This is a genomic window from Streptomyces sp. JNUCC 63, assembly GCF_054366325.1.
Genome location: NZ_CM135963.1, coordinates 970873 through 1025975 on the forward strand (window position 1 = coordinate 970873; position 55103 = coordinate 1025975).

Annotated in this window: 55 protein-coding genes, 1 tRNA gene and 1 riboswitch (1 of these 57 running past the window's edge); of the genes, 20 read left to right on the forward strand and 36 right to left on the reverse strand. The window is 72.9% G+C overall.

The window, feature by feature from the left end; all coding sequences use genetic code 11:
- Positions 1 to 86: 86 nt before the first annotated feature.
- Positions 87 to 629 (forward strand): DUF309 domain-containing protein, encoded by a 543-nt coding sequence (locus ACX25U_RS04465; RefSeq protein ID WP_454389226.1) that lies wholly within the window; start codon positions 87 to 89, stop codon positions 627 to 629.
- Positions 630 to 684: 55 nt separating this feature from the next.
- Complete coding sequence (gene cobF, locus ACX25U_RS04470; protein ID WP_454389227.1) at positions 685 to 1455, forward strand: precorrin-6A synthase (deacetylating); 771 nt, start codon at positions 685 to 687, stop codon at positions 1453 to 1455.
- Here cobF and ACX25U_RS04475 read toward each other — a convergent pair.
- From ACX25U_RS04475 to ACX25U_RS04490, 4 genes are all read right to left on the reverse strand, one after another.
- Positions 1415 to 2200, reverse strand: a complete 786-nt coding sequence (locus ACX25U_RS04475; RefSeq protein WP_454389228.1) for a cobalt-precorrin-6A reductase — start codon at positions 2198 to 2200, stop codon at positions 1415 to 1417. The two genes, cobF and ACX25U_RS04475, sit on opposite strands and share 41 nt — an antisense overlap.
- 70 nt (positions 2201 to 2270) lie before the next feature.
- The gene (locus ACX25U_RS04480; RefSeq protein ID WP_454389229.1) at positions 2271 to 3035 is read right to left on the reverse strand and encodes a polysaccharide deacetylase family protein; all 765 of its coding nucleotides are present in this window, start codon (positions 3033 to 3035) and stop codon (positions 2271 to 2273) included.
- Positions 3032 to 4195 (reverse strand): DMT family transporter, encoded by a 1164-nt coding sequence (locus ACX25U_RS04485; protein WP_454389230.1) that lies wholly within the window; start codon positions 4193 to 4195, stop codon positions 3032 to 3034. The genes ACX25U_RS04480 and ACX25U_RS04485 overlap by 4 nt, the downstream gene beginning before the upstream one ends.
- Entirely contained in the window at positions 4192 to 5040 is an 849-nt protein-coding gene (locus tag ACX25U_RS04490) for an SDR family NAD(P)-dependent oxidoreductase (protein ID WP_454389231.1), read from the reverse strand. Before ACX25U_RS04490 ends, ACX25U_RS04485 begins: the two co-directional genes overlap by 4 nt.
- 170 nt (positions 5041 to 5210) lie before the next feature.
- Here ACX25U_RS04490 and ACX25U_RS04495 point away from each other — a divergent pair, with 170 nt between their 5' ends.
- Positions 5211 to 6404, forward strand: a complete 1194-nt coding sequence (locus ACX25U_RS04495; protein WP_454389232.1) for an MGDG synthase family glycosyltransferase — start codon at positions 5211 to 5213, stop codon at positions 6402 to 6404.
- A 256-nt stretch (positions 6405 to 6660) separates the two neighbouring features.
- On the opposite strand, the gene ACX25U_RS04500 is transcribed toward ACX25U_RS04495, so the two are convergent.
- The 3 genes from ACX25U_RS04500 to ACX25U_RS04510 form a co-directional block, all read right to left on the reverse strand.
- The gene (locus tag ACX25U_RS04500; RefSeq protein ID WP_454389233.1) at positions 6661 to 7104 is read right to left on the reverse strand and encodes an RpiB/LacA/LacB family sugar-phosphate isomerase; all 444 of its coding nucleotides are present in this window, start codon (positions 7102 to 7104) and stop codon (positions 6661 to 6663) included.
- A 23-nt stretch (positions 7105 to 7127) separates the two neighbouring features.
- A complete protein-coding gene (locus ACX25U_RS04505) occupies positions 7128 to 8312 on the reverse strand; it encodes a serine/threonine-protein kinase (RefSeq protein WP_454389234.1) in 1185 nt (394 codons plus the stop codon).
- Between the two features lie 393 nt (positions 8313 to 8705).
- Positions 8706 to 9479, reverse strand: coding sequence for a sulfite exporter TauE/SafE family protein (locus ACX25U_RS04510; protein WP_454389235.1), 774 nt, complete (start codon positions 9477 to 9479; stop codon positions 8706 to 8708).
- A gap of 66 nt (positions 9480 to 9545) precedes the next feature.
- Here ACX25U_RS04510 and ACX25U_RS04515 point away from each other — a divergent pair, with 66 nt between their 5' ends.
- The 7 genes from ACX25U_RS04515 to ACX25U_RS04545 all read left to right on the forward strand — a co-directional run bounded on the left by ACX25U_RS04515 (position 9546) and on the right by ACX25U_RS04545 (position 13572).
- Positions 9546 to 10352, forward strand: a complete 807-nt coding sequence (locus ACX25U_RS04515) for an alpha/beta hydrolase (protein ID WP_454389236.1) — start codon at positions 9546 to 9548, stop codon at positions 10350 to 10352.
- Positions 10353 to 10404: 52 nt separating this feature from the next.
- The gene (locus tag ACX25U_RS04520; protein ID WP_454389237.1) at positions 10405 to 10662 is read left to right on the forward strand and encodes a WhiB family transcriptional regulator; all 258 of its coding nucleotides are present in this window, start codon (positions 10405 to 10407) and stop codon (positions 10660 to 10662) included.
- Complete coding sequence (locus ACX25U_RS04525) at positions 10659 to 11141, forward strand: Dps family protein (protein WP_454389238.1); 483 nt, start codon at positions 10659 to 10661, stop codon at positions 11139 to 11141. Before ACX25U_RS04520 ends, ACX25U_RS04525 begins: the two co-directional genes overlap by 4 nt.
- 47 nt (positions 11142 to 11188) lie before the next feature.
- Positions 11189 to 11542 carry a DUF3140 domain-containing protein gene (locus ACX25U_RS04530; RefSeq protein ID WP_454389239.1) on the forward strand — a complete coding sequence of 118 codons (354 nt, stop codon included), beginning with the start codon at positions 11189 to 11191 and terminating at the stop codon, positions 11540 to 11542.
- A complete protein-coding gene (locus ACX25U_RS04535) occupies positions 11539 to 12192 on the forward strand; it encodes an endonuclease (protein ID WP_454389240.1) in 654 nt (217 codons plus the stop codon). Before ACX25U_RS04530 ends, ACX25U_RS04535 begins: the two co-directional genes overlap by 4 nt.
- Before the next feature lie 181 nt (positions 12193 to 12373).
- Positions 12374 to 12910, forward strand: coding sequence for a hypothetical protein (locus ACX25U_RS04540; RefSeq protein WP_454389241.1), 537 nt, complete (start codon positions 12374 to 12376; stop codon positions 12908 to 12910).
- 56 nt (positions 12911 to 12966) lie between these two features.
- Complete coding sequence (locus ACX25U_RS04545; RefSeq protein WP_454389242.1) at positions 12967 to 13572, forward strand: DUF3566 domain-containing protein; 606 nt, start codon at positions 12967 to 12969, stop codon at positions 13570 to 13572.
- A gap of 13 nt (positions 13573 to 13585) precedes the next feature.
- Here the strand turns inward: ACX25U_RS04545 and ACX25U_RS04550 are convergent, their stop codons facing one another.
- Positions 13586 to 14458 carry a Cof-type HAD-IIB family hydrolase gene (locus tag ACX25U_RS04550; RefSeq protein WP_454389243.1) on the reverse strand — a complete coding sequence of 291 codons (873 nt, stop codon included), beginning with the start codon at positions 14456 to 14458 and terminating at the stop codon, positions 13586 to 13588.
- A 236-nt stretch (positions 14459 to 14694) separates the two neighbouring features.
- On the opposite strand from ACX25U_RS04550, the gene ACX25U_RS04555 reads away from it, so the two are divergent.
- The 4 genes from ACX25U_RS04555 (at position 14695) to ACX25U_RS04570 (ending at position 18778) form a co-directional block, all read left to right on the forward strand.
- The gene (locus ACX25U_RS04555; protein WP_454389244.1) at positions 14695 to 15549 is read left to right on the forward strand and encodes an SAM-dependent methyltransferase; all 855 of its coding nucleotides are present in this window, start codon (positions 14695 to 14697) and stop codon (positions 15547 to 15549) included.
- A gap of 74 nt (positions 15550 to 15623) precedes the next feature.
- Positions 15624 to 17027, forward strand: a complete 1404-nt coding sequence (locus ACX25U_RS04560; protein ID WP_454389245.1) for a glutamine synthetase — start codon at positions 15624 to 15626, stop codon at positions 17025 to 17027.
- Positions 17027 to 18226 carry an amidohydrolase family protein gene (locus ACX25U_RS04565; RefSeq protein ID WP_454389246.1) on the forward strand — a complete coding sequence of 400 codons (1200 nt, stop codon included), beginning with the start codon at positions 17027 to 17029 and terminating at the stop codon, positions 18224 to 18226. The genes ACX25U_RS04560 and ACX25U_RS04565 overlap by 1 nt, the downstream gene beginning before the upstream one ends.
- A 24-nt stretch (positions 18227 to 18250) precedes the next feature.
- On the forward strand, positions 18251 to 18778 hold the full coding sequence (locus tag ACX25U_RS04570; protein ID WP_454394828.1) for an NUDIX hydrolase family protein: 528 nt from the start codon (positions 18251 to 18253) through the stop codon (positions 18776 to 18778).
- 65 nt (positions 18779 to 18843) lie between these two features.
- On the opposite strand, the gene ACX25U_RS04575 is transcribed toward ACX25U_RS04570, so the two are convergent.
- From ACX25U_RS04575 to ACX25U_RS04625, 11 genes are all read right to left on the reverse strand, one after another.
- Positions 18844 to 18917, reverse strand: a tRNA-Pro gene (locus ACX25U_RS04575).
- A 302-nt stretch (positions 18918 to 19219) separates the two neighbouring features.
- Positions 19220 to 19579, reverse strand: coding sequence for an MmcQ/YjbR family DNA-binding protein (locus ACX25U_RS04580; protein WP_454389247.1), 360 nt, complete (start codon positions 19577 to 19579; stop codon positions 19220 to 19222).
- A 52-nt stretch (positions 19580 to 19631) separates the two neighbouring features.
- Complete coding sequence (locus tag ACX25U_RS04585; protein ID WP_454389248.1) at positions 19632 to 20534, reverse strand: LysR family transcriptional regulator; 903 nt, start codon at positions 20532 to 20534, stop codon at positions 19632 to 19634.
- 43 nt (positions 20535 to 20577) lie between these two features.
- Positions 20578 to 21777 (reverse strand): glycine C-acetyltransferase, encoded by a 1200-nt coding sequence (locus ACX25U_RS04590; RefSeq protein WP_454389249.1) that lies wholly within the window; start codon positions 21775 to 21777, stop codon positions 20578 to 20580.
- A 34-nt stretch (positions 21778 to 21811) separates the two neighbouring features.
- The gene (tdh, locus tag ACX25U_RS04595; RefSeq protein WP_454389250.1) at positions 21812 to 22840 is read right to left on the reverse strand and encodes an L-threonine 3-dehydrogenase; all 1029 of its coding nucleotides are present in this window, start codon (positions 22838 to 22840) and stop codon (positions 21812 to 21814) included.
- Positions 22841 to 23015: 175 nt separating this feature from the next.
- Positions 23016 to 23603, reverse strand: a complete 588-nt coding sequence (locus tag ACX25U_RS04600; RefSeq protein ID WP_454389251.1) for a GAF domain-containing protein — start codon at positions 23601 to 23603, stop codon at positions 23016 to 23018.
- Positions 23600 to 24289 carry a GTP-binding protein gene (locus ACX25U_RS04605; protein ID WP_454389252.1) on the reverse strand — a complete coding sequence of 230 codons (690 nt, stop codon included), beginning with the start codon at positions 24287 to 24289 and terminating at the stop codon, positions 23600 to 23602. Before ACX25U_RS04605 ends, ACX25U_RS04600 begins: the two co-directional genes overlap by 4 nt.
- Positions 24267 to 24644: a DUF742 domain-containing protein gene (locus tag ACX25U_RS04610; RefSeq protein WP_454389253.1), complete on the reverse strand. Its 378-nt coding sequence runs from the start codon at positions 24642 to 24644 to the stop codon at positions 24267 to 24269. The genes ACX25U_RS04605 and ACX25U_RS04610 overlap by 23 nt, the downstream gene beginning before the upstream one ends.
- Entirely contained in the window at positions 24641 to 25075 is a 435-nt protein-coding gene (locus ACX25U_RS04615) for a roadblock/LC7 domain-containing protein (protein ID WP_454389254.1), read from the reverse strand. Before ACX25U_RS04615 ends, ACX25U_RS04610 begins: the two co-directional genes overlap by 4 nt.
- An 80-nt stretch (positions 25076 to 25155) precedes the next feature.
- Positions 25156 to 27030 carry an ATP-binding protein gene (locus ACX25U_RS04620; protein WP_454389255.1) on the reverse strand — a complete coding sequence of 625 codons (1875 nt, stop codon included), beginning with the start codon at positions 27028 to 27030 and terminating at the stop codon, positions 25156 to 25158.
- Positions 27031 to 27521: 491 nt separating this feature from the next.
- Positions 27522 to 28745, reverse strand: coding sequence for a hypothetical protein (locus tag ACX25U_RS04625; protein WP_454389256.1), 1224 nt, complete (start codon positions 28743 to 28745; stop codon positions 27522 to 27524).
- 308 nt (positions 28746 to 29053) lie between these two features.
- Between ACX25U_RS04625 and ACX25U_RS04630 the strand changes: the two genes are divergently transcribed.
- The 3 genes from ACX25U_RS04630 (at position 29054) to ACX25U_RS04640 (ending at position 33872) form a co-directional block, all read left to right on the forward strand.
- A complete protein-coding gene (locus ACX25U_RS04630; protein ID WP_454389257.1) occupies positions 29054 to 30661 on the forward strand; it encodes a GtrA family protein in 1608 nt (535 codons plus the stop codon).
- Positions 30662 to 30768: 107 nt separating this feature from the next.
- Positions 30769 to 32271 carry an NAD(P)/FAD-dependent oxidoreductase gene (locus ACX25U_RS04635; RefSeq protein ID WP_454389258.1) on the forward strand — a complete coding sequence of 501 codons (1503 nt, stop codon included), beginning with the start codon at positions 30769 to 30771 and terminating at the stop codon, positions 32269 to 32271.
- Positions 32268 to 33872, forward strand: a complete 1605-nt coding sequence (locus tag ACX25U_RS04640) for a hypothetical protein (RefSeq protein ID WP_454389259.1) — start codon at positions 32268 to 32270, stop codon at positions 33870 to 33872. Before ACX25U_RS04635 ends, ACX25U_RS04640 begins: the two co-directional genes overlap by 4 nt.
- A 218-nt stretch (positions 33873 to 34090) precedes the next feature.
- Here the strand turns inward: ACX25U_RS04640 and ACX25U_RS04645 are convergent, their stop codons facing one another.
- Entirely contained in the window at positions 34091 to 35272 is a 1182-nt protein-coding gene (locus tag ACX25U_RS04645) for an MBL fold metallo-hydrolase (protein ID WP_454394830.1), read from the reverse strand.
- Positions 35273 to 35417: 145 nt separating this feature from the next.
- Here ACX25U_RS04645 and ACX25U_RS04650 point away from each other — a divergent pair, with 145 nt between their 5' ends.
- On the forward strand, positions 35418 to 36002 hold the full coding sequence (locus ACX25U_RS04650) for a carboxymuconolactone decarboxylase family protein (RefSeq protein ID WP_454389260.1): 585 nt from the start codon (positions 35418 to 35420) through the stop codon (positions 36000 to 36002).
- Positions 36003 to 36060: 58 nt separating this feature from the next.
- Positions 36061 to 36705 carry a TetR/AcrR family transcriptional regulator gene (locus ACX25U_RS04655; RefSeq protein WP_454389261.1) on the forward strand — a complete coding sequence of 215 codons (645 nt, stop codon included), beginning with the start codon at positions 36061 to 36063 and terminating at the stop codon, positions 36703 to 36705.
- Here the strand turns inward: ACX25U_RS04655 and ACX25U_RS04660 are convergent.
- The 3 genes from ACX25U_RS04660 to ACX25U_RS04670 all read right to left on the reverse strand — a co-directional run bounded on the left by ACX25U_RS04660 (position 36677) and on the right by ACX25U_RS04670 (position 41069).
- On the reverse strand, positions 36677 to 37462 hold the full coding sequence (locus ACX25U_RS04660) for an SGNH/GDSL hydrolase family protein (protein ID WP_454389262.1): 786 nt from the start codon (positions 37460 to 37462) through the stop codon (positions 36677 to 36679). The genes ACX25U_RS04655 and ACX25U_RS04660 overlap by 29 nt on opposite strands.
- Before the next feature lie 113 nt (positions 37463 to 37575).
- Positions 37576 to 38532 (reverse strand): M23 family metallopeptidase, encoded by a 957-nt coding sequence (locus tag ACX25U_RS04665; RefSeq protein WP_454389263.1) that lies wholly within the window; start codon positions 38530 to 38532, stop codon positions 37576 to 37578.
- A 4-nt stretch (positions 38533 to 38536) separates the two neighbouring features.
- Positions 38537 to 38728: riboswitch (cyclic di-AMP (ydaO/yuaA leader) on the reverse strand.
- A gap of 268 nt (positions 38729 to 38996) precedes the next feature.
- Positions 38997 to 41069: an alpha-galactosidase gene (locus tag ACX25U_RS04670; RefSeq protein WP_454389264.1), complete on the reverse strand. Its 2073-nt coding sequence runs from the start codon at positions 41067 to 41069 to the stop codon at positions 38997 to 38999.
- A 170-nt stretch (positions 41070 to 41239) separates the two neighbouring features.
- Between ACX25U_RS04670 and ACX25U_RS04675 the strand changes: the two genes are divergently transcribed.
- Complete coding sequence (locus ACX25U_RS04675) at positions 41240 to 42037, forward strand: tyrosine-protein phosphatase (protein WP_454389265.1); 798 nt, start codon at positions 41240 to 41242, stop codon at positions 42035 to 42037.
- 27 nt (positions 42038 to 42064) lie between these two features.
- Here the strand turns inward: ACX25U_RS04675 and ACX25U_RS04680 are convergent, their stop codons facing one another.
- The 13 genes from ACX25U_RS04680 to hpnC form a co-directional block, all read right to left on the reverse strand.
- Positions 42065 to 42184, reverse strand: coding sequence for a DUF6126 family protein (locus ACX25U_RS04680; protein ID WP_454389266.1), 120 nt, complete (start codon positions 42182 to 42184; stop codon positions 42065 to 42067).
- The gene (locus ACX25U_RS04685; protein ID WP_454389267.1) at positions 42181 to 42804 is read right to left on the reverse strand and encodes a helix-turn-helix domain-containing protein; all 624 of its coding nucleotides are present in this window, start codon (positions 42802 to 42804) and stop codon (positions 42181 to 42183) included. The genes ACX25U_RS04680 and ACX25U_RS04685 overlap by 4 nt, the downstream gene beginning before the upstream one ends.
- A 73-nt stretch (positions 42805 to 42877) precedes the next feature.
- A complete protein-coding gene (locus tag ACX25U_RS04690) occupies positions 42878 to 44260 on the reverse strand; it encodes an aspartate aminotransferase family protein (RefSeq protein WP_454389268.1) in 1383 nt (460 codons plus the stop codon).
- Positions 44257 to 46167 carry a 1-deoxy-D-xylulose-5-phosphate synthase gene (gene dxs / locus ACX25U_RS04695; protein ID WP_454389269.1) on the reverse strand — a complete coding sequence of 637 codons (1911 nt, stop codon included), beginning with the start codon at positions 46165 to 46167 and terminating at the stop codon, positions 44257 to 44259. The genes ACX25U_RS04690 and dxs overlap by 4 nt, the downstream gene beginning before the upstream one ends.
- A gap of 30 nt (positions 46168 to 46197) precedes the next feature.
- Positions 46198 to 47379: a flavodoxin-dependent (E)-4-hydroxy-3-methylbut-2-enyl-diphosphate synthase gene (ispG, locus tag ACX25U_RS04700; protein WP_454389270.1), complete on the reverse strand. Its 1182-nt coding sequence runs from the start codon at positions 47377 to 47379 to the stop codon at positions 46198 to 46200.
- Positions 47380 to 47383: 4 nt separating this feature from the next.
- Complete coding sequence (gene hpnH, locus ACX25U_RS04705; protein ID WP_073947916.1) at positions 47384 to 48406, reverse strand: adenosyl-hopene transferase HpnH; 1023 nt, start codon at positions 48404 to 48406, stop codon at positions 47384 to 47386.
- 5 nt (positions 48407 to 48411) lie between these two features.
- Positions 48412 to 49053, reverse strand: a complete 642-nt coding sequence (locus ACX25U_RS04710) for a phosphorylase family protein (RefSeq protein ID WP_454389271.1) — start codon at positions 49051 to 49053, stop codon at positions 48412 to 48414.
- A complete protein-coding gene (gene shc / locus ACX25U_RS04715; RefSeq protein ID WP_454389272.1) occupies positions 49053 to 51077 on the reverse strand; it encodes a squalene--hopene cyclase in 2025 nt (674 codons plus the stop codon). The genes ACX25U_RS04710 and shc overlap by 1 nt, the downstream gene beginning before the upstream one ends.
- A gap of 116 nt (positions 51078 to 51193) precedes the next feature.
- Positions 51194 to 52333, reverse strand: coding sequence for a polyprenyl synthetase family protein (locus ACX25U_RS04720; RefSeq protein ID WP_454389273.1), 1140 nt, complete (start codon positions 52331 to 52333; stop codon positions 51194 to 51196).
- Positions 52330 to 53760 carry a hydroxysqualene dehydroxylase HpnE gene (gene hpnE / locus ACX25U_RS04725; RefSeq protein WP_454389274.1) on the reverse strand — a complete coding sequence of 477 codons (1431 nt, stop codon included), beginning with the start codon at positions 53758 to 53760 and terminating at the stop codon, positions 52330 to 52332. Before hpnE ends, ACX25U_RS04720 begins: the two co-directional genes overlap by 4 nt.
- Positions 53757 to 53897 carry a DUF6380 family protein gene (locus ACX25U_RS04730; RefSeq protein ID WP_454389275.1) on the reverse strand — a complete coding sequence of 47 codons (141 nt, stop codon included), beginning with the start codon at positions 53895 to 53897 and terminating at the stop codon, positions 53757 to 53759. The genes hpnE and ACX25U_RS04730 overlap by 4 nt, the downstream gene beginning before the upstream one ends.
- Positions 53897 to 54847, reverse strand: a complete 951-nt coding sequence (hpnD, locus tag ACX25U_RS04735) for a presqualene diphosphate synthase HpnD (RefSeq protein ID WP_454389276.1) — start codon at positions 54845 to 54847, stop codon at positions 53897 to 53899. Before hpnD ends, ACX25U_RS04730 begins: the two co-directional genes overlap by 1 nt.
- Positions 54844 to 55103 carry the 3' portion of a squalene synthase HpnC gene (hpnC, locus tag ACX25U_RS04740; RefSeq protein WP_454389277.1) on the reverse strand. It continues 637 nt past the right edge of the window, so only the last 260 of its 897 coding nucleotides appear in the window; its start codon lies off the right edge, out of view; it ends in the stop codon at positions 54844 to 54846. Before hpnC ends, hpnD begins: the two co-directional genes overlap by 4 nt.

A 55103-nucleotide genomic window follows, 5' to 3' on the forward strand; every position in this document is an offset into this window, starting at 1 on the left:
GTGACCCGCGTGATCGCGTGAACGTCACTTTACCGCACCTCGGGGGCCAGGCCGAAAGCGGGCCGGGTGCGGGGGACAATCGGCGTATGAGCAGCACATCCTCCGACAGGCCGGCCGACTCGCGGGACCGGGACAGCGAGGGGCGGGCGCGCAACGCGCGGCCGCGGGACGGGCTGGGGCGGCCCTTGCCGTACGGCGCCGACGGCGTGCCCCGGCAGCCCGAGGGAGTGGTGCGCACGCCGCGGGAGACGGTCGTCGAGGCGCAGGCGCTGCTGGACGCGGGCAGGCCCTTCCACGCGCACGAGGTCTTCGAGGACGCCTGGAAGTCGGGGCCTCAGGCGGAGCGCGCCCTGTGGCGCGGGCTGGCTCAGCTCGCGGTGGGGCTCACGCACGCGGCCCGCGGCAATGTCACCGGTGGCGCCCGGCTGCTGCGGCGTGGGGCGGGGGCCGTGGAGGAGTGGGTGGCGGGCGCCGGGGAGCGGACTCCGTACGGCATGGACGCCTCGGGGCTTGTGGCGTGGGCGCGGGAGCTGGCGGACGCGGTGGAGAGCGGGGCGGCGGGTGCCGTGGACGCGGCGGAGCGGGCTCCTCGGCTGCGGGGTGGGGCGTGGTACCGGCCCCGGGCATAGCACTGGGTAGGGGCGCGGTGCCGGGTTGTCAGTGCCGTACGGCAGACTCGGGGGCGTGCGAAAGATTCATGTCATCGGCATCGGCGCGGGCGACCCCGACCAGCTCACCCTGCAGGCGGTCAGGGCTCTGCGCGACACGGACGTGTTCTTCGTCCTCGACAAGGGTGAGGTGAAGTCCGACCTCGTCGAGCTGCGCCGGGACATGCTGCGCACGCACATACCCGAGGGGACGTACCGCGTGGTTCAGGCGCGTGACCCGGAGCGGGACCGGTCGGCGGGTGGCGTCGCGTACTCCCCCGCCGTCGGGGACTGGCGCAGTGCTCGTGCGGACATCTACGAGCAGCTGATCGCCGAGGAGTTGGACGAGGGCGAGACCGGTGCGTTCCTGGTGTGGGGGGATCCGGCGCTGTACGACAGCACGCTGGGCATCCTCGAGGAGGTGCTGGCGCGGAGCGCGGTGGACTTCACGTACGACGTGGTGCCCGGCATCAGCAGCGTCTCCGCGCTGGTGGCCCGGCACCGTACGGGGCTCAACCGGGTCGCCCGGCCGGTGCAGATCACCACGGGACGGCGGCTCGCCGAGGGGTTTCCGGAGGGGGTGGACGACGTGGTGGTGATGCTGGACGCCCACCAGACGTTCCGGCAGTACGCCGACCAGGACATCGACATCTACTGGGGCGCCTACATAGGCACCCCGGACGAGATCCTCGCCGCCGGCCCGATCGCCGAGGCCGCGCCGCGCATCGAGCGGCTGCGGGCCGAGGCGCGGGAGCGCAAGGGCTGGATCATGGACACGTATCTGCTGCGCCGGCGCCCGAAGGAGTAGGAGGCCCGAGCCGTTCGAGCCACTCCAGCACGGCGGCCATGTCCGGTACGGCGGTCAGCCGCGGCGGCAGCGGCGGGCGCCGTACGACGACGACCGGCAGCCCGAGGTGGCGCGCGGCCGAGAGTTTGGCCGCCGTGGCCGCTCCCCCGCTGTCCTTGGTGACCAGTACGTCGACGCGGTGCGTCCTGAGCAGCTCCGTCTCGTCGGCCTCGGTGAACGGGCCCCGGGCCAGTACGACCCGCGTATCCGGCGGCATGGGCGGCTCGGGCGGTTCCACCGACCGTACGAGGAAGTGGAGTTCGTCCAGGTGGGCGAAGGCGGCGAGGCCGAGCCGTCCCGTGGTGAGGAAGACCCGGCGGCCCAGCCGGGGCAGCAGTTCGGCCGCCGCGGCCGGCGAGTCGACGGCGTGCCAGCGGTCCCCGGGCCCCGGCCGCCAGCCGGGCCGGCGCAGCACCACCAAAGGCACGCCGGTCGCCGCCGCGGCCCGCGCCGCGTTCCGCGTGATCGCCTCGGCGAAGGGGTGCGTGGCGTCGACGACGGCGTCCACGCGGTGCTCCCGCAGCCACGCGGCCAGCCCCTCCGCCCCGCCGAAGCCGCCGACGCGCACCTCCCCGTCCACCGCACCGGGCCGCGCCACCCGCCCCGCCAGCGAACTGGTCACCCGCACGCCTTCGCGCACCGCGAGCACGGCGGCCAGTTCACGCGCCTCGGTGGTGCCACCGAGGACCAGGACGTGCGAGGACATGGCGTCGAGAGTACGAGGGGTGCACGGCGGCCGGCCCGCCGGGTCGTCCTCGGGGTGGCCGGGGCCAGGGTCACCGGGGCCGGTCCAGGCCGTGGTCGGACAGGGGGCCCACGGTCCAGCCGGCCGCGTGGCAGGTGGTGATCAGGGCGGGGAGGGCGGCCAGGGTGGCGTGCCAGCAGCCGGGAGCCGAGGCGTGGTCCGAGTCGTGGAAGAGGACCGTGCCGCCGCCGCGCAGGTCGGCGGTGACGGTGGTGTGGACGGCGGCGGGGGTCGCGTCCGGCGTCCAGTCCCGGCCCCAGGCGGTCCACAGCACCGGTCGCAGGCCGACGCGCCGGGCGGCGGCCCAGCGGCCGGAGGTGAGGATGCCGTAGGGCGGGCGGTACCAGTGCGGCCGCCGGCCGGTCGTGTCGTACAGGACGCCGGCCGCCCGCGCCGTCTCCCGCAGGTCCCGGCCCGGAGCCGGCAGCCAGGGGCGGCTGTGGGTCCAGCCGTGCACGGCCGGTTCATGGCCTCGCTCCGCGATGTGCCGGGTGAGCTCCGGGTACCGGGCCACCCTCTCGCCGAGGACGAAGAAGGTGGCGCGCACGGCGAGTCGGTCCAGCTCGTCCAGGAAGTGCGGCGTACAGGCCGGATCCGGACCGTCGTCGAAGGTCAGTGCGATGTGGTCGGGGCGGCCGGTCCCCGCCAGGCGGGGGAAGCACAGGGCACGGAAGCGGGGCAGCCAGGTGGCCGCCGGGACGATGTGCGCGGCCGCGAGGGCGGCGACGGGCGCGAGGGCCGTCGCCGTGGTCCGCACGGCACGACTTCCTGGTCCTCCCACCTGCCGCCTCCTCATGGGTGCTCCGCCTGTGCCCTTCCCCGGTCGCGGGCCGTGCCGGGCGCCGACTCGGCGTCCCACTTGCCCGACACGGCGGGGGAGCGGGCCAGGCCGACCGTGCCGGCCGCGAGGAGCCCGATACCGATGGCCTCGGGCAGCAGGCGCACGCCCAGGGCGATCTCTTCCCCGAAGAGGGCCACTCCGAGCGCCACGCTCGTCACGGCGTCCCCGAGGGTGAGGGCGGGCTGGGAAGCGACCAGGGTGCCCGCGCGGAAGGCCAGCTGGAGCACCCCGAAGGCGGCCAGGCCGGTGATCGCGGTGGCGTACGGCGTCCAGTCGGACGCCAGCACGGCCAGGCCCTGCGGATACACTCCCGTCACTTCCTTGAGGAGGGCCGCCGTCGCCGCGAACAGCACGGCCGACGCCAGGCCGAGTACGGCGGCCCGGGGCGGCCCCTTGACCAGCCGCGCCAAGACGAGCAGCACGGCCACCAGGCACGCGAGGGCGATGCCGACCGGGATCCAGCGTCCCGCCTCGGCCGTGGCGCGTCCGGCGGAGGGCGCGGCGGCACCGAGGAAGAGGGCCAGCCCGGCGGCCAGGGCCAGGAAGGACAGCCAGGTGATCCGAGCCGGGCGCCGGTGGAAGACGATGCTGCCCAGCATCAGCGTGAACAGAAGTTCGGTGGCCAGCAGCGGCTGGACGAGTGACAGACTGCCGACGGCCAGCGCCGCGGCCTGCAGCACCGCGGACCCGGCCAGCAGGGCCGCCCCGGCCAGCCAGAACCGCCGCCGCCTCGCGCGGACGGCCTGAGGGGAGCGCCGGCTCGCCGGCCCGCGTCCGCCGCCCGGCGCCCGTACGGTCGAGCCGTCCGCTCCACGCCCCTCCGGCGGGGGCGCCGGCACGCCCTCGGCCTGTCGGCTCCCCGTCCGCCGAGCGCCCCGCTCGCCTGCTCCGGGGCCGTCCGGCTTCTCGGCGGTCCTTCCGGCGTTTCCCGGCTCCCCGGCGGCCGTGCCGGCCGGCCGCGGGCCGCCCCCGTCCCCCTCTCGCCCGGCGTTCCCCTCTCCCCCGCCATCCGCCTTCTCCGTCGCCGCGCGCCTCATCAGCACCGATGCCGCTGCGTTGGCGAACGCGGCGAGCAGTGCGAGGACGACGGTGAGCGCGTTCACCCCGTGCGTCACCCGAACCGTGCGGCAAGGCGTCGGTAGAGCGCGGGCGCGGCGCCGCGGACCCGGCCGGGCAGACGGGTCCAGCCGGGGACGTACACCTCGTCCCGGCCCCGGGACACCGCCTCCCACACCGCGTCGGCGACCCGGCTCGCCGGGACGGGCCTGGGACGGGAGCGCCGGTAGGGCACTCCCCGGCGGTCGAAGAACGGCGTGTCGACCACCCCGGGCACCACATGGCTGATGCCGACCCCGGTGCCGCGCAGCTCGTAGCGCACGGCGTCGGCGAAGGCGCCCAGGGCGGCCTTGGCGGCGGAGTAGACCGCCTCGTCGCGGACGCCGACCGTGCCGGCCAGGGAGCCGATCAAGACCACGCGGCCCGTGCCCCGTGCGACCATCTGCGGCAGCAGCAGCCGGACCAGGTGCAGTGTGGCCAGTACGTTGACGTCGAACACCTCGTCGATGGCGCGCTGCGGCATGGTGTTGAACGGCCCGGCCCAGCCGATGCCCGCGCCGGCCACCAGAAGGTCCACGCGGCCGACGCTGTCGAGTGCGAACTCGGCCAGCCGCCGCTCGGCGTCCTGGCCGGACAGGTCCGCCGGGTAGACGACGGCGGAGGTGCCGCGGGCGACCTCCTCCAGCCGCGCACGGTCACGCCCGTTGAGCACCATGCGCCAGCCGCCCTCCTCGGCGAGCCGCCGGGCGACGGCCGCGCCGATCCCGGACGAGGCGCCGGTCACCAGCGCGCCCCCGCCCGGCACCGCCGCGTCGGTGGGTCGGCGGCCTACGACGCTCGGCGCCGCGGGCGCATCGACGGGCGTGCCGGAGCCGGACCGTGCACGGGAGGGGGCGTGGGACATCGGGACGCACCTCGGGGATCGGACGGGACCGAGGGCCGCCGGTGCGGCCCCGGCGGTCCGGGACGGCCTGCAGGGTGGTGAAGTATCCCGGGGGCCGTGCCCGAAACCTGGGACGGGCACGGGGTGTGCCCGTCCGTTTGACTGCGGTGAGTGAGGGTTACTCACTTCCAGTGTCGTCCGAATCGTCCGTGCCGCCACCGCTGCCCGCCGCTCGGGAACCCGTTGCCGGCCACACGCCCGCCCGCCCCGGCCCGGCGGCGCCCCCGGAGGCCGAGCGGCTGCTCGTCGTCTCCGCGAGCATGGGGGCGGGTCATGACACGGTGGCCGCCGAGCTGGCCCGCCGCGCCCGCGCCGCCGGCAAGCAGGCCCGCGTCGTCGACGTGCTGGCCCTCCTGCCGTACGGCCTGGGCGGCGGTCTGCGCGGCTTCTACCAGGCGGCCGTCCGTGAGGCCCCCTGGGTCTACGCCGGTATCTACGACCTCTTCCTGCGGCCCGGTCCCAGGCCCCGCCCGAGCGGCACCCCGCTGGCGCGGCTGGCGGGCGGCCGGTTGATGCGCCTGGTGCGGGAGTGGCGGGCCGACGTCGTGGTGCCCGTCTTCCATCTGGCGGCCCAGCTCACCGGCCACCTCCGCACCCGTGGGGTGCTGCAGGTCCCCAGCGCGGTGGTCGTCGTCGACTTCGCCGTGCACCGGCAGTGGCTGCATCCGGGCAACGACCTGCACCTGTGTGTCAGCGAGGAGACCGCTCGTGAGGTCCGCCGGGGCATCGGCCGGCCGGCGGAGGCGACCGGTCCGGTGGTGGCACCGGAGTTCTTCTCCGACGGGCCGGGAACGGCCGGATGGCGGCGCCGGCTGGAGCGGTACGGCGGCGGCCGGCCCGCGGTGCTGGTCTCCGCGGGCGCCTGGGGAGCCGGCAGCCACCTGCCCGGCACCGCACGGCTGCTCGCCGCGCACGGCTTCCTGCCGGTCGTCCTGTGCGGACGCAACGAACGCCTGCGGCGCGCGCTGTCCGGCACGCCGGGCGTCCTCACCCCCGGCTGGGTGACCGACATGCCGGACCTGCTGCACGCCTGCGCCGCCCTGGTGGACAACGCGGCCGGTCAGACCGCCGTCCAGGCCCTCGCCGCCGGCCTGCCGGTCATCGGTCACCGCCCCCTGCCCGGACACGGCGCGGAAGGCGTACGCCGCATGGCGGACCTGGGCCTCTGCGACCACGCCCCCGACGACCCCGCCCTCCTGCGCTCCCTGGCCCACCTCACGGAACCGGGTCCACGACGCGAACAACGGATCACGGCCGGCCGGGCCCTGTTCCGGGAGGACGCGCTGTCCCGGCTCGTACGGGTCCGGGCGGCGAGCCACCGGTAGCACCGGCCGTACGACCCCGCCGGGCGCCGAGCCCCCGGCTGCGGGTCCGCCCTCGCTACGGAGCCGACGGGACCGTAGGGGGCCCGGCTGAGCAGCCCTGGTGAAGTCCGGTGCGACACCGCGCCCCGTAAGGGACGCGGGGCTGTATCGATGTGGGACTCCTCCCCAAGATCTTGACGAGCAGGGGGACCCCCATCGTGGGCGCGGCCGGCCCCCACCGGCCCGCGGGTTCATCACCGTGCTTCCGGCGGAGCGCTCAGCGGAGGTCCATGCTGTCGACGTGGGCCACGTTGTCCCGGTCCTCGGTGTCCTCGCTCGGTGTGGCGGTGAACCAGGCGTCGAGGATCTCCTTCAGGAGCGGTTCGGAGGTCAGTCTGAGGCCGAGGGCCAGTACGTTGGCGTCGTTCCAGCGGCGCGCTCCGTCCGCCGTGTAGGCGTCGGTGCACAGGGCGGCCCGTACGCCGGGCACCTTGTTCGCGGCGATGGACGCGCCCGTGCCGGTCCAGCAGCACACGACCGCCTGGTCGGCCCGCCCGTCGGCGACATCGCGGGCGGCGGCCTCCGAGCACGCCGCCCACCGCGGGTCGTCCCCGGGGCGCAGCGCGCCGTGGGTCACCACCTCGTGCCCCCGCTCGCGCAGCAGCGCGACCAGGGAACGGGCAACGGGTTCGTCCATGTCGGAGGAGACGGAGATCCGCATGTCCCGGAGCCTACGCAGCCTCCCTAGAAGAACGCCATCCCGACGAGCAGCGCCAGGACGAACAGGGCGGCGCCGCCCACGACGGCGGCCACGCGGGAGTGGCGCCGCAGCGAGGAGCGCAGGCCGGGGCGCCGTGGGGGGACCCGGTGCACGCTGGTGTTCCAGCCGGCGTCCGCTGCGGCCGGGGCGGGTCGCGGGGCGGCCGGGGCGGGTCGCGGGGCGGCCGGGGCGGGTCGCGGGGCGACCGCGGCGCGGGCGGGCGCGCTCCGGCGGTGCGAGGCGCCGGGGCCCCGGGGCTCGGGCGCGCGGCGGCGTCCCCGGCCCCCGTCCCGTTGTTCCGGCGGGAGCGGCTCGGGCGTGCCGCGCCAGGCACCGTCGGCGAACCAGTCCGCCGCCTGCCGGGCCGTGGGCCGGTCCTCCGGCCGCTTGGCGAGCATGCTCAGCAGGTACGCCTCGAAGGCGGGCGGCAGCGCGGCGCCCCGCTGGTGCGGCGGCACGGGCGGGGAGTCGACGTGCTGGTACAACAGGGCGGTCGCGGTGGGGGCCTCGAAGGGAGGGGCGCCGACGGCCAGGTGGTAGAGCACGCAGCCGAGCGAGTACATGTCGGAGGCCGCGCTCGCGGGGGTGCCGATGGCGCGTTCGGGCGCCAGGTACAGGCCGGTGCCGACGATCTGCCCGGTGGTGGTGAGTCCGCCGGACGGGTCGTCGACGAAGCGGGCGATGCCGAAGTCGGCGATGCGGACGGTGCCGTGGCGGTCGCTGAGCAGGTTGCCGGGCTTGACGTCCCGGTGCACGATGCCCTGGGCGTGCGCCGCGGCCAGGCCCTCGGCCGAGTGCTGCGCCACCTGGGCCAGCCGCTGCGGTGCGAGCGGGCCGCCGTCGGTCAGTTCGTCGGCCAGGCTGTCGCCGTCGATCAGCTCCATCACCAGGAAGCAGCGGTCCTCCCAGGTGCCGAAGTCGAGCGTCCCGACCACGTGCGGGTGGTTCAGCCGTGCCGAGGTCTGCGCCTCCATCCGGAACCGGGCCTCGGCCGAGTCGTCCGCCCCGTCGTTGAGCAGCAGTTTGATCGCGACCGGCCGGCCGAGCACCTCGTCGAGGGCCTGCCAGACCTCGCCCATTCCGCCTCGTCCGATGACCGTGTGCAGCCGGTACCGACCTGCCACCAGCACGTGTAGCCCCGCCCTCAATCCCCGAAGTCCCGCCCTCACGCCCGCTTCCCCGCAGCGGGCGCGGCAGCAGCCGGGCAGCGCATACGGGTCGCGGCAACCCGGCTCATCTTAACGATCACTTGAGGCGCTCCCGACCGGCGCATGACTCCCGGCGCTGAATCTGTCCGGGTGAAAAGCAGGGAGTCGCCTCGTCGTACAAAATGTAGAGCTGATCATGTATGCGATCGTCGCCCTACCCGCTGATCCACTCGGGAAAGGGAGGACGACCTTGACCCCTCTGACGTGGCTGCTCATCCCCTTGGCAACCATCTTCATGGCAAGTATCTGGGGCGTTGTCGCGGGACGCTCGCGACGCGCCGACGACATGACGGGGGTGGAGCGCTACGACCGCTTCCGCGCCGCGCTGTCGCGCATGACCTCCTGACCGGCAGGCTACCGAAGCAGCAGCTGCAGGCCGCCCACGACCGTCGCCGCGATCACCAGTTGTTCGAACAGCCGCTGGTCGATGCGGTGCACGGCCCACTTGCCGAGCAGGGCGCCGGGGACGACGAAGAGCACGAGGGCGGCGTCGAGGAGCAGGGAGCGGGCGTCGATGAGGCCGAGGCCCGCGCTGAAGGGCACCTTGGAGACGTTGACGATGAGGAAGAAGAAGGCCGAGGTGCCGAGGAAGCCGAGCTTGCGGAAGCCCGCGGAGAGCAGGTACAGCGACATCACCGGGCCGCCCGCGTTGGCGACCATCGTGGTGAAGCCGCCGAGGACGCCGTAGGAGCGGGCCTTGAGGCGGCCCGCGCGGGTGGTGACCGCGTCCGGTTCCGCCTCCCGCTCGGCGGCGCGGCGCCGCCACACGGTCACGGCCGCCATCAGCAGCAGGATCGCGCCGATCGAGGTCCGTACGATCCCGTCGTCGGCCCACATCAGGAACAGTGTGCCGACGACCACTCCGGCCGCGACCGCCGGGAACAGCCGCCACAGCGTGGGCCAGTGGGCGTGCCGCCGGTAGGTGAGGACGGCCAGCACGTCGCCGGCGATCAGGATCGGCAGCAGCACTCCGGTGGAGGCGCGGGCGGGCAGTACGGCCGCGAAGACGGCGAGGCTGACCGTGTTGGCCCCGCTGACGGCGGTCTTGGAGAAGCCGACGAGCAGGGCCGCGAGGGCGAGCGCCGCGAACCCCCACCCGGATATGTGCCAGAGCGTCATCGTGTTCATGCGGAGACCGATGCTATGTCCGGACAAGCGCGGGGTATAAACCCGTCTCGCCAGCTGGGAGGAATCATGGCCGACGCCCGCGAACACGTTCTCACCGGCACCCGGGGCACACTCGCCGTCCGCGAGTGGCCGCACCCGCGACCGCGGTACATCGCCCTCGTGGTGCACGGGTACGGCGAGCACTCCGGCCGCTACCAGGGACCGGCCGGCGCCCTCGGGGCGCACGGCGCGGTCGTGTACGCCCCCGACCACGTGGGCCACGGGAGGTCGGCGGGCGAGCGCGTGGTCGTGGAGGACTTCGAGGACGTGGTGACCGACGTGCACGCCGTGGCCGATCTCGCCCGTGCCGCGCACCCCGGGCTGCCGCTCGTGCTGGTCGGTCACTCCATGGGAGGACTGATCTCCGCCCGCTACGCCCAGCGGTACGGCGACGAGCTCACCGCGCTCGTACTGTCCGGGCCGGTCATCGGCGCCTGGGAGCTGCCGGGCCGGCTGCTCGCCCTGGACGAGATCCCCGACACGCCGATCAGCCCGGCCGCGCTCTCCCGGGACCCGGCGGTCGGCGCGGTGTACGCGGCGGACCCGCTGGTCTGGCACGGCCCGATGAAGCGGCCGACGGTGGAGGCGTTCGCGCGGACCCTTCAGACCGTCGACAAGGGCGGCGACGTCGGCGCGCTGCCGGTGCTGTGGCTGCACGGCGACGACGACCGGCTGGTCCCGCTCGGCGGAAGCCGCGTCGGGATCGAGCGGCTCGGCGGCACCCTGACCGAGCGGATCTACCCGGGCGCCCGGCACGAGGTGTTCCTGGAGACGAACCGGGCCGAGGTCCTCGCGGACGTGACGGGCTTCCTGGACGGAGTGCTCGCGCGCTGAGCGGCACCGGCGCGGTTGTTTGCTCCGGTACGCCGGGGGCACCCGCGCCCCCATGGAGTGGTTGCGCAGTGCCGCCTGCGTGGGCGAGGACCCCGAGCTCTTCTTCCCCGTGGGCACGACCGGGCCGGCCCTGCGGGACATCGCGGACGCCAAAGCCGTCTGTGCCCGCTGCCCGGTGACCACCGCGTGTCTGTCCTTCGCGCTCAGCAGCGGACAGACCTCCGGTGTGTGGGGCGGGACCGGCGAGGAGGAACGCACCGCACTGCTCCGTACCGCCAGAGACGACTCCACAAGGAGAACCACCGTATGACTGTCGTGAAGAGCACGATTCCCGACTCGGCCCTTCAGGTCACTGGGGACGCGCTGCAGAGCACACTCGTGGATCTTCTCGGGCTCTCCCTGATCGGGAAGCAGGCGCACTGGAACATCGTGGGACCGCGGTTCCGCTCCATCCACCTGCAGCTCGACGAAGTGGTGGCGGCTGCCCGCGCGTTCTCCGACACGGTCGCCGAACGCTCCGCCGCGCTCGGCCTGCCGCCGGACGGGCGCCCGGAGACCATCGCCTCGGCCTTCACGCTGCCCGGCCCCAAGGACGGCTGGGTGCGTGACACGGAGGTCGTCGAGGTCGTCGTCGAGGCCCTGGAGGCGGCCATCGGACGGCTGCGCGAGCGCATCGACGCGACCGAGAAGCCGGACCCGGTCACCCAGGACCTGCTGATCACGATCACGGCCGAGCTGGAGAAGCAGCGCTGGATGTTCGCCGCCGAGAACGTGGCCGGGAAGGACTGACCGGCAGCGCGCCCGCTTCCCGGACGGACGAACGAAAGGGGCACCCGATGACCGACGCCCTCGAACTCGACGCGCTGTGGGAGAACTTCCATCGCGTGGTGAACATGACCTCGCAGGAACTGGCGGACTGGCTGCGGGTCCGGGACGCCGAGGAGAACACCGAGCCGCTGCCCGAGGAGGCGGGCCCGCCCACCGGGCAGCACGTGCTCTCCATCCTGCGGAAGCGGCGTACCGACCTGACCGACGACGACCTGCGCGTGATGCGCAAGGCGGTCGACACGATCACCGCCCGGACGGACCTGGAGAACGAGCCCGCGCCCGAGGCGGGCGACGCCGAGGAGACCCGGCGCCGGCACCGGCTGATGACCCTCGGGCACGACCCGCTCAAGGCGGGTCCGTGACCCGGGACCGGGACACCCGGGTCCTGCGGGAGCTGGTCGAGGCGCGCGGCGAGACGTTCGCCCAGGAGGCCGGCATCACCCTGAGGGACTCCCCGCAGCCGCTGTACCGGCTGCTGGTCCTCGCCGTGCTCCTCAGCGCCCGGATCCGCGGCTCGGTCGCCGTCGCCGCGGCCCGGGCGCTGTCGGACGCGGGCCTGCGCGACCCGCGCCGCATGGCCGGATCCGACTGGCAGGAACGCGTGGACGCGCTGGGCCGGGGCGGCTACCGGCGGTACGACGAGCGCACGGCCACCCAGCTCGGCGACGGCGCCGAACTGGTGGCCGACCGCTGGGGCGGCGACCTGCGCCGACTGCGCGAGGAGGCCCACGGCCAGGTCTCCGCGCTGCGCGACCTGCTGCAGGAGGTGCCGGGGCTCGGCCCGGCCGGCGCGGACATCTTCCTGCGCGAGGTCCAGCGGGTCTGGCCCGAGGTGGCGCCGTACCTGGACGACAAGGCGCTGTCCGGGGCGCGGCGCCTGGGCCTGCCCAAGGATCCCGGCCGGCTCGTCGAGCTCGCCGGCGACGCCGAACCGGCCGTGCTCGCCGCCGCGCTGGTGCGTGCGGCGCTCGACAAGCACGTGGCCGAGGAGTGCCTCGGTCACGCCGCCTGACCGCCGAACGGCCACCGCGACCACCGACGGCCGCCGTTCACCCGAGCGGCCCCGCCGCGCTGCGGCCGGCATGCGCGCCGGGGCCCGCGCGCCTAACGTCGAATACGCACACCAGTGGCGGTGTCCGGGACGGCGCGGCGCCGTCCGCGGGTACCGGTTCGGCGTGGGAGGCCGGTCAGCCATGAGACTCACCGCAGCGCGCCGCCTCGACCGCGACAGTCCGCTGCTCGTCCACAGGTGGCGGGAGGCGGCGGACCGGCATCTGACGCCCGTACAGCGGTCGCTGCTGGTCACCTGGATCTCGTTCGGGGTGACCTTCGGCTCGGTCCGCGTCATCACGCACGGCATCCGGGGCGGCTGGCTGCCCTGGGGCAACATCTCCGCGGGCGGCGAGCACCTGCACCACTACAACATCGGCATCGCCACCCTGGCCGGCCTCGGCCTGGTCGCCGTACGCGGTGACGAACGCGCCGTCGGGCATCCGGCCGTCGCGGCCGCCTACGGCTGCGGAACCGCGCTCATCTGCGACGAGTTCGCGCTGCTGCTGGACCTGCAGGACGTCTACTGGGCCAAGCAGGGCCGGCTCAGCGTCGACGTCTCCTTCGGGGTTCTCTCCGTGCTGGGCGCCTACCTGACGGCGAAGCCGTTCTGGCACGAGGTCGGCCGTATCACCCGCCACCACCTCGTCACCGCCGCCCGCGGCGCCACCACCGCCTGACGGACCACCGACGTGCATGCCGCGCAGGCGGTCGCACCCACCGTGAGGAGCAGGGCATGACCCCAGCCGACCGCCCGCAGCGGGACCGCCGCACGGTACGCCTGCGCATATCGAGGGCCGACCCCTGGTCGGTGATGACGACGAGCTGTCTGCTGCTGGTGGGGCTGGGGGTCTGCGTACTCGTCACCATGATGCTGGTCTGGTGCGTGCTGAGCGCGCTGGACCCGGACGCCTGGCCGTCCTTCGGCTGGGCGCTCGCCATCGCCGCCGGGGTCGTGACACTGGAAGTGGTCCTGGGTACGGCGCTGGCGACCCTGGGGGCGTTCCTCTACAACATGTCGTCGCAGTGCGCCGGGGGCGTCCATCTGACGCTGGCCGACGACATCCCGGCGGCCTCCGCCGGTTCCGAGCTACTGCCGGACGTCGGCCGTCTGTACCGCCGTCTCCAGGCCCGCCTGGGATTCCCGCCCCCGGGCTGGGGCGCCCGGTACGTCGACTTCGCCGACCGCTGCGCCGAAGCGGGCCGGCGGCTGCGCCGTACGTGGCGGCCCAACCCCTCCCGCCCCGACGACCGGGACGGCCGTGCCGACCGTGACCGCCGGGACGACCGTGACCGCCGGGACGACCCGGACGCCCGGGTGGAGGAGACCACACCCGGCTGACCGGCGTCGGCGCTCAGCCGCCGAGGCCGGCCGGGAGGTGCAGCAGCCGGGTGATCGTGCGCAGTACGCCGTTGTCGTTGTTGGAGGGCGCGAGGTGACGGGCCCGGCCGATGACCTCGGGGTGGGCGTTGGCCATGGCGAACGACCACTCGGCGGCGTCCAGCATCTCCAGGTCGTTGAGGTAGTCGCCGAACACCAGGGTCTGGGCGGGTGCGATCCCGAGATCCCGCTGGAGCCGGCGCAGGGCGGCTCCCTTGTTGGCGGTGCGGTTCATGACGTCGACCCAGTGCTCGCCGGAGACGACGACCTGATGGGTGTCGGCGAACGACGCCAGCGCCGGCGCGGTGGTCCGCTCCGCCGACCCGAAGTCGAAGAGGGCCACCTTGATGATGTCGTCGTCGACGGCCGAGGCGTCCGTCACGATCCGGTGCCGTACGTAGTACCTGCGAACCTCGGTCAGGAAGGCCTCGTCGGTCCGCTCCACGTAGGCCGACCGCTTGCCGCAGACCACGGCGCCCACGTCGACGCCCTGGACCCTGAGTTCCCGTACGGCCTTCACGAGGCGGGCCGCGACGGTCGGCTCGAGCGGGTCGGAGCTCAGCTCCACGCCGTCCCGGACGACATAGGTGCCGTTCTCCGCGATGAACGCCATGCCCTCGTCGTTACCGGCGAACTGCTCGGCCAGCGTCGCGTACTGGCGGCCGCTGGCGGGGCTGAAGAGCACGTCGCGGCGGCGCAGCTCGGCCAGGGTGGGCCACAGGCCGGCGGGGATCCGCTTGGCGTCGTCGAGGAGCGTGCCGTCCATGTCGGTGACGACCAGCCGTATGTCGGCGGGGGCGGTGGGCAGTTCGGGGGCGCTGAGCAAAGGCGAGGGTGTGCTGGGCATGTCCGTTTTCTGCTGGCGGCGCGGAGGGCGCCTGGGGCGGTGCGTCGGCTCCGTCGCCGCGCGGCGGCGCTTCCAGCCTACCGGCTCTTGGTAAGGACTCCTTCCTGACCGGAGGAGGCCGGCCCCGGCTTCTCCGGCCCACCGGTTCCGCCGTTTCCCGGGACACCGTGATCACCGAGCGGCACAATGGCGGCGACGGCCGCGGTCAGGGCGTCACACAGGGCAGGAGCGCAGACGTGAGCGAGAGCCACACACCGTCGAGCGGGTCGCCGAGGCTGGACACCGGGGTGGCGCACAACGCGCGCGTGTGGAACTACTGGGTCGGCGGCAAGGACAACTACGAGGTCGACCAGGGGGTCGGCGAGCACGTCGCCGGGATGTTCCCGGTGATCCGGGACGTGGCCCGCGCCGACCGCGAGTTCCTCGGGCGGGCGGTGCGTCACCTGACCGCCGAGCGCGGGGTGCGCCAGTTCCTGGACATCGGCACCGGGCTGCCCACGGTCGACAACACCCACGAGATCGCGAGCGGAGCGAATGGGGGTCCCCCCATGCCCGAAGGGCTATGGGGGAGCATCGCCCCCGACGCGCGGATCGTGTACGTCGACAACGACCCGATCGTCCTCGCCCACGCCCGCACCCTGCTGACCAGCACCCCCGAGGGCGCCACCGCCTACATCGACGCCGACGTGCACGCCCCGGGGGCCATCGTCGAACGCGCCGCCGAGACCCTCGACCTCGGCCGGCCCGTCGCGGTGATGATGCTCGGCGTCCTGAACTTCGTCATGGACACCGACAAGGCGCGCGACATCGTCCGCCGGGTCATGGCCGCGGTGCCCTCCGGCAGCTTCCTGGTCCTGACGCACCCGACGTTCGACGCCGATCTCGGTGGCGAGGGCAACGTGGCCGCCATGGAGTTCTGGAACAAGAACGCCATTCCGCCGATCATCGCACGGCCCCGCGCCGAGGTCGCCGCCTTCTTCGAGGGCCTGGACCTGGTGGAGCCCGGGCTGGTGCCGTGCTCGCAGTGGCGCGCCGACGCCGGCTCCCCCGCCGCGGTGCCGCAGTTCGGCGCGGTGGCCGTGAAACCCTGACGCGGGCGGCACACACACCGGCCGCCGGGCCCGTCCGAACCCGCTCGAGCCCGTCCGAGTTCCGAGGAGGCCGTATGACCACCCTCGCCGACCCCGTCCCCGGTGGGCGTCCCGGTGACGTCGAACGGGCCACCGCGCTCAGCGGCGAACTGGCCGGGCGGGGTGTGCACGGCGTCGTCCTGGCCTATGTCGACACCGCCGGGATCGGCCGGGTCAAGACGGTCCCGACGGGGAAACTCGCCGCGGCGGCGGCCTGGGGCGTGGGCATGTCCCCGGTGTTCGACACCTTCCTGGCCGACGACTCGATCGTCACCACCGACGTCCTCGGTTCCCCGGACGGCGACCTGCGGCTCTACCCCGACCTCGACCACCTGGTGGTCCTGTCCGGGCAGCCGGGCTGGGCGTGGGCCCCGGTCGACCGGATCACGCAGGAGGGCGAGCGGCACCCCGGGTGCGGCCGCACCTTCCTGCGCCGGATCGTCGCGGACGCCGAGCGGCGCCACGGGCTGGCCTTCAAGGCGGCCGTCGAGGTCGAGTGGTCCGTCGGCCGGGGTACGGCGCCGGAGGGCGAGTTCGAGCCGGCGGTGTCCGGTCCGGCCTACGGTGCCGTCCGCCAGGTCGAGTTGAGCGACTGCGCCGCCGACCTGCTGGCGGCCCTCGCGGCGCAGGGCATGGACGTCGAGCAGTTCCATCCCGAGTACGCGGCCGGGCAGTTCGAGGTCTCCGTGGGCGCGGCGGACCCGGTGGCGGCGGCCGACCGGAGCGTGCTGGTGCGGCAGACGGTGCGGGCCGTGGCCCGGCGGCACGGGCTGCGGGTCTCCTTCGCACCGGCCGTCGTGGCGCGGGGCGTCGGCAACGGCGGCCATGTCCACCTGTCCGCCTGGCGCGACGGGACCAATCTGCACTCCGGGGGCGACCGACGGTACGGCATGACCGCTGAGGCCGAGTCCTTCGCCGCCGGTCTGCTCGCCCACCTGCCGGCCCTGACGGCGGTGACCGCGCCGAGTCCGGCCAGCTACCTCAGGCTCAAACCCTCCCAGTGGGCGGGGGTGTTCACCGCTTGGGGCCGGGAGACCCGCGAGGCCGCGCTGCGCGTGGTCACCGGGACGCGGGGCCTGCGCGACCGGGCCGCGAACCTGGAGGTCAAGCCGGTCGACCTCGCGGCCAACCCCTACCTGGCGCTGGGCTGTCTGATCGCGGCCGGTCTGGACGGGACGACGTCGTCGGCGTCGCTGCCCGAGGAGATCACCGGGGACCCGGCACGGTTCGGCGCGGCTCAGGCGGCGGCCCGGGGCGTACGGCGTCTGCCTGCCTCGCTGGCGGAGGCCGTCGCCGAGTTCCGCGAGGACGAGGTGGTGCGCACCGCCCTCGGACCGGTCCTCGCGGACGCGGTGATCGCCGTGCGGCAGGGCGAGATCGCGGCGGTCGACGGGCTGGACGACGAGCAGGTGGCGGCGGCCTACCGCTGGAAGTACTGATGAGCGGCGGGCCGGCCGGTGCCGCGGGGCCGGTGCGCGAGGCGCTGGCCGCGCTGCCGCTCGTGGACCACCACTGCCACGGGGTCGTCACCGCCGACCTGGACCGAACGGGATTCGAGTCCCTGATCACCGAGGGTGCGGTGTGGCCCGGCAGCGGGATCTCGCCGTTCGACAGCCCCGTCGGGGTGGCCGTACGCCGCCACTGCGCCCCCGTCCTGGACCTGCCGCGGCACGCGCCCGCCGCCGCATACCTGGCCCGGCGGGCGGAGTTGGGCGCGGCGGAGGTCAACCGGCGCTTCCTCACCGCCGCCGGCACGGCCGCGTACTGCGTCGACACCGGCTACGCGCCCGGCCACGGCACCACCACCCCGGCGGAGCTGGTGGAGGCGGCGGGCGGTGACGCGGTGGCGTACGAGGTCGTACGGCTGGAGGCCGTCGCGGAGGCCGTGGCGGCGCGGGGCGTCGAGCCCGGCGAGTACGGCGCCGTCCTCCACGCGGCCGTGCGGGAGGCCGTACGGCGGCCGGGCGTGGTCGCGGTGAAGTCCGTGGCCGCCTACCGCACCGGCTTCGACCTGGACCCGGCGCGCCCCTCGGAGGAGGAGGTCACGCGGGCGGCGGCGGACCGGCTCGTCCGCGCACCGCACCGCCTCGACGACCCGGTCCTCGTACGGCACCTGCTGTGGACGGCCGTCGACCTCGGCCTGCCCCTGCAACTGCACACCGGGTTCGGCGACAACGACATCCGGCTGCACCGCGCGGACCCCGCCCGCCTGACCGACTGGCTGCACCTGACCGCGGGCACGATCCCGGTCCTGCTGCTGCACTGCTGGCCCTACCAGCGCCAGGCCGCCTACCTGGCCGCCGTGTTCGAGCGGGTGTACCTCGACGTCGGGCTGGCGCTGCACTACGTCGGCCCGGCCCGGGCCCGGGCCGTCCTGGCGGAGGCACTGGAGATCACACCGTTCCGCAAACTGCTGTACAGCTCCGACGCCTACGGTGTGGCCGAGTTCCACCACCTGGGCGCGGTGGCCTTCCGGCAGGGCCTCGCCGGGCTGCTGCAGGAACGGGTGGACGCCGACGAGCTGAGTCCGGCGGACGCGGTGCGGATCGCCCGGTGGGCGGGGCGGGACAACGCCCGGCGGGTCTACGGCCTCAGGGAGCTTCCCGGCCTTACCGATCTCCCGATCGAGAACCAGTGAAAGTATGATCAAGCAATGTCTGACATGACCGAGACCACGCCCGGTTGGCTGACCACCGACGAACTGGAGTCGGCGCGCGCCCGTATGCCGATCCTGTACGTCGAGGCGGTGCCGGTGCGCGTCGACGACAGCGGCGAAGTGACCAGCATCGGCCTGCTGTTGCGCATCGGACCGGACGGAACGGTCAGCCGGACCCTGGTCTCCGGCCGGGTGCTGCACCACGAGCGCGTGCGGGACGCCCTGCTGCGCCACCTGGAGAAGGACCTCGGCCCGGTGGCGCTGCCCCGCGTGCCGGCCTCCCTGCAGCCCTTCACCGTCGCCGAGTACTTCCCCACGGCCGGCATCACGCCGTACCACGACCCGCGCCAGCACGCCGTGTCGCTGGCCTACATCGTCCCGGTCGCCGGCGACTGCCGCCCCCGACAGGACGCCCTCGACCTGGTCTGGTTCACCCCTCAGGAGGCGGCCTCCCCGGCGGTGCAGAGCGAGATGCCGGGCGGCCACGGGGTGCTGCTCAAGCAGGCACTGGCGCACGTGGGATACGTGTACTGATCACAGAACGTCGAGAGGCCGCACCAGATCACTCCGGCGCGGCCTCCGACCCGCTCTTTCGCGTGTCGGGACGACAGGATTTGAACCTGCGACCCCTTGACCCCCAGTCAAGTGCGCTACCAAGCTGCGCCACGTCCCGTTGCCCGCTTGACCTGGGGTTTCCCCTGGCCGAACGCGCAGCAGAACAATACCGCACTCGGGTCGGTGGTCGCGCACCCTTTCAGCCGCTACGGACACGCACGGGCGCGGAACGGCTGTGCGTCGCCGCCCGGCGGAACGGCTCCGGCAGCGATGTCGTGCCGCTCTGCTGCCGTCCCTTCCGCCGCACAGGGCGAGGACTGCGGCGGCGTCCCCGTCATCCCCCTCGACGCTCCCCTCCCCCGGCCGGGCCCCACTGCCTCCGGATCATGCCACGGCCCACCGACAGCGCCCGGTGGCTCGTCAGTGCGCGGTCGGCAGTCCCAGCTCGGGATGGGCCTCCAGCAGCCGGGACGGGGCCGCCTGGCGCCAGGAGTCGGCGAGGATGTCACGCAGCTCGTCCTCGTCGTCCAGCGCGGCGAGCCGGACCCGGACCCAGGCGAACTGCGCCTCGTGGCCGGCGATCCAGAACTTCTCCGGCTCGGCCAGGACCAGTTCGTCGCGCTCCTCCCTGGGGCAGCGCACGGCGATGGAGGTCTCGTCCTCCGGCAGCGTGGCGAACATCTTTCCCGCGACCCGGAACGTGGGCATGCTCCAGGCGGTCTTCTCCGCGGTGTCCGGCAGGGACAGGGCGATACGGCGTACGTCTTCGGCATCCGGCATGTCGGGCACGCTAGCCGCTCCCGCTGACAGTCACCCCCGGCAAGCGCCGGTGCTACGGCTGCGCCGCCTCCTCCAGGGCCTGGAGCACCGGGCGGATCAGCGGGTGTTCCTCCGCTCCCCGGCGTACCGCCGCGAAGACCCGGCGCGTGGGCGCCACACCGTCGACGGGGCGTACGACCACGCCCGTGAGGTCCATGCCGCGCAGGGCGGAGCGTGGGACGAGGGCCACGCCCGCGTCGGCCGAGGCGAGCGCCACGACGGCGCGGAAGTCGTCGGAGGAGTGTTCCAGGCGAGGCTGGAATCCGGCGTTCTCGCAGGCCAGGACGACCACGTCGTGGCAGGGGTTGCCGGGGTAGGGGCCGATCCAGGGGTCCTTGGCCAGCTCGGCGAGCGGGACCTCGGCGGTGTCGGCGAGGCGGTGGGCCACGGGTACGACCGCGTCGAACGGCTCGGCGTACAGCGGTACGTGGGTCAGCCGGGGGTCGTCGGCGGGCTGCGCGCCCCGGTACTCGACGGCGACCGCCACGTCGACCTGCCGGTCCAGCACCATCGGCAGGCTGGCGTCGCCCTCCGCGTCCTGGACGCGGATGCGGATGCCGGGCGCCGTACCGGCCAGTCGGGCCACCGCGGGCGCGACGACCTGGGCGATACCGGTGGCGAAGGCGGCCACGGTGACGGTGCCGGCCTCACCGGAGCCGTACGCGGCGAGTTCGGCCTCCGCCCGCTCCAGCTGGGCGAGGACCGCGTTGGTGTGGCTGAGCAGGATCTCGCCGGCCGGGGTGAGCCGTACGCCCTTGGCGCCCCGCTCGACCAGCCGGTGGCCGGTCTCCTGCTCCAGCGCCGTGAGCTGCTGCGAGACGGCGGAGGGCGTGAGGTAGAGCGCGGCGGCTGCGGCCGTCACCGTGCGGTGGTCGGCCACCGCACGGAGGATGTGCAGCCGCCGCGCCTCGATCATGCGAACGATTATCGCAACATGCGCGGCAGGTGTCGGCCCCGGCTCAGCCCTCCAGCTCCGCGCGCGCCGCGACGAACGCGTCCACCGCGCGGTTCACGTCGTCGGTGGAGTGCGCGGCGGAAAGCTGCACGCGTATGCGTGCCTGCCCCTGCGGCACGACCGGGTAGGAGAAGCCGATCACGTACACGCCGCGCTCCAGCAGCAGTTCCGCCATCCGGCCCGCCTCGGTCGCGTCGCCGATCATCACGGGTGCGATGGCGTGGTCGCCGGGGAGGATGTCGAAGCCCTCCTCGGTCATCCGGGAGCGGAACAACGCGGTGTTCTCGGCAAGCCGGAGCCGCAGGTCGTCGGCCGTCTCCAGAAGGTCGAGGACCTTCAGGGAGGCCGCCGCGATCACCGGGGCGAGGGTGTTGGAGAACAGATACGGCCGGGAGCGCTGGCGCAGCAGGGCGACGATCTCGGCGCGGGCGGCGACGTAACCGCCGGAGGCGCCGCCGAGCGCCTTGCCGAGGGTACCGGTGACGATGTCCACGCGGTCCATGACGCCGTGGAGTTCGGGGGTGCCGCGGCCGCCGGGGCCGACGAAGCCGACGGCGTGGGAGTCGTCGACCATCACCATCGCGTCGTAGCGGTCGGCGAGGTCGCAGATCTCGCGCAGCGGCGCGACGTAGCCGTCCATCGAGAACACGCCGTCGGTGACGATCAGCTTCCGGCGCGCCCCGCCCTCGGTCGCCTCCTTCAGCTGCCGCTCCAGATCCGCGAGATCGCGGTTGGCGTAGCGGAAGCGGCGGGCCTTGGACAGGCGGATGCCGTCGATGATGGAGGCGTGGTTGAGGGCGTCGGAGACGACCGCGTCCTCCGGGCCGAGCAACGTCTCGAACACACCGCCGTTGGCGTCGAAGCAGGAGGAGTACAGGACGGTGTCCTCCTGGCCGAGGAAGGCCGACAGCCGGGCCTCGAGCTCCTTGTGCACCTCCTGCGTACCGCAGATGAAGCGCACGGAGGCCATGCCGTAGCCCCAGCGGTCCAGGGCCTCGTGGGCGGCGGCGACCACCTCGGGGTGGTCGGCGAGGCCCAGGTAGTTGTTGGCGCAGAAGTTGAGGACCTCGCCCAGGCGGCCGCCGGCGGTGACCTCGACGGTCGCGGACTGCGGGGTGCCGATGACGCGCTCGGGCTTGTGCAGACCGGCGGCGCGGATCTCGTCGAGGGTGGCGCGCAGGTCGTCGCGCACGGAGTCGAACATGGAAAGCTCCTAGAGTGCTTGCGCTGAAGGCGGGTTACGCGGTCCAGTCGAGGATGATCTTGCCGCCCCTGCCGCTCGCGGCGTCGGCGAAGGCCGCCTCGAAGTCGTCGTAGCCGTACCGGCCGGTGATCACGGGTGCGAGGTCGAGACCGCCCTCCAGCAGCACCGACATCGCATACCAGGTCTCGAACATCTCACGGCCGTAGATGCCCTTGATGGTGATCATCGAGGTGACGATCCGGGCCCAGTCGACCGGGAACTCCTCGGACGGCAGGCCGAGCATGGCGATCCGGCCGCCGTGCGTCATGTTGGCGATCATGTCGCGCATGGCCTCGGGGCGGCCGGACATCTCCAGGCCGACGTCGAAGCCCTCACGCAGGCCGAGCGCGCGCTGGCCCTCGGCGATGGTGGCCTCGGAGACGTCGAGCGCGAGGCTCACGCCGATCTTGCGGGCCAGCTCCAGCCGCTCCTCGCTCACGTCGGTGACGACGACGTTCCGCGCGCCCGCGTGCCGCGCCACCGCCGCCGCCATCAGACCGATCGGCCCGGCCCCGGTGATCAGCACGTCCTCTCCGACCAGCGGGAACGACAGCGCGGTGTGCACGGCGTTGCCGAACGGGTCGAAGATCGCGGCGACATCGAGGTCGACGGGGACGCGGTGCACCCAGACATTGGCGGCGGGCAGCGCGACGTACTCGGCGAACGCGCCGTCGCGGCCCACGCCCAGCCCGACCGTGGCCCGGCACAGGTGGCGGCGCCCGGCCAGGCAGTTGCGGCACTTGCCGCACACCAGGTGGCCCTCGCCGCTGACCCGGTCGCCGGGCTTGATGTCGGTGACGTCACGGCCGGTCCCGACGACCTCGCCGACGAACTCGTGCCCGACCACGAGCGGGGTGCGGATCGCCTGCCGCGCCCAGCCGTCCCAGGCCCGGATGTGCAGGTCGGTGCCGCAGATGCCGGTCCGCAGGACCTTGATCAGTACGTCGCCGGGTCCGACGGCGGGCTCGGGGACGTCCGTGAGCCACAGCCCGGGCTCCGCCTTCTGCTTGACCAGCGCCTTCACCGTTACGGCTCCTGTGGGTCGGGCCCCGGGTCCGGGCATGCCGAAGGGGCCCGCATCCGGGGAGAGGAGTGGAATCGCACAGCAATCTGCCCTACGGCGGCGCCCGGGGTCCATCGAGGATTTCTTAAGCGCGGCCACAGCTCCGCTTCACGCCGTGTCCGAAGCCGCCCGGCGCTCAGAGCAGGAAGCCGTCCCCCTCCAGCCGCGGGACGAGCTCCGCCGCGGCCGCCTTGATGGTGCGCAGCCCCTCCCGGCCCCACGGCCGCGGCTCGACGTCGACGACGCACACCGTGCCCAGCACCATCTGCGTGCTGTCGATGAGCGGGGCGCCGAGGTAGGAGCGGATGCCGAACTCGTCGACGACCGGATTGCCCGCGAAGCGCGGGTAGTCGCAGACGTCCTCCAGCACCAGCGCCTTGCGCCGCGCCACGACATGCGGACAGAAGCCGTGGTCGCGGGCGAGGTGGCGGCCCACTTCGCGACGGGTTCCCTCGCCGTCGCCCTCGGCCGCGGTGTCGACGGTCAGGACGTCGCGCTCGGGCCGGTGCAGTCCGGCGAAGAACTGCCCGTGCTCGTCGAGGAAGTTGACCATCGCGTACGGCGCCCGGGTGAGCTCGGCGAGCCGGTCGGCGAAGGCGTCCAGGGCGGGTTCGGCGCGTTCCCCGAGGCCCAGCCCGCGCAGGCGCCGGGTGCGGGCGGGGGCGTCCCTGTCCTCGGGGGTCAGCAGCAGGCGACCGGCCGGGCGCGGCGGGTCGTAGCTCATGGCCGGGCTCCGTCGCTGTCGGCGTATGTCATGTGCGGGCTCCGTGGCGAGGGTGCGTGGGCGATGAGGTGCCGTACGAGGGCGAGCAGCGTCTGGACGCCCGAGCTGGAGATACGGGCGTCGCAGGGGACGACGGGGATCTCCGGGGCGAGGTCGAGGGCGGCCCGCACCTCCTCGGGGTCGTAGCGGTGGGCGCCGTCGAACTCGTTGACGGCGACGATGAAGGCGAGGCCGCGCTGCTCGAAGAAGTCGACGGCCGCGAAGCACTCCTGCAGGCGTCGGGTGTCGGCGAGGACCACCGCACCCAGGGCGCCCTCGCACAGCTCGTCCCACATGAACCAGAACCGCTCCTGTCCGGGCGTGCCGAACAGGTAGAGCACGTGCCGCGGGTCCAGGGTGATGCGGCCGAAGTCCATCGCCACGGTGGTCTCGACCTTGTTCTCGATGCCGTCGAGGTTGTCCGTGGCCGCGCCGACCGTGGTGAGCAGCTCCTCCGTGCTGAGCGGGGCGATCTCGCTGACCGCGCCGACGAAGGTCGTCTTGCCGACTCCGAACCCGCCCGCCACCAGGATCTTCAGCGCGGTGGGGAAGGGATCGGAGCCGCCCTGGCCGCCGCTCTGTCCGTCGCCCTGGCCGCCGCCGTGGTCAGTGCCGCCGTCGTACTCAGAGCCGTCGTCGTAGTCCATCGAGCACTGCCTCCAGAAGGGCCCGGTCGGTGGGGTGTTGGTGGTACGCGGGGGGCTTGGTGGTGAGCGCCCCGCAGTCGACGAGGTCGGACAGCAGCACCTTGGTCACCGCGGCCGGCAGCTTCAGATGGGCGGCGACCTCGGCGACCGGGAGGGGGCCGCGGCACAGGTCGAGCGCCTGGCCGTGTTCGGGGCCGAGATAGCCCAGTGGCGTCACCCCGGTGGCCATCACCTGCGACATGAGGTCGAGCGCGATGCTGGGCCGGGTGCGGCCGTTGCTGACCGTGAAGGGGCGCACCAGCCGCCCGGCCGCGTCGTCGAGCCAGGGCCCGTCGCCGGCCGCCGCCGCGCTCAAGGCCGCAGCGCCGGGGGTTCGGCGGACTGCTGCCGGGGGGTGGTGACGAGGTGGGGGCGGACGCTCTTGACCAGCATCGCCATCTCGTAGCCCAGGACCGCCGCGTCGGCCTCGCGCCCGGCGAGCACGGCGAGGCAGGTGCCGGAGCCGGCGGTGGTGACGAACAGCAGGGTCGAGTCGAGTTCGACGACGACCTGCCGTACGTCGCCGCCGTCGCCGAAGCGGACGCCGGCGCTGCGGCCGAGGGAGTACAGGCCGGAGGCCAGGGCGGCCATGTGGTCGGCACTGTCGTGGTCGAGGCCGTGGACGGACTTCACCAGCCCGTCGCAGGACAGCAGGACCGCGCTGCGGGTATGCGGTACGCGCTGCACGAGGCCGCTCATCAGCCAGTCGAGGTCGGAGACCTGGCCGGTCGGCGCATCGCTCGCCATGGTGGATCGACTCCTTGGGGTACGAAGGTCTGCGGAGGCGCTGGAGGCGGGAGTGGGGGTGAGGTCGGGCGGCGGGCTGGTCATTCGGCTGACGCGCTCCCGTCGTACCGGGCGGCGGGCCGCGCCTCGGTGGCCGGGGGCGGTGCGTCCAGGGGTGACGCGTCGCTCGAGGAGTGCGGCTCGTGCGGGCGTGCGGGCTCCTCGGCGGCCGGTTCCCGGTGCTGCTGGGCCTCGGCGAGTCCGGTGCCGCGCTGGAAGGCGGCCATCAGCCCGGGGTCGTGGCCGGCCGGGTGCTCGGGGTCCTGGCGCGGCGCCGGGCCACCGCGCAGCTGCGGCACGATGTGCTCCTGGGCGCGCCGCCGGGGCAGCTGCGGCCTGCCCATGGTCCCCCGCACCGCGCCCGCACGCGGAACGGGCGGCGCACCGCCGCCCGCGGCCACGGCGGCCCGGTCCGCGGCCCGGACCCCCGGCACGGCCTCGGCGGGATTGGCCCGCGGCTCGCGCGTCCCACGGCGGGGCAGGGGGTCCGGGCCGTCATCGGTGGCGTGCGGGACGGGCACGGGCGGGCCTGACGGCACGTCACCGCCGGGCGGGGTCACCCCGGATGTGGGGGTCGGCGTCACCACCGGGGCCCGGTGGCGTGGGAGCGGGGGCGGGGCGGCGGGGATGGGCGGTCCGGGTGTGTTCGGGGCGCCGCTCGGTGGGTGCGGCGGTGCGACCGGAGGGCGTCGCCCGGCCTCCGGCGGCGCCCCCGGAGCCCCCTCCGGTACGTCACCGGGCGCACCCGGTGCGGCGGTCCCCAGGAGGGACCGCGGTACGACGAGGACGGCCTGGACGCCGCCGTAGATGTTGGTCTGCAGCCGGACGGTGATGCCGTGCCGCTTGGCGAGCTGGGAGACCACGAACAGTCCGATGCGGCCGTCGGCGAGCAGGCCGGCGACGTTGACCTGGTCGGGGTCGGCCAGCAGGGCGTTCATCCTGACCTGCTCGCCGACCGGCATGCCCAGGCCCCGGTCCTCGACCTCCACGGCGAGTCCGGAGGTGACGAGGCCGGCGCGCAGCAGGACCTGGGTGTGCGGGGCGGAGAACACCGTGGCGTTCTCGACGAGTTCGGCCAGCAGATGGATGACGTCGGCGACGGCGTGGCCGCGCAGCCGGCCGTCGACCGGCGGGACGAGCCTCACGCGCGAGTACTGCTCGACCTCGGCGATGGCGGAGCGCAGCACCTCGGTCATGGAGACGGGGTTGCTCCACTGGCGGCGGGAGACGGCGCCGCCGAGGACGGCGAGGTTCTCGGCGTGGCGGCGGATCCGGGTGGCGAGGTGGTCGACGTGGAAGAGGCCCTTGAGCAGGTCGGGGTCCTCGATCTCGTTCTCCAGCTCGTCGAGGATGGAGATCTCGCGGTGCACCAGGGACTGCAGGCGCCGGGCGAGGTTGACGAAGACCTCGAGTTTCTGTTCGCTGCCGGCCTGGCTGGACAGCTGGGTCGCCTGGACGACGGCGGCGACGGCACCGTCGTGGGCGCGGGCGAGGTCGGAGGCGAGCAGCTCGAACTCGTCGGCGTCGTCGTCCGGCGGTCCGCCGCGCGGCTTGCGCCGGTCCGGACTCTCGCCGTGGCGCAGCGCGTCGACGAGGGCGCGCAGGTCGGCCTCGCGGCGCGCGGTGGCGCGGCGCAGCGCGTCGATCCGGTCGTGGACGGAGCGGGCAGCCCGGCCGGCGGCGACGGCGGCGGTCGCGATGCCCGCGAGCGTCACGCAGAACGCCCCGGCGAGCACGCCCCACAGGGTGAACCCGGGGTGCGCCCCGGTGGAGCGCACGGTGAAGAGCACGGCGGCGCCGGCGCTGAGGGCGACCGCGGTCGGCGGCAGCACCGCCAGGCGCAGCAGCTGGGGCCGTATGGGGGTCTCGGGCAGCGAGGGGACGGTGCGGGCGACCGGTGCACGGAGGTGAGACATCTGTTCCTCGTACTGGTCCGTCGGGCCTGTGTGCTCGCACGTGGGGCGCGAGCGGGCTTGCGCCATCGCTGTACCGGTCGACAGAGGCGCGAACACGGCCCCGCGTCGCCCGGCGGCCACTCACAGTAGTCATGGATGCATCATGCGCGGTGGGCAGTTGACGAAATCCCCCGGCGATCGTCCCGCTCTGGTATGAGGGTTCGCACGACAGTCCGGGCGCCCGCGCCGACCCACTCCACCGATCCGAAAGGAATCGATCCCACCTGTTCAGAAGCAGTCACGAACGGACTGCGGGGTCGCGAAGCCCTCCGCTCTCCGGCCCCGCCGTACGCCCGCCGTACGCCCTCCGTCCGCCCGGCCTCGGCCCGCCGCGACGGTCTCGGGGTCGCCGCCGCTCTCTCCATTGCCCCCCGCACCGTCACCCGCCGTATCGGCCTGCGCCCCCACGGCCGAGCAGCGACCCTCACGGGCATCGGCCTTCGGCAGCCCTGTCAGGGCGGGCTCTTCGCCACGGTGGTGAGGTAGATCCCGAACACGAGGGAGTACGCCGCGAGGGCCGGCATGAGGACGGCCACGGTGCGGAGGCGGGCCCGGGACAGCGCGAGCGCCATGGGGAGCAGCAGCGGGAAGGCGGGCAGGAGGAGACGGGGCCTGCTGGTGAAGAAGTGAGCGCCGCCCAGAGCCATCACCATCAGCGTCACGCTGTACACGAGAAGGGGGAGCGGTTGCCGGTCGAGCACGCTCAGGATGAGCAGGGCGACCGCGCCGATCGCGACGGCCGCGGCCGTGTACTGGCCCAGGGAGGCCTTCGCGAGCACCAGGTGCTTGAACATGTAGAGGGTGTAGTGACCGAAGTCGAAGGTCGAGCCGAACCGTCGCTGGACGGTGAAGTAGCCCCGCGGACCGCCTGTCTTCACCCCCACCCAGACGACGTAGCCGAACCACCCCGCTGGAGCGAGGGCAGCGGCCGGCCATGCCCACCGGCCAACGGGGCGACCTTCCCGGCGGCACCGCCATGCGTGCATGCCCAACGCGGTCAGGACGGCGGCGGCCGCGGCGATCCCGTTGGGGCGGGTGAGGCCGGCCAGCGAGGCGAGCAGGCCGGCGGTGAGCCAACGGCGTGTGAAGGCGGCATACAGAGCCCACGCCGCGAAGGCGGTCATCAGGGACTCGGTGTACGCCATCGTGGCAACGACGGCCTGGGGCAGCACCGCCCACAGGGCGACGAGGGCGATGGCGAGCCGCCGCCCGTACAACAGTTCGCCAACCGCGTGAATGCCCGCGGCGGCGACCACCGCGGCGGTCCACGACAGGGCGAGTGCCACGTTGACCTCTCCGACCGGCACCACCGTGTTCACCGCGCGGATCAGCGCCGGGTAGAGGGGGAAGAAGGCCATGTCGTGGTACACGGTGCCGGATCCCGCAGGGCCGGGGAGCACGGTGCCGTAGCCGTGGCGAGCGATGCGGACGTACCACAGGCTGTCCCATTCCATCCCCAGCACCGTGCGCGGATGACGGCCGATGTGCACGGCCCAGACGGACAGTGCCGCCACCACTGCCAGACGCATGGCGGCGAAGACGGCCAGCCCGGGCAGTGCCCTGCGCAGCGCGGCCCGTGTCCTCATCAGCCGGCTCGGCGTCGGCGGCCGGCCGGAACGAGCAGGAGGCAGGTTCCGCGGCGCGTCGTCGACGTCGGCGACGCCGTGCTCATCCATGGAGAGGCCTCCTCCTCTTCTCCGTCCGTCGCCTGACGACGGCCCGACCGCCGGATCACCTACCGGTGAGAGGCCCTGACGCCATCCAAGACGTCCCCGTCGCCGTTCGCATCCGGGCTCCGCGCCGACGGCACCCGGAAGAGTGAGACCCCGTGGGGCTGAACCGTTGGTACGCCGACTCCCGTGCGCCCACTGTTTGGATGGAGAAACCTTGCGTGGACGGGGGCCGACCGAATGTGCGGACGGGTGTGACCGGCGGGCGAAAGGCCGAAGGAATGGCGAGGCGGACCGGTCCCGAGCATCCTCAGGTGCGGGAAGCCGGCCCACCGGCTGCTCCCCATCCCCCGCCGGCGCGGCGCTGGAAGCGGATCCTGCCCGAGGTCACCCGATTCGCGGTGTCGGGGGCTGCCGCTTATCTGGCAGAGGTCGGGGCGTTCAACCTGTTCCTCGTCCTCGGTCTGGGAGCGGCCGTGTCGTCCCTGCTGAGTGCGGCGGCCGGGACGGTGGTCGCCTACGTGGGGAACCGGTACTGGACCTATCGTCGGCGGCCCTTCGGGCGCAACGGGCGGCGCATCGCGCTGTTCTGCGCCGTGAACGTGCTGGGGGCGGGCATCACCACCGGCTGTGTCGTGGTGTCCCACGACGTGTTCGGGCTGCGCGGTACGGTGGCCGACAACGTCGCCAAGAATGTGATCGGTATGGCCCTGGCGATGGTCTTCCGCTTCTGGGCGTACCGGACCTGGGTCTTCCCGGCCCGCCCCGGCGAGGAGGCCGGCCCTCCGGCCGTGCGCGGCAGCAGCGGTCCGAGGGCCGGGGCGGGCACATGGCCGGCCGCCTTCGGCGCGGCGGCACCACCGTGGCTTGCGGCGCACGCCCTGGTGGCCATCGCGCTCGTGCTCGCCCGGTGCAGTCAGGGGCACCTGCCCGAAACCGGGGCGGTGCGGCCGTCGTCGGGTCTACTGGTGTGGGACTCGGCCTGGTACCGATCGCTGGCACTGCACGGGTACGGTCCGCCCGCGTCGGCATCCGTGCGCTTCTTCCCGTTGCTGCCCCTGGCGGTCCGGGTCGCGGCCGCGCTGACTCGGCTCCCTGCCACCGCGGCCCTCTTGGCGCTGTGCTCGGCCTGCGCACTGGTGTACGGCGCGGTGCTCCACGTCCTGACGCGAGAAGAGGCAGCCGAGGACCCGGTGGCGCGTCGGGCGGTGTGGCTGTCCCAACTCGCGCCGGGCTGTGCCGTGTTGGTGCTGGGATACACCGAGGCCGTGGCCGGCATGCTGACGGCCCTGTTCTTCCTGGGCCTGGGGCGCAGTCGGGGAAGCGTCGCGGTGTGCGCGGGAGCGCTGAGCGGGTTGGTGCGCCCCACCGGGGTGCTGCTCGCCCTGCCCGCCCTGGTGGAAGTGATGCGGGCACGATCCCGCGCCCGTCGAGTGCGTGCTGCGCTGGCGGCGCTGTCACCGGTGGCCGGCACGTCGGTGTACCTGGCGTGGTGTGCGGCCACCGGACGCGGCTGGCTGGCCCCTTACCGGGTGCAGGCCGGGACTTCCCTCCGGGGCGCCGTGGTGGGCAACCCGCTCGCGGACTGGTTTCATCCGCACGGTGGCCGTCTGACGCCTGCGTCGGTCGCCAATCTGATCGTCGCGGTGGTGCTGTTGGCCGTGGCCGCCGGGCTGTTGTGGGTCGCGGGCCGACGCCTGCCGGTTTCCTGGACGGTCTGGGCCCTGGCGATGGTGGCCGTGGCGGCGTCCGCCACCGGATGGCGATCGCTTCCGCGGTACCTGAGCACGGTGTTCCCCCTGCTCGTCGCGGCCGCCGTGGTATTGCGCACCCGCAGGCGCTGGTATCCGGCTCTGGTGGCGTGCGGCGCGCTCTTCACGGCGCTGGCGGCATCGGGCTTCGGCGGGCAGTACATCCCCTGAACGCTCGTCCCAGGCGGACAAAACGCCGGAAACATCCCTACGGTGACAGGGGTCAAGTCACGGTTGCCTACCGCACGGTCGTCTGTGTCCACACGAAAGAAGCCCACGTGAGCACCTCCTCAGCCTCGCAGGTGACGGTGATCGGCGCCGGCCCCGCAGGGCTCACCGCGGCCCTGCTCGCAGCCCGTTCAGGTCGCTCGGTGACCGTTCTGGAAGCCGCGGGCCAGGTCGGGGGCCTGGCGCGAACCGTGGAACGTGACGGCTGGCGCTTCGACCTCGGCGGGCACCGCTTCTTCACCAAAGTGCCCGAGGTGAGGCGACTGTGGCGGGAGATCCTTCCCGGTGAGGACTTCCTGCGCAGGCCCCGGCTCAGTCGGATCCTCTACCGGGGCCGGCTGTTCGACTACCCGCTCAAGCCACTGAACGCACTACGCCGACTGGGCGTGGCCGAGGCCACGCTCTGCATGCTCTCCTATGTGGCCGTCCGCGTGCGCCCCCCTCGCGACCAGAGCAACTTCGAGGGCTGGGTGAGCGCTCGATTCGGCAGGCGGCTGTACCGGATCTTCTTCAAGACCTATACCGAGAAAGTGTGGGGAGCGCCCGCCACCAGCATCCAGGCCGACTGGGCGGCCCAGCGCATCAAGGACCTCTCGTTGTCCAAGGCGGTGGCCCAGGCCCTGCGCCCGGGCCGGACCGGCACCCGGATCACGACCCTCATCGACGAGTTCGACTACCCGCGCCTGGGGCCGGGAATGATGTGGGAACGCGCTCGCGAACTGGCCGAACAGGCAGGCGCGCGCGTGCTGCTGGACTCGCCCGTGGTGCGGGTCGAACGGGCCGGCGACCAGGCGGCCGCCGTGATGGTCGAACGGGCCGGGGGCACCGTCCGCCATCCCTGCGAACAGCTCGTCTCCTCCATGCCGCTGTCCGAGCTGGTACTGGCCATGGCCCCCCCACCGCCACCGCGGGTGGTGCAAGCGGCCCGGCAACTGTCCTACCGGGACTTCCTCACCGTGGCGCTGGTCGTGCCCGTCGAGGTCGGCTTCCCCGACAACTGGATCTATGTGCACACACCCGGGGTGCGGGTCGGCCGAGTACAGAACTTCGGCTCCTGGTCCCCCCACCTGGTCAAGGACGGCTGCACCTGTCTGGGCATGGAGTACTTCGTCAACGAGGGCGACGAGCTCTGGTCCCTGCCCGACGGTGAACTCGTCGGCCTCGCACGGCGTGAGCTGGCCGCCATCGGGCTGATCCCGGACGATCGTGTACGTGGCGGGTACGTGGTGCGCGTTCCCAAGGCGTACCCCGTCTATGACAGGGGCTATCAGGACCGTGTCGCGGTCCTGCGTGACTGGCTCTCCCGGCACGCCCGCAACGTGCAGGCGGTCGGCCGTAATGGGATGCACAAGTACAACAACCAGGACCACTCCATGCTCACCGCCATGCTGGCGGTGGAGAACCTGGACGGCGCCGACCACGACCTGTGGGCGGTCAACGTCGAGGCCGACTACCACGAAGAGGACGCCACCGCCCGGCACGGTACGGGTCGCAGTGCCCCTTTCATCTCCTCCGGCCCGCCCTCACGATCAACCGGCGACCGGTCTGCATGAACACCCCGGCCCCCTCCCCGCAGCAGGCAGGAGCTGTCCTCTCCCCGGCAGCGAAGCGGCCGTCCGTCTCCTGGCGCCGGTCCGTGCACCCCTTCGCCGGTGCGGTGATGGTGGCAGTGGTGGCAGCCGGAGCGGTCCTGCGGTTCTGGGCGCCCTCGCCTCTGTGGCTGGACGAGGCACAGAGCGTGGCCATCGCCCGCATGCCCCTGCACCGGCTTCCGGAGGCACTGCGGCACGACGGCTCTCCGCCCCTGTACTACGTGTGTCTGCATCTGTGGATGGCCGCCTTCGGCACCGGTGGCGTCGCCGTGCGGAGTCTGTCGGGGACATTCAGCGTCCTCGCGCTGCCGTTGTTCTGGCGTTGGGGCCTGCTGCTGGGCGGACCTCGCCTCGGCGCCGTGACCCTGCTTTTCGCGGCGGTCAACCCCTGGCTGATCCGGTACGCCTCCGAAGCCCGCATGTACGCCCTGGTCGTGCTGCTGGTCCTGCTCCTCGCGCTGGCGCTGCGGCGTCTGCGGGAGCGCCCCGGCCCGCTGAACACCCTGATGACCGCCGCACCGGGCGGCCTGCTGCTTCTGACGCACTACTGGGCACTGTTCCTGCTGGCAGCCATCGGCACGGTCGCGACTCTGCGGTGGGTGTGCCGCGGCCGGCAAGCGGCCGATGCCTGGACGTCGGCAGCCCTGGCCCTGCCGTTGGCCGCCTTCCTTCCCTGGGCGCCCGTCCTCCTCTTCCAGATCCGCCACACGGGGACCCCATGGGCCGCGCCACCGGCCTGGCACTCATGGACCGAACTGGTCGGCCACTGGTCCGCCGGGGGCCGACCGGTGCACGCGCCGCTCTCGCTGCTGCTGTGGCCCCCACTGCTGGCCGGCCTGTGCCTGCGCAGGGACGGCGCCGGCCGGCTGACGCCCGCCGGGAGGACACGGTCCCCCATCGACGCGGTGGCCGCCGTGACCGTACTGACGCTGGCCCTGGCCTACGCCGCCTGCCGCATTCTGGGCTCCGCCTTCGTGCCGCGCTACTCGGCGGTCGTCGTGGTCCCCGTCGTGCTGATCGCTGCCCACGGAACCACTTTGCTGCCCCGCCGTGCCCGACTGCCCTCCCTCGGCGCTCTCCTGGCGGCGTGGCTCGCCGTCGCCGCCCTGAACCTCTCCATTCCGCGCACACAAGCCGGTCAGATCGCCACGGTCGTCGACCGACAAGCCGCAGCGGGCGACACCGTCGTCTTCTGCCCCGACCAGCTGGGCCCCGCCGTCACCCGGCTCCTGCACGCACCGGCCGGACGCCTGGCCTACCCCACCGCACAGGATCCTGCCGTGGTCGACTGGGTCGACTACGAGCGCCGCAACAAGAGCGCGTCCGCCGGCGCCTTCACCACCTGGCTGCTGGCCCGCACGTCCGGTCAGGCACGTATCTGGCTGGTCACCCGCGACGGCTATCGCACCTACGGCCACCAGTGCGCGGATCTCCGCCGCGCCCTCGCCGGCGCCCTCGGCCCGCCCCAGGTCCAGGTCTCCCCGCTCCCGCGGGTCCCCGAAAGCGCGACCCTGCTCGTGTACCGGTCCCGAGTCCTGGCCCGGACACCGGCCGCAAGGTGATCCGCCGGGAGCGCACCAGGGATCCGTCAACGGCGGCCGAGCGCCGTCGGAACGCCCCGGCGCCGGGCCTCCGTGGTGTCGGACACGACAAGACCGCCGCTCCCGTGAAGCAGCGGTCGCACTCACGTCGTTCAGGCGGCCTCGTGCACCGCGCGGGCCAGGATGCGCAGCCCTCGTCCAGTTCCTCGGACGTCACGGTCAGCGGAGGCCGGATGCTGTCAGTCCTCGCCCACCAGATCAAGACCACGGGTCGTCTTCGACGCGAGCTCGGGCACCGGCCACTTGCGGGTGACGGACTGGGACACCTCACGCCACCAGGGGCGCGAGGGGAGCTCGCCGGCGGGCTCGAAGGGCCGGCCCGGGATCGGGAGGGCGACCGCCTGACCGACTGCTCGGGCCGCGGCCAGCGTCCACTCCCCCGGCTCGGCCCAGGGATGCAACGCCAGGTTGAATGTGGCCCAGTGGATCGGCAGCAGGACGCCGTCCGGCCGGCCCTGCTGCAGGTCGAGGTGGCTCTGGACGCCTTCGGAGGGGGTCATGTGGATGTCGGGCCACCAGTCGGAGTACGCGCCGATCTGGATCATCGACGCGTCGAACGGGCCGTGGTCCGCGCCGATGTCCTTGAAGCCGTCGAAGTAGCCGGTGTCGCCGCTGTGGTAGATCCGGTGTTCCTCGCCCGCGACGGCCCAGGAGGCCCAGAGGGTGTGCTGGGTGTTGCGCAGGGCGCGGCCGCAGAAGTGGCGGGCCGGGGTGGCGGTCAGGGTGAGGCCGCCGACCCTGGTGGACTCGTGCCAGTCCAGTTCGCGTATCCGGGTCTCGGACACGCCCCAGTGCTCCAGGTGGGCGCCGACGCCGAGCGGTACCGCGAAGACGGTGTCCGTACCGGCCAGCGCCTTGATGGTGGGCATGTCCAGGTGGTCGTAGTGGTCGTGGGAGATGACGACGACGTCGACCGGGCCGAGCGCGGCCAGCGGCACCGGCACCGGGTGCAGCCGCCGGGGTCCGGCGAAGGGGAAGGGGGAGCAGCGCTCGCCCCACACGGGGTCGAAGAGCACCCGTTGTCCGTCGATCTCCGCGAGCACGCCGGAGTGCCCCAGCCAGGTCAGCCGCAGGCCCGTGGACGCGGGCCGGGCCAGGTCGGCGAGCGTGGTGGCGTGCACGGGCACGGTGCCTCGCGGGGCGCGGCGGGGGCGCTCCTCTTTGTCGAAGTAGAGCTTCGCGACATCGAGCATCGAGCCGGAGGGCCGGGTCCGTGCGGGACCCCCAGGGTTCTGGAAGACGCCGTCCTTGAAGTGGGGTGACCGGCGGATGCGCTCCATGCGCTCTCCGTCGGGGTCCGCACCGAAGGCCGCGGGCCGCAGGGCTCGGAGCCCGGAGCTCAGGGGACGGAATCCTGCCACGATGCCTCCGGTGGAGTCGGTCAGGTCTCCCATTATGGAGGGCCCCTCCGACAGCCCGATGTCACACGGGGGCGCTCCCGTCCGTCGTATCCGGTGAAGGCACCCGCGAGGTGCCGCCGGAACCGACGTACTGGAGGTGGCCGCCATGGCCCGCGTCTCGCTCACCCCGCCCCGGACCCGTTTCTTCCGCCTTGTGGAGTGGTACAGCAAGCGCGCCTACGGCAAGGTGCTGGACCCCGCCCGGGCGCTCGCGCACAACCCGCGGGTGCTGTGGAGCGATCTGCGGTTCGAGCAGTCGGTGGCGAAGTGGAACAGGCTCGACCCCGACCTGAAGGCGCTCGCCGAGATGGCCTCGGCCGCCGCGATCGGATGCTCGTGGTGCATGGACTTCGGCCACTGGGTCAGCCGGGAGCGCGGTATGGATCCCCGTAAGGTGCGGGATGTTCCTGTGTGGCGGGACAGCGACGCCTACACGTCGCTGGAGCGCGACGTCATGGCGTACGCCGAGGCCATGACGGCCACTCCGCCCACCGTGGACGACGACCTGGCCGCCCGGCTGCGCGACCGGCTGGGCGAGCCGGCCCTGGTGGAGCTGACGGCGATGGTCGCGGTGGAGAACCTGCGCTCGCGCATCAACTCCTCCCTCGGGCTGACCAGCCAGGGCTTCAAGGACTCGTGCGAGGTGCCGGAGGCCGTACCGGGCACGGACGGGGTCGCCGCGCGGGAGTGACGCGTGCGGCCAGGTCTCGCCTTGTCCCGGTGAAGCGGTGACCGTTTAGGGTGACCGCGTGGCGAGAGTGCGGTTGAACGTGGCCGAGCGGCGCGAGGAGTTACTCCGGGCCGCCATCGGACAGATCGAGACGCGGGGCGTGGCGGCGGTGCGGATCGCCGATGTGGCCTCGGCCCTCGGAGTGAGCAACGCGCTGGTGCTCTATCACTTCTCGACGAAGGAGAAGCTGGTCGCGGCCGCGTTCGCCTACGCCGCCGAGAACGACCTCGCCCGGCTGCGCAAGCTGCTCGACCGCCGTACGACGGCCCTGCGCCGGCTGCGCTCCGCCGTGCGCTGGTACGCGCCGACCGGGCAGGCCAAGGGCTGGCGGCTGTGGATCGAGGGCTGGGCGGCCGCTCTGCGCGAGCCCTCGTTGCGGGAGGTCGCCCGGGATCTCGACCGGCAGTGGAAGGCGGCCATCATCGAGGTGGTCGCGGAAGGGGTGGCGGCCGGCGAGTTCCACTGCCCGGACGCCGCCGGCACGGCCCTGCGTCTGACGGCCCTTCTGGACGGCCTCGCCGTGCAGATGACGGCCTACGACGGCGCGGTCTCCCGCGCCCGGGCCCAGCGCTGGGTGGACGAGGCACTCGCCCGGGAACTGGGCCTGGCGCGGGAGGCGTTGAGCGCGCCGGCTGTCAGGCCACCGACTCGATCCGCATCCTGATGTCGTCCGGCGACAGGGTGCCCTTGGCCGTCACACGGTCGCCCGAGGACTCGCCGCGCAGCCGGCGGCCGATCCACGGCACCAGGTACTCGCGCGCCCAGTGCACGTCGTCACGTCGGATCTCCAGCGTGCCGCGCGGCGGCAGCGGCGGCCAGGGCTGTTCCGGGTCGGCCGGGACGTCGACGCCGAGAACCTGGCCGGCGCGCAGCGCCACGCGCGTGTGCCCCTCGGGTGAGAGGTGCAGGCGGTCGTGGTCCCAGGCGCGGCGGTCCTGGACGGTCTTCAGCGACCACAGGTCGAGCACCGGGCAGCCGTAGCGGTCGGCGATGGCCCGTACATGCCCGTTGTACGTGGCGATCTTGCCGCGCAGGTGCTTGAGCACGGGCACGCCCCGGGTGTCGAAGCCGGTCGTCACCAGGACGGTGCCGGCGACGGCGGTGAGCCGGGCGACCGCTTTCTCGAAGCGGTCGGCCACGTCGTCCGGGTCGGTGCCGGGCCGGATGATGTCGTTGCCGCCCGCACAGAACGAGACCAGGTCGGGGGCGAGTCCGACGGCCTTCGGGACCTGGTCCGTCACGATCTGGTCGAGCAGTTTTCCGCGCACGGCGAGGTTGGTGTACTGGAAGTCGCCTTCGGGCCGCCGGTCGGCGAGCAGTACGGCGAACCGGTCGGCCCAGCCGACGAACGCCCCGTCGGGGCCGGGATCGCCGACGCCCTCGGTGAAGCTGTCCCCCACCGCCACGTACGACCCGATCACTGATCTGCTGTCACTCTTCGAATCGTCTGCCACATCGGCCCATGATTCACCTTCGGATGTGACCTACGCGACCGTAGGCAGGGGTTGACGGACGGTGAGATAAGCCACGGTCGTCAGCCGAAGGCGACGCCGTGCGAGCGGAGGTAGGCGGCCGGGTCGACGTCCGAGCCGTAGTTCGGCGTGGTACGGATCTCGAAGTGCAGGTGCGGGCCGGTCACGTTGCCGGTGGCGCCGGACAGGCCGAGCCGCTGTCCCGCGCCCACGCTCTGGCCTGCCGAGACGGAGAGCGACGACAGGTGGGCGTACTGGGCGTAATGGCCGTCGTTCAGCTTGATGACGACCTGGTTGCCGTAGGCGCCGCCCCAGCCCGCGGAGACGACCGTGCCGGCCCCGACGGCCTTGACGGGGGTGCCGGTCGGGACGGCGAAGTCGACACCGGTGTGGTAGCCGCTGGACCACATGCCGCCGGCCACGCGGTAGCCGGTGCCGACGGCACTGCCGGCCACCGGGAGGGTGAAGCCGGTGGAGACGGCCTCGGCGGCCCGGGCGGCCGTCTTCGCCTTCGGGGCCGAGGACGCGGAGGACGGGGAAGGCGCGGAGGAATGCTTGGAGGACGACTTGGGGGACGACTTGGGGGACGCGGACGGCGAGGACGAGTCGGGCGCCGCGGACTGGGGCGCCCGGGTGGTGCCGGTCGTCGCGGCCTTGCCGTCGAGGGTGAGCTCCAGGCCCGGGTGGATCAGCGACGGGTCGTCGCCGACGGCCCGGCGGTTGTCCGCGTAGAGCTGCTGCCAGCCGCCGCGGACGTCCTGCTCCTCGGCGATCGCCGAAAGGCAGTCGCCGGCCCGGACGGTGTAGGTCCGTACGTCCGTGTCCTTGGCGGTGGTGTTCTTCTCGGCCACCGGCACGGTCTGTACGGCCCTTTCCGTCGCGGAGTGCGCGGGGGCCGCGTGCGCGCCGGCCGCCCCGACGAACGGCAGGGCGAGGGCGGCGCCACCGGTTCCGGCGGCGGCGAGGGAGCGGGTGAGACGCTGGGTCTTCGGACGGCGGTGCTTACCCTTCGCGGGCATGGCGAATTCCTCTCCGGCGCCTGCGAGGTGAGCTGTCGGGTTCGGGCTGGAGCTGCCCGGCCGCGTGATGCGACTTCACCCCAAGCCTGTTCCGGAAGACCGGAACAGGCGGTGGTTCCTGTGGGTCCCCCGCTCCTGCCGTGCACGGGTGGGTGTGCGGGTCCCGGACGGCGGCAGGATTCGGCGTCCGTCCGGATCGGTGTGGACCGTAGGCGACCAGGACGCGCGGGGACAAGCGGACGGTTCCCTTTCCACGCGTTTCGCTTGGTCCATCACGGGAACCACCGGTCACACCGCGTGAACTCGATCTCCCGTCCGTTTTTCAATCTGCTGGACAGGCCTCAGAATTACGTGAACACGACAAGCAACGCACCGTCACCGTTATGAGGCTTGTCACGCGAGCGATTCCAGCGACCCTTATTCCTGGGCGAGTTCGAATCAACGCCGCAATTCAGGCACAAGGATCAGATGCGGCAGAGGCGAATAACCGTCGCATCGAAGTCGCCCCGCAGCCCGGTGCGCATCCCGTGGTGCAGAAGCACGGCGCCCCGGTGCACTTCCCCGGTTTCGTCGCATGCGTACGACGCCGCCGGATCGAGGCCGCGCAGCCGCAGCGCGGGCGGCGGCTCGCCGTGGTGCTGCGCCTGGAGCCAGGCGAGGACGACGGTCTCGTCCCCGCGGACGTACTGCACCGCGCTCAACCCGCCCCGCGGCGGCCGCAGCCGGTACAGGTCGCCGCGCTGGACCACGGGCCGGATCTCCTTGTAGAGGGCGATCCAGTCCCGGGCCTCGGCCAGTTCCTCCTCCGTCCACCGGGTGAGGTCGCCGCCCACCCCGAGCACCCCGGCCATGGCGCTCACGAAGCGGAAGCGCAGGCTGCTGACGCGCCCGTTGAGCATGGTGTTCGGGCTGTCGGTGACCCAGGCGGCCATGACCCGCGCGGGATGGATGTGGCTGAAGCCGTGCTGGATGGCCAGCCGGTCGAGCGGGTCGGTGTTGTCGGAGGTCCACACCTGGTCCGCACGGGACAGGATGCCGAGGTCGATCCGGCCGCCGCCGCCCGAGCAGGACTCGAAGGCCACCCCCGGGTGCGTGGCCCGCAGCCGGTCCAGCAGGGCGTACAGCGCACGCACATGGTCGGTCCACAGGCGCTGCGGATACGGCTCCCCGGGCCAGCCGGCGTCGGTGAAGCAGCGGTTGAAGTCCCACTTCACATAGTCGATCGGAGCGCCGGAGAGCAGGCCGTGGAGCTGCTCCCACAGGTACTCCTGGACGTCCTCGCGCGCGAGGTTGAGCACCAGCTGGTTACGGAACTCCGTCCGCTTCCGACCCGGTTGATGCTGCGCCCAGTCGGGGTGCGCGCGGTACAGGTCGCTGTCGGGGTTGACCATCTCCGGCTCGACCCAGATGCCGAACTCCATGCCGAGGCCGTGCACATGGTCGGCGAGCGGCTTCAGGCCGCCGGGGAACCGGCCGGGGTCGGGCCGCCAGTCGCCGAGCCCGGCGCGGTCACTGGTACGGGCGCCGAACCAGCCGTCGTCGACCACGAACAGCTCCACGCCGATCGCCGCCGCCCGCCGCGCGAGCGCCCGCTGCCGCTCCTCGGAGATGTCGAACCCCGTGGCCTCCCAGGAGTTGTAGAGCACCGGCCGGTCCCGGTCCGCGTCCGGGACGACGTACGTCCGCTGGTAGGCGTGCCAGGTACGGCTCGCGCCGCCGTGGCCGCCGCCGCTCCACAGGCCGGCGAAGACGGGGGTGGTGTACGACTCTCCGGCCTGAAGCCTCAGCAGCCCCGAGTCGTCGTACCCGGCGCCGCCGGTGATCTGCACGCGCGCGTGGGGGAGCTGGGCGACGGCGATCCGCCAGGAGCCGGACCAGCCCAGCGCGCAGCCGTAGACCTCGCCGTGCTCCTCGCCGGCGTCGGTGTCGAGGGCGACCCATGGCAGGTGCTGGTGGCCGGTGTGGCCGCGGCGGCTGCCGAGGACCTTCTCGCCGTAGGTGAGGCCGGTGCGCACCAGGCGGGACTCGGCTGCCCAGCGGCCGTGCAGCTGGGACAGCCGCCAGCCCTCGCGGTCGGGCAGGGTCCAGGTGGCGGAGTCGGCGCGCAGCAGCTCCACGGCTTCCGGCCCCTGGTTGTCGAGGGTGACCCAGCGCTCGACGACATCGCCGCGCATGCGGTAGTGCAGCGTGATCTCCAGCCCCGAGTCACGGAACCGCAGCCGCAGTTCACCGCCCTCGGTCTCGTACGTCCCGAAGGTCCATTCGGTGCCGCGCCGCTCGGCGGTGCGCACCGACAGCGCGGGCCGTACGAAGCGGGGGCCGCCCTCGACGGGGTACTCCTCGTGCCCGTCGAGCGGGGACTCGAAGGGGCGGTGGTCCGGCAGCGGGCGGGCGGCCAGAGCCTCGGCGTCGGCGAGCTCGATGCTCGGGCCCCAGTGCAGGTGGCGCAGTTCGTCGTGCTCGGTGAGATGGACGGCGTAGCCGCTCGTGGGCCCGGTCAGCAGCCACGTACGGCCGTCGTCGGCGGTCTGGAGCATGCATCCCCCACAGATCCGAACAGGTCCGCGCAAGCACGGACATCATCCGGGTGGAGGAGCGCCCAGGCAACGCCTGTGGACAACTCGTCACCCCCGGGAAGCCGTGCCGTATGGTCGAAGCCGTGCCCGCCGACGAGCCGTGACGGCGGGGCCGAAAAGGAGGAGCCCCCGTGACGCAGCAGGCCCCCTCGGCCGAACCCAAGCTGGCCGGAGTGCGCAACTTCCGTGACGTGGGCGGGCTGCCGTCCGTGGACGGGCGGCGGGTGCGCCGGGGGGTGCTGTTCCGCAGCGGTCATCTCGCACACGCGACCGACGAGGACGTGGCCTTCCTTGACTCCCTGGGCCTGCACACGATCTTCGACTTCCGCAACGCGGCCGACGTCAAGCTCGAGGGACCGGACGTGAAACTGTCCGGGGTACGCCATGTGAGCCTGCCGCTGAGCGACCCGGCGAAGGGCGCGGAGTTCTGGAGGATGGTCCGCGACGGCGACCTCGACCAGCTGCGCGGGATCCTGGCCGACGGCAAGGGCGTGACCCGGATGATCGCCTCCTACCGCGTGATCATCAAGGAGCGCACCGGCGAGCACTCCCAGGTGCTGCACGCGCTCGCCGACGACAGCGTCCCGGTCCTGATGCACTGCGCCGCCGGCAAGGACCGCGCGGGCCTGTCGGTCGCGGTGACGCTGCTCGCCCTCGGCGTGGAGCGGGACGCGATCGTCGCGGACTACCTGGAGTCGAACGCCAAGCACCGCCGTTACAGGGTGCGCCGCAGCAGCACCTCGCCCTCGGCCTACTCCCCCGAGGTCATGGAGCTGCTCAGCCCCCTGTTCGACGCGCGCGCCGAGTACCTCGCGGCGGCCCTGGAGACCATCGAGGAGACCTGGGGCGGCGTCGACCCCTACCTGGAGCGCGGGCTGCGGCTGGCCCCCGAGACCCGGGAGCGGCTGCGCGAGCGGCTGCTGGACTGACCGGCTCTCACGTGACGCCGACCGCCGTCACTTGGCGCCGACCGAGAACAGCAGCCAGATGAACCCGGCGAAGAAGTGCCCGACGATGGTGTAGATGACAAGCCGGACCCACAGGGCGCGTGGGAACTTCTCTTCCAGGTTGCTCATGGCATCTCTCCGGTGAGGGGCCCCAGGCACAGTGCGGCCGTGGGGCTTTGCAGCAGGGTGTGGACGAACAGGAGCTCGACCCCGTCGGGGTCCTCGGCGGCGATGCGGTGCGGGGTCAGCGAGTCGAAGTGCGCGCTGTCGCCCGGTGCGAGCAGGTGCGCGGTGTCCCCGAGGCGCAGCCGGAGGCGTCCCTTGAGGACGCACAGCCACTCCTCGCCGGGGTGCACACGCACGATGTCGCCCTGGGAGCCGTGGGGGACGCGGACCTTGAGGGCCTGCATTCCGCGCCCGGACGCGCCGGCCTGCCAGTACGTCCAGCCGCCGGCCCGCGTCGGCTCCATGTCCCCGACGCGCACGATCGCGTCCTGGCCGGCGACCGTCTCGCCGAGCAGTTCGGACACGGTCGTACCGTAGATACGGGCGAGCGCGAGCAGCATGGGCAGCGAGGGCTGGCGCCGACCCGTCTCCAGACGGGAGAGGTGGGCGGGCGACAGCCCGGCGGCGCGGGCCGCGGCCTCCAGGGTCAGGGAGGCGCGGCGGCGCAGCGCGCGCAGCTGCGGCGCGACGGCGGGCAGGTCCTCGACCGGCCCCGCCGAGGGCTGGGACTCGGGGGAGCTCATGCCTCCATTTCAGCGGCAGACTTGCCTCTGGGGCAAATCCGTTGCCTCAGAGGCAAAGTCCGGCAGGCGCCGCTCACCGGTTGGCGACGGCCTGCTTGACCAGAGTCTTCCCGAAGTCCCACATCAGCCCGCCGCCGTGTGCGTCGTCCATCACGGCGGTGAAGGCGTCCACGAACCGGTCGACCTCCGCCTCCCCGACGATCAGCGGCGGGATCAGTTTGATCACCTCCAGATGGTCACCGGAGACCTGGGTCAGGATACGGTGCCGCTGCAGCAGCGGGACGACCACCATCTGCGCGAACAGTCCCTTGCGGGCCGCCTGGAGCATGGTCCAGCGCCCGCGCAGCTTCAGCGACTTCGGCCGGCCGAACTCGATGCCGATCATCAGGCCCCGGCCGCGCACGTCGGCGAGCAGCTCGTATCTGCCGGTGAGCGCCGCCAGCCGGGACTTCAGCAGCTCGCCCGTGGCCCGGGCGTTCGCGACGATCTGCTCGTTCTCCATCACCGACAGCACGGCAAGGCCCGCCGCCATGGCCTGGGCGTTGGACCCGAAGCTCGCCGAGTGGACCAGGACGCGGTCGATCGACGAGTAGACCTTCTTGAAGATCCAGTCCTTGCCGAGGGTCGCGCCCACCGGCACATAGCCGCCCGACAGGGCCTTGGCCACGCACACCAGGTCCGGTTCGACGCCGTCCTCGTGCTGGTAGGCGTAGAAGTCCCCGGTGCGGCCGAGGCCGGTCTGCACCTCGTCGGCGATCAGCAGCGCCTTGTGCCGGTGCAGCAGCTGCTGCGCGGCGCGCAGATGGCCGGGCGGGGCCTCGTGCACGCCCTTGCCCTGGATCGGCTCGACGATCAGGGCGGCCACGTCGCCCTTCCTCAGTTCCCGCTCGAGCGCGTCGAGGTCACCGAGCGGGACGGCGGTGTCGGGCAGCAGCGGGGCGAAGCCGTCGCGGAAGCCGTCCTCGCCGTTGACGGACAGGGAGCCGGTGGTCAGGCCGTGGAAGGCGTGCTCGCAGTACAGGATCCGCGGCTTGCCGGTCGCGCGGCGGGCGAACTTCAGCGCGGTCTCCACCGCCTCCGTGCCGCTGTTGCCGAAGAACACCCGGTCCAGGTGCGGACTGTGGGTGAGCAGCCGTTCCGCCAGCAGTCCGGGCAGCGGCTGGCAGTCGAAGCGGGTGAGGTCGGCGAGCTGGGCGTCCAGCACGTCGTGCAGCGCCTTGCGGACGACGGGGTGGTGCCGGCCCAGGCCCATCACCCCGAACCCGGAGAGCATGTCCAGGTAGTCGTTGCCGTCGGCGTCCCAGAAGTACGCGCCCTCGGCCCGCTCGTAGACCTTGTCGAAGCCGATGGTGCGCAGCATGCGCGGCAGCTGGTGGTTGAGGTGCCTGGCGTGCAGCTCGTAGCGTTCGGCTCCGCGCTCGGACAGGAGTCTGCCGAGGTCGAACTCCGTGGTCATTCAGCTTTCTCCTTGACTGCCGTGACGGCCCCGGCCTGCTCCCCGGCGGCCAGGCTCGCGCCGATCCGTCCGGCGATCTCGACCGGTGTGAGACCGATGTCGGCCAGCACCTCTCCGCGCTTGGCATGCGCGAGGAACTGCTCGGGAATGCCGAACCGCCGCACCGGTACGTCGACTTCGGCGTCGCTCAGCGCGAGGGCCACCGCGGCGCCGACGCCGGCCGCCCGGCTGTTGTCCTCGACCACGGCCACCAGCCGGTGCCCGGCCGCCAGGCCCGGCAGTGCCGGGTCAACGGGCTTGACCCAGCGCGGGTCGACGACGGTGCAGCCGATACCGCGCGCCTGAAGCAGTTCGGCGGCCTGCAGGCATACGGGAGCCATCACGCCGACGGCGACCAGGAGCACCTCGGGCCGCTCGGCCCGGTGCAGTACGTCCATGCCGCCGACCTGGCCGACCGCCGGGATCTCCGGTCCCACCGACTCCTTCGGGAAGCGGACCAGCGTCGGCGCGTCGTCCACGGCGACGGCCTCGCGCAGCTGGGCGCGCAGCTGGTCGGCGTCGCGCGGCGCGGCGATCCTGAGGCCGGGCACGACCTGGAGTACGGACATGTCCCACATGCCGTTGTGGGAGGGCCCGTCGACTCCGGTCACGCCGGCCCGGTCCAGTACGAAAGTGACCCCGCAGCGGTGCAGCGCCACGTCCATCAGGAGCTGGTCGAAGGCGCGGTTGAGGAAGGTGGCGTAGACGGCGACGACCGGGTGCAGCCCGCCGGTCGCGAGACCCGCCGCGGAGACGGCCGCGTGCTGCTCGGCGATGCCGACGTCCCACACCCGGTCCGGGAAGCGCTCGGCGAACTTGCCCAGGCCCACCGGGTGCAGCATGGCGGCGGTGATCGCCACCACGTCGTCCCGCTCCTCTCCGATCCTCACGATCTCGTCGCCGAACACCGAGGTCCAGGACGGGCCGTTGGACGGGGCGAGGGGCGCGCACGTGTGCGGGTCCATCACGCCGACGGTGTGGAAGTGGTCCTCCTCGTGGGCGAGGGCGGGTTCGTAGCCGCGGCCCTTCTCGGTGAGGCAGTGGACCAGGACGGGGCCGTGGAAGCGTTTCGCGCGGCGCAGCGCCGACTCGACGGCCCGGACGTCGTGTCCGTCGATCGGGCCGAGGTACTTCAGCCCCAGGTCCTCGAACATGCCCTGCGGCGCGAACGCGTCCTTGAAGCCCTTCTTCGCGCCGTGCAGCGACTCGTAGAGGGTGTTGCCGACGATCGGGGTGCGCTGCAGGACGTCCTTGCCCCAGGCCAGTACCTTCTCGTAGCCGTCGGTGGTGCGCAGGGTGGCCAGGTGGTTGGCGAGGCCGCCGATGGTCGGGGCGTAGGACCGCTCGTTGTCGTTGACGACGATGATCAGCGGCCGGTCCCGGGCGGCCGCGATGTTGTTCAGCGCCTCCCAGGCCATGCCGCCGGTCAGCGCGCCGTCCCCGATGACGGCGACGACGTGTCCCTCCTCCCCCCGCACCTGGCGCGCCTTGGCGAGTCCGTCGGCCCAGCCCAGCGCCGTGGAGGCGTGGCTGTTCTCGATGACGTCGTGCTCGGACTCCTCGCGCGAGGGATAGCCGGACAGTCCCCCCTTGCCTCGCAGCTTGGAAAAGTCCTGGCGTCCCGTCAGGAGTTTGTGTACGTAGCTCTGGTGACCGGTGTCCCACAGGATCCGGTCGACCGGCGACTCGAAGACCCGGTGCAACGCGACGGTGAGTTCCACCACCCCCAGGTTGGGCCCGAGGTGACCGCCGGTCCTGGCCACCGCGTGCACCAGGAACTCGCGTATCTCCTCGGACAGTTCACCGAGTTCCGCTTCGGACAGCGCCTTCAGGTCGCGTGGTCCCCGGATGCTCTCCAGAATGGTCACGCTGAGCCCCCTCTCGGTCCGTGCCGCTTGTCAACTCACTGTCACCGTCGGTGTCCCCGTGTCGGAGACCGAGGGCTCCCCGGAGGCCGTCCCGTCGGCCTCCATCTGCTCGGCGAGCTTCATGGCCTCCTCGATGAGGGTCTCCACGATCTTCGACTCGGGGACGGTCTTGATGACCTCGCCCTTGACGAAGATCTGCCCCTTGCCGTTGCCGGAGGCGACACCGAGGTCGGCCTCGCGGGCCTCGCCGGGGCCGTTGACGACGCAGCCCATCACCGCCACGCGCAGCGGGACGTCCATGCCGGTCAGGCCGGCCGTGACCTCCTCGGCCAGCTTGTAGACGTCGACCTGGGCCCGCCCGCAGGACGGGCAGGAGACGATCTCCAGACCCCGCCGGCGCAGGTTCAGCGACTCCAGGATCTGGATGCCGACCTTGACCTCCTCCACCGGCGGCGCGGACAGCGACACGCGGATGGTGTCGCCGATGCCCCGCGAGAGCAGCGCGCCGAAGGCGACGGCCGACTTGATGGTGCCCTGGAAGGCGGGGCCGGCCTCCGTGACGCCGAGGTGCAGGGGGTAGTCGCAGCTCGCGGCGAGCTGCCGGTAGGCCTCGATCATCACCACCGGGTCGTTGTGCTTGACGGAGATCTTGATGTCCCTGAAGTCGTGCTCCTCGAACAGCGACGCCTCCCACAGCGCGGACTCCACCAGCGCCTCCGGGGTGGCCCTGCCGTACTTCTGCAGCAGCCGCCTGTCCAGCGAACCGGCGTTGACCCCGATCCGGATCGGGGTGCCGTGCTCCTTGGCCGCCCTGGCGATCTGTTTGACCTGGTCGTCGAACTTCTTGATGTTGCCCGGGTTGACGCGCACGGCCGCGCAGCCCGCCTCGATCGCGGCGAAGACGTACTTGGGCTGGAAGTGGATGTCCGCGATCACCGGGATCTGCGACTTCCTCGCGATGGTCGCCAGCGCGTCCGCGTCGTCCTGCGTGGGACAGGCCACCCGCACGATCTGGCAGCCGGACGCCGTCAGCTCGGCGATCTGCTGCAGCGTGGCGCCGATGTCCGACGTACGGGTCGTGGTCATCGACTGCACCGACACCGGCGCGTCCCCGCCCACCGCCACCGACCCGACCTGAATCTGCCGCGACACGCGCCGCTCGGCGATCGGCCGGGCCGGTACCTCGGGGACGCCCAAGGGAATGGCGGTCATGGCGTCAGTCCCGGTTCCCGGAGACGGTCTCGCGCATCGCGCGCAGGGACTCCTTAAGCGACCCCATGGTGGCGAGCACGGCGGTGGGCTCGTAGCCGCAGTGCGCCATGCAGTTGGCGCAGCGCGGATCCTTGCCGCGGCCGTACTTGTCCCAGTCGGTCTCCTCCACGAGTTCCCGGTACGTCGGGACGTATCCGTCGCTCATCAGGTAGCAGGGACGCTGCCAGCCGAAGAGCGAGTAGTTGGGGATCGCCCAGGCGGTGCACGGGAAGTCGACCTTGCCCTCGAGGAAGTCGAGGAACAGCGGCGAGTGGTTGAGCCGCCAGCGGCGCCGGTTGCCGCCCGCGAAGGCCTTCCTGAACAGCTCGCGGGTCTGCTCCACGCCCAGGAAGTGCTCCTGGTCGGGCGCCTTCTCGTAGGCGTAGGCGGGCGAGATCATCATCTCGTCGACCTTGAGGTCGTCGTTGAGGTAGTTGAGGACGTCGACGACGGTCTGCGGGGTGTCGGTGTTGAAGAAGGTGGAGTTGGTGGTCACCCGGAAGCCGCGCCGCTTGGCCTCCTTGATGGCCGCGACCGCCTCGTCGAACACGCCCTCCTTGGCGACCGACTCGTCGTGCCGCTCGCGCAGTCCGTCGATGTGCACGGCGAAGGCGAAGTAGGGCGAGGGCTTGAACTGGTCCATCTTCTTGCGCAGCAGCATCGCGTTGGTGCACAGGAAGACGTACTTCCGCCTGGCCACCAACTGCCGTACGATCTCGCCGATCTGGGGGTGCATCAGGGGTTCGCCGCCCGCGATGGACACCATCGGCGCACCCGACTCCAGCACCGCTCCCACGGCCTGCGCGACGGGCATGCGCTGCTTGAGCACTCCGGCCGGGTGCTGGATCTTGCCGCATCCTTCGCAGGCGAGGTTGCAGGCGAAGAGCGGCTCAAGCTCCACGATCAGCGGGAACTTGTCCCGCCTGCGCAGCTTCTGTTCGGCCAAGTATGTAGCGACCTTGATGGACTGGCGCAGCGGCATGGCCATCTGGCTCACCTCCTGGGGAGCAGAACATTACGGTGCCATTCGAAGAAAGTCGGCAGGACGGACCGAAGAACGCGGAAAGCCGATATTCCACCGCGGACCGTGCCGATACGGACGAGTTCGTGTTCCGGAGCGTCCACGACCACCCGCACGGCCGCAACCGGGCGCGCGCCCGTGCGCACGGCGCTCAGGAGCGTGGCCGCCGACTCCATGTCGACGGCGATCGCGCCGGTCGCGCGCAACTCGGCCCGCTCGGGTCCGCGCACGACGTGGCCGGAGCCGGTGAGCGGCCCGGTGTGGACGGTGCGCCCGGGCAGGGTGCGCGCGAGTTCCTTGACGAGCAGTTCGGTTCCGACGCACGGCACGGTGCCGCGCGGGTCCCGGGTCTCCTCGGCGACGACGAGGTCGCCGGGGTGCATGCCCGGGGCCAGTCCCGCGCAGAAGCCCGTGGCCAGCACCGCGGCCCGCGCCAGCGGCGGGTCGGCCAGCACCCGGGTGACGGACCGTTCCGCCGCCCTGGGCCCCATCCCCGTCCGCAGCACGGCCACCGGCCCGCCCGCGCTGCCACGGTCGCTCGTGCGCAGGGCGATGTACTCGATGCCGAGCGCGCAGGCGACCAGCAGCGGGGCCGGACCGGGCTGGGTGCTCATCAGCTCCCCTTGGCCTCGGCGCGGGAACGGTCCCTGCGGACCTTGTCGGCGAAGGGTTCGCCGTGGACGTACCGGCCGAGCGCGGTGAGCGGGAAGACCTGCCGGTAGAGGTGGTAGTTGATGGAGAAGTCCCAGGGGAAGCCGGTGCCGGTGAAGTACGGCTCGTCCCAGGAGCCGTCCTCCCGCTGGGTGGCCGCGAGCCACTGGACGCCGCGCTCGACGGCCTTGGAGTCCTTCTCTCCGGCCGCGAGCAGCGCCATCAGCGCCCACGCGGTCTGCGAGGCGGTGGAGGCGCCCTTGCCGCTCCACTCCTTGACGTATTTGTAGGAGCGCAGGTCCTCGCCCCAGCCGCCGTCGTCGTTCTGCACGCTCTCCAGCCAGGCCACCGCGCGGCGGATCGCCGGGTGGGAGCCGGGCAGGCCTGCGGCGGTCAGGGCGGGCACGACGGACCCGGTGCCGTAGAGGTAGTTGACGCCCCAGCGGCCGAACCACGAGCCGTCCGGCTCCTGTTCGGCCAGCAGCCACGCGATGCCGCGCCGGGTGCGCGGGTCGTGGGACAGGCCCTCGGCGGCGAGCATCTCCACGACGTGCGCGGTGACGTCGGCCGACGGCGGGTCGATGACCTCGCCGAAGTCGCAGAACGGCAGCCGGTTGGGGAAGGGGCTGGTGTTGTCGACGTCGAAGGCGCCCCAGGCACCGTTCCTCGACTGCATGCCGAGGTTCCAGCGGACCCCGCGCCCGATGGCCTTGTCCACCCGCTCCGGGTCGTGGTGCCTGACCCGGCGCAGCGCGAGGACCACCTCTGCGGTGTCGTCGATGTCGGGGTAGTTGTCGTTGTGGAACTCGAACGCCCAGCCGCCCGGCGGCAGCCCCGGCCGGCGCACCGCCCAGTCGCCGGGGCGCACGATCTGCTCGCCGAGCATCCAGTCGGCGGCCTTGACCATCTGCGGGTGGTCGGCGGGAAGGCCGGCGTCGGCGAGCGCGATGGTCGCCAGGCAGGTGTCCCAGACGGGCGACTGGCAGGCCTCGATCATGCGGGCGCCGTCCTCGCGCCAGACGGCGAAACGGTCCAGCGACTGAAGTCCGGCGCGCATCACCGGGTGGTTGAGGTCGTAGCCCAGCAGGTGCAGCGCGATGATCGAGTACACGGCGGGCGGCTGGATGCCGCCCCAGCAGCCGTCGTTCTCCTGCCGTTCGATGATCCAGCGGGCGGCGGTGTTCGTCGCGGCCCGGCGCAGCCGCCTGGGCGCCACCTTGCGGAAGGCGTGCAGGGCCTTGTCCAGGCGCTGGAAGGCACCGTCCCAGCTCGTGGCCGGGGCGAGCGGCCTGGGCGGGCTGGGGAGGTCCGGGTCGGTGTGCAGCTCGTCCAGCGGGAAGGGCGCGGGGCGCACCGGCCGTTTGGCGGAGACGATGGTGAGCGGCACGATGGTCTGCCGGGCCCAGCAGCCGAAGTCGTAGATGTTGAGCGGGACCCAGGAGGGAAACCAGATCAGCTCGGGCGGAAGTTCGGGCAGGTCCTCCCACTTCCACCAGCCGAACAGGGCGAGCCAGATCCGGGTGAAGACACGGGAGGCGGCGATGCCGCCCTGCTCGCGGATCCAGGCGGAGGCCTTCGCCATGTGGGGGTCGTCGGGCGCGTCTCCGGCCAGGCGCAGGGCGACGTAGGCCTCGATGGTGGTGGAGAGTTCGCCCGGCCCGCCGTAGAAGGTGGCCCAGGTGCCGTCCTCGCGCTGCTCGCCGCGGATGAAGAGCGCGGCGGCGCGGGTGGTCGCCTCGTCGGAGATGCCCAGGAACTGGCGCAGCAGCAGGTCCTCGGCGTCCATGGTGACGTTCGTCTCGAGGTCGCCCTTCCACCAGCCCTCGGCGTCCTGCCTCGCGAGCAGGAAGTCGGTGGCCCGCCTGACGGCGTCTGCGGCGGCTTGTGGTGCCCCGGCCGCCTCGGGGGTGGTGAGTACGGTTTCCGTGGCCGCGGCAGCGCGGGACGGCAGTGTCGCCCCGGTGCTTCCGTCGGTCGTCGCTGTCATGGCTTCCCCTTCGTGCAGTCGTGCGAGTCGTGCTGCTGTGGGTCCGCCGTCGGCCGGTGCCCGAAACCTTGCGGCACCGGCCGGCGACTACGCGAGGCTGGTTCGACCGATAGTGATCATCTCTTTCGTACGACGACGAAGTCGGCGAGCGCCGTGAACGCGGCCCGTACCTGCTCGGGCATGTTCACGGCGTCGAGGGCTTCGATGGCGATGGTGTGCTGACGGCGCGCCTCCTCGGCCGTCCACTCCCGGCCGCCCGCCTCCTCGATGAGGGCGGCGCGGGCCGCGAACTCCTCCTCGGAGAAGTTCGCGAAGTCGCTGCTCTTGGCGTCGGCGGCGAGGATCTCGCCGAGCCGCTCGGAGGCGGATCCGCCCGCCGCGAGCGCGGCCACGACGGGCAGGGACTTCTTGCGCTGGCGCAGATCGCTCCAGGTCTGCTTGCCGGTGGCCTCCGGGTCGCCCCAGATGCCGAGGAGGTCGTCGACGGCCTGGAAGGCCAGGCCGAGGTGGTAGCCGTACTTCTCCAGCGTGTCGGCGGTGGCGTCGTCCGCGCCGCCGAGGACCGCGCCGACGGAGGAGGCGCAGGCGAGCAGGGCGCCGGTCTTGTTGCCCTCCATCTCCAGGCACTCCTCGACGCTGACGCGGTCGCGGTGCTCGTAGGAGATGTCCTGCGCCTGACCGTCGATCAGTGCGCGGCTGGCGGCGGTCAGGCGGCGGGCGGCGCGGCCGGCCTCGACGGTGCCGAGCTCCAGCAGCACCTCGTTCGCCAGGGCGAACAGGGCGTCGCCGACCAGGATGGCCTGGGCGGGGCCGTGCACCTTCCAGACGGTGTCGCGGTGGCGGCGCTGCTCGTCGCCGTCCATCAGGTCGTCGTGCAGCAGAGAGAAGTTGTGGACGAGTTCGACGGCGACCGCGCCGGGCACGCCCACCTCGGGCGCGGCCCCGGCGACCTCGGCGGAGAGTACGGCCAGGGCGGGGCGCACGGCCTTGCCGCCGACCCCGTGCGCGGGGTTGCCCGCCGCGTCGATCCAGCCGAAGTGGTAGGCGGCGACGGTGTCCATGGGAGGGGCCAGGCGGTCGACGGCCGCCCGCAGTACCGGCGTGGCCAGGGTCCGGCCGCGCTCCAGCAGCGCGGTCACGTCCACCGCGGTCCCTCGAGCGGGCGTCGAGGCCGGGGGAACAGTGGGCACAGTCTCTCCTCTTGTTGCGGTGCCGGGAGTGCGGGAGCCTGCCACGGACTGCTGATCGAGCGTCATGCCGCCGCCTCCTCGATGGCGAGGAGACGGCTCGGGCGGGGCCGGCCCAGGGTGCTCAGCGCGGCGTCGGCCGCCTTCACACCGCTGCGGACCGCACTCTCCATGGTCGCGGGCCACCCGGTGGCGGTCCACGCTCCGGCCAGGTACAGGCCGGGTGCCTTGGTGCGGGCGCCGGGCCGCAGCCGCCCGACGCCGGGGGCCGGGGCGAACGTCGCCGTGCGCTCCCGGGTCACGAAGAAGTCCTTCACCTCGGCGCCGCGCGCGCGGGGCAGCAGCCGCCTCAGTTCGGGCAGGTAGCGTTCGCGCAGTACGGCGACGGGCGCGTCGATCTCGTCCTGCGCCACCGACTGGGACACCGCCAGGTACTGACCGTGCTTCAGTCCGGACGCCCCGGTGCGGTCGAAGACCCACTGCACGGGCGTGCCGAGGGCCGCGAAGAAGGGCCTGCTGAGCACGGTGCGGTCGTAGACGACATGGACGTTGAGGATCGGTGCGGTGCCGATGCGGAGCAGCCGGTCGGGGGCGTCCAGGGCGCCCGGCGGCAGCAGATCGTGCGCCTCGCGCTGCGGTACGGCGAGAACGACGGCGTCGGCGGGCAGCGTCTCGCCGGGAACCTGAACGTTCCAGCTCCCGTTCTCGTTGAGGGAGACGGAGGTGACGCGTGTACGGACCTCGGTACGCACGCCCGCGGAGTCGAGCGCCCTGCGGGCCAGCCGGTCGTGCAGTTCGCCCAGCGGGACGCGGGCCCAGCCGATGTCGGCCGCGCCCGGGTCGGACAGCAGACCGGTCTTGAACACCATCGCGGCGAGCGCCAGCGAGGAGTCGGACGCGACCGCGTTGAGGGTGGCGACCCCCACCAGGTCCCACAGTGCCTCGACGGCACGCGCGGACTGGCCGTGCGCGGTCAGCCAGCTGCCGAAGTCCTGGGCGTCCAGGGTCGGATCGGCGAGGTCGAGTTCCTTGAGCGCGAGCGCGGCGCGGCCCACCCGGACTCGCTCGGCGAGCGTCAGGTGCGGGTAGGTGGCCAGACTCCGGCCCAGGTGCAGGGGTACGGGCAGCGCGTCGCGGCGCAGTCTGCCCAGGCGCCGTCCCTCGGGCCGGTCGGCGTCGAGGACGGGAACCTCCAGCCGGTCCTGCAGCGGGGAGAGTGCCGCGCCGCCGATCCGGTCGAGGAACCAGCGGTAGGCGGTGCAGCAGCGCAGGTACACGTGCTGTCCGTTGTCGACCGTGAGGTCGCCGCGCCGGAAGGAGAAGGCGAGCCCGCCCAGGCGCGGTCTGCCCTCGAGCAGCGTCACGCGCACTCCGGCGTCGGCGAGCTCGAGCGCGGCGGTGAGACCGGCGAGTCCGCCGCCGACCACGACGACGTGCCGACCGGCCGGACCGGAGGCGTCGGTGAGCGGCCCTTCCCCCCGCATGCCGTCGGTCATCGTGCGCCCTCCCCTGTGCGTCCGCCGCGGTGGGCCGGTACCTCGCGGGCGACCGTCGCAGTCAGGGACGCCGCCCGGCAGCGGAGGGTTGCCCGCCGCTTCTCTCCGGTCGCGTCATCGTGCGGCGACATGGCCATCAGGCACGCCTCCTGACGGTCCGCCGGGTCACGTGCCGGGCGTCGAGGCCGGACAGGCCGCGCACGGCGACGTACGCCTTCTCGCGTCCGGGCAGCGAGACCCGGCCGCGCAGCACGGCCTCCGGCTCGCGCTCGATGCGGTCGAGCAGGCGGCGGTAGATGCCGGCCATGGCGGCGACGCACGCGCCGCTGCGCCGGTCCAGCAGGGGCAGCAGCCGGTAGCCCTCGGCGAACAGGGCGCGGGCCCGCCGCACCTCGAAGTGCACCAGGCCCGCGAAGTCGGAGCCCTCCGGCGGGGTCGGCCCGTGGAACCCGGCCGAGCAGCCGAACTTGGCGAGGTCGTCGGCGGGCAGATAGGTGCGGCCGCCCTCGGCGTCCTCGCGGACGTCTCTGAGGATGTTGGTCAGCTGCAGCGCGAGCCCCAGCGTGTCGGCGTACTCGGGGGCGCGTTCGGCGCCGCGCGCCCCTGGTTCGGTGCCGAACACGCCGAGGGAGAGCCGTCCGATGGCCCCGGCCACACAGCGGCAGTAGACCTTCAGGTCCTCCCAGGTCTCGTACGTCTTGCCGCGTACGTCCATCAGGACGCCGTCGATGAGCTCGTCCAGGCCGCCGAGCGGGATCGGGAAGCTGTGGGCGGCGTGGGTGAGGGCGACGGCGACGGGGTCGGTGTCGTCGTCCTCGACCGTGCCCTCGCGGATCCGGCCGAGCAGTGCCCTTGCGTCCTCCAGACGGGTGACCTTGACGTCGTCGGCCAGCGCGCCGTCGCCGATGTCGTCGACACGCCGGGAGAACGCGTACAGCGCAGACATCGCACGGCGCTTGGGTGTCGGCAGCAGCCTGATGCCGTAGGCGAAGTTGCGGGCCTGTCCCGCGGTGACGGCCTCGCAGTAGCTGTAGGCGGCGAGTACCGGCGCGGACGCGTGCGGTTCCGACTCCACGGCCCGGATCACCCCTCTCCTCGCAGAGTCACGCCCACCTCGCGCAGCAACTGGACCTTGCCGGGCTTGGGCGGGCCGGGAAGTACGTCGTAATCGGCGGCGGCGATCGCCCGGATCGCCGCCCTTCCCCCCGCCACGAACCCTGCGAGCAGCAGCTTCAACCTGCCGTGGACGCTACCCACGAGGGGGGCGCCTTCATTCAGGAGTTCACGGGCGCGTTCCGCTTCGTACGCGACCAGTGCGCGCACCGATGCGCCCGCGGTGGGCG

Bases quoted from the DNA above. Each gene is read 5' to 3' on its own strand.
- ACX25U_RS04465 (WP_454389226.1), top strand. From the start codon at position 87: ATGAGCAGCACATCCTCCGACAGGCCGGCCGACTCGCGGGACCGGGAC.
- ACX25U_RS04475 (WP_454389228.1), bottom strand. From the start codon at position 2,200: ATGTCCTCGCACGTCCTGGTCCTCGGTGGCACCACCGAGGCGCGTGAA.
- ACX25U_RS04480 (WP_454389229.1), bottom strand. From the start codon at position 3,035: ATGAGGAGGCGGCAGGTGGGAGGACCAGGAAGTCGTGCCGTGCGGACC.
- ACX25U_RS04490 (WP_454389231.1), bottom strand. From the start codon at position 5,040: ATGTCCCACGCCCCCTCCCGTGCACGGTCCGGCTCCGGCACGCCCGTC.
- ACX25U_RS04500 (WP_454389233.1), bottom strand. From the start codon at position 7,104: ATGCGGATCTCCGTCTCCTCCGACATGGACGAACCCGTTGCCCGTTCC.
- ACX25U_RS04510 (WP_454389235.1), bottom strand. From the start codon at position 9,479: ATGAACACGATGACGCTCTGGCACATATCCGGGTGGGGGTTCGCGGCG.
- ACX25U_RS04515 (WP_454389236.1), top strand. From the start codon at position 9,546: ATGGCCGACGCCCGCGAACACGTTCTCACCGGCACCCGGGGCACACTC.
- ACX25U_RS04520 (WP_454389237.1), top strand. From the start codon at position 10,405: ATGGAGTGGTTGCGCAGTGCCGCCTGCGTGGGCGAGGACCCCGAGCTC.
- ACX25U_RS04525 (WP_454389238.1), top strand. From the start codon at position 10,659: ATGACTGTCGTGAAGAGCACGATTCCCGACTCGGCCCTTCAGGTCACT.
- ACX25U_RS04530 (WP_454389239.1), top strand. From the start codon at position 11,189: ATGACCGACGCCCTCGAACTCGACGCGCTGTGGGAGAACTTCCATCGC.
- ACX25U_RS04540 (WP_454389241.1), top strand. From the start codon at position 12,374: ATGAGACTCACCGCAGCGCGCCGCCTCGACCGCGACAGTCCGCTGCTC.
- ACX25U_RS04545 (WP_454389242.1), top strand. From the start codon at position 12,967: ATGACCCCAGCCGACCGCCCGCAGCGGGACCGCCGCACGGTACGCCTG.
- ACX25U_RS04550 (WP_454389243.1), bottom strand. From the start codon at position 14,458: ATGCCCAGCACACCCTCGCCTTTGCTCAGCGCCCCCGAACTGCCCACC.
- ACX25U_RS04560 (WP_454389245.1), top strand. From the start codon at position 15,624: ATGACCACCCTCGCCGACCCCGTCCCCGGTGGGCGTCCCGGTGACGTC.
- ACX25U_RS04565 (WP_454389246.1), top strand. From the start codon at position 17,027: ATGAGCGGCGGGCCGGCCGGTGCCGCGGGGCCGGTGCGCGAGGCGCTG.
- ACX25U_RS04570 (WP_454394828.1), top strand. From the start codon at position 18,251: ATGACCGAGACCACGCCCGGTTGGCTGACCACCGACGAACTGGAGTCG.
- ACX25U_RS04580 (WP_454389247.1), bottom strand. From the start codon at position 19,579: ATGCCGGATGCCGAAGACGTACGCCGTATCGCCCTGTCCCTGCCGGAC.
- ACX25U_RS04585 (WP_454389248.1), bottom strand. From the start codon at position 20,534: ATGATCGAGGCGCGGCGGCTGCACATCCTCCGTGCGGTGGCCGACCAC.
- ACX25U_RS04590 (WP_454389249.1), bottom strand. From the start codon at position 21,777: ATGTTCGACTCCGTGCGCGACGACCTGCGCGCCACCCTCGACGAGATC.
- ACX25U_RS04600 (WP_454389251.1), bottom strand. From the start codon at position 23,603: ATGAGCTACGACCCGCCGCGCCCGGCCGGTCGCCTGCTGCTGACCCCC.
- ACX25U_RS04605 (WP_454389252.1), bottom strand. From the start codon at position 24,289: ATGGACTACGACGACGGCTCTGAGTACGACGGCGGCACTGACCACGGC.
- ACX25U_RS04615 (WP_454389254.1), bottom strand. From the start codon at position 25,075: ATGGCGAGCGATGCGCCGACCGGCCAGGTCTCCGACCTCGACTGGCTG.
- ACX25U_RS04620 (WP_454389255.1), bottom strand. From the start codon at position 27,030: ATGTCTCACCTCCGTGCACCGGTCGCCCGCACCGTCCCCTCGCTGCCC.
- ACX25U_RS04625 (WP_454389256.1), bottom strand. From the start codon at position 28,745: ATGGATGAGCACGGCGTCGCCGACGTCGACGACGCGCCGCGGAACCTG.
- ACX25U_RS04640 (WP_454389259.1), top strand. From the start codon at position 32,268: ATGAACACCCCGGCCCCCTCCCCGCAGCAGGCAGGAGCTGTCCTCTCC.
- ACX25U_RS04650 (WP_454389260.1), top strand. From the start codon at position 35,418: ATGGCCCGCGTCTCGCTCACCCCGCCCCGGACCCGTTTCTTCCGCCTT.
- ACX25U_RS04665 (WP_454389263.1), bottom strand. From the start codon at position 38,532: ATGCCCGCGAAGGGTAAGCACCGCCGTCCGAAGACCCAGCGTCTCACC.
- ACX25U_RS04670 (WP_454389264.1), bottom strand. From the start codon at position 41,069: ATGCTCCAGACCGCCGACGACGGCCGTACGTGGCTGCTGACCGGGCCC.
- ACX25U_RS04680 (WP_454389266.1), bottom strand. From the start codon at position 42,184: ATGAGCAACCTGGAAGAGAAGTTCCCACGCGCCCTGTGGGTCCGGCTT.
- ACX25U_RS04685 (WP_454389267.1), bottom strand. From the start codon at position 42,804: ATGAGCTCCCCCGAGTCCCAGCCCTCGGCGGGGCCGGTCGAGGACCTG.
- ACX25U_RS04690 (WP_454389268.1), bottom strand. From the start codon at position 44,260: ATGACCACGGAGTTCGACCTCGGCAGACTCCTGTCCGAGCGCGGAGCC.
- ispG (WP_454389270.1), bottom strand. From the start codon at position 47,379: ATGACCGCCATTCCCTTGGGCGTCCCCGAGGTACCGGCCCGGCCGATC.
- hpnH (WP_073947916.1), bottom strand. From the start codon at position 48,406: ATGGCCATGCCGCTGCGCCAGTCCATCAAGGTCGCTACATACTTGGCC.
- ACX25U_RS04710 (WP_454389271.1), bottom strand. From the start codon at position 49,053: ATGAGCACCCAGCCCGGTCCGGCCCCGCTGCTGGTCGCCTGCGCGCTC.
- shc (WP_454389272.1), bottom strand. From the start codon at position 51,077: ATGACAGCGACGACCGACGGAAGCACCGGGGCGACACTGCCGTCCCGC.
- ACX25U_RS04720 (WP_454389273.1), bottom strand. From the start codon at position 52,333: ATGACGCTCGATCAGCAGTCCGTGGCAGGCTCCCGCACTCCCGGCACC.
- hpnE (WP_454389274.1), bottom strand. From the start codon at position 53,760: ATGACCGACGGCATGCGGGGGGAAGGGCCGCTCACCGACGCCTCCGGT.
- ACX25U_RS04730 (WP_454389275.1), bottom strand. From the start codon at position 53,897: ATGGCCATGTCGCCGCACGATGACGCGACCGGAGAGAAGCGGCGGGCA.